The organism is Pseudomonas sp. SMN5 (assembly GCF_052041925.1).
In the GTDB taxonomy this organism is placed as follows: Bacteria; Pseudomonadota; Gammaproteobacteria; order Pseudomonadales; family Pseudomonadaceae; genus Aquipseudomonas.
This window is the reverse complement of sequence record NZ_JBKGGX010000003.1, coordinates 57,672-115,342: the sequence shown is the minus strand read 5'-3', so window position 1 is coordinate 115,342 and position 57,671 is coordinate 57,672. Positions and strand designations below refer to the sequence as shown.

Sequence of the window (57,671 nt, the reverse complement as noted above, 5' to 3'; positions counted from 1 at the left end):
AAGCTGCGTCACTTCTTCGAAGTCGACCGTAAGTTCGTGGTGTTGGCAGCCCTGGAAGCCTTGGCTGACCGTGGCGATATCGAACCCAAGGTGGTGGCCGAGGCCATCGTCAAGTTCGGCATCGATCCGGAAAAACGCAACCCACTGGACTGCTGAGGAGAATTTTCGTGAGCGAACTCATTCGCGTACCTGACATCGGCAGCGGTGAAGGTGAAGTAATTGAACTGTTTGTGAAGGTCGGCGACCGTATCGAAGCCGACCAGAGCATCCTGACGCTTGAATCGGACAAGGCCAGCATGGAAGTGCCAGCGCCGAAGGCCGGTGTCATCAAGAGCCTGAAAGTGAAGCTGGGCGATCGCCTGAAAGAAGGCGACGAGCTGCTGGAGCTGGAAGTCGAGGGCGCCGCTGCGGCGCCTGAGGCAGCCGCACCTGCCGCGGCCCCGGCGGCCGCTGAAAAGCCCGCTGCCGCACCGGCTGCCGAGGCGGCTCCCGCACCGGCCGCTGCGCCTGCCGCCGCCACTGTCCAGGACATCCATGTCCCGGACATCGGTTCGTCGGGCAAGGCCAGGATCATCGAAGTACTGGTCAAGGCCGGCGACACCGTCGAAGCCGACCAGTCGCTGATCACCCTGGAATCCGACAAAGCCAGCATGGAAATCCCATCGCCGGCCGCCGGCGTGGTGGAAAGCGTCGAGATCAAGCTGGAAGACGAAGTCGGCACGGGTGACCTGATCCTCAAGCTGAAAGTCGCCGGCGCTGCTGCACCCGCCGCGCCAGCTCCAGCCGCTGCACCGGCTCCCGCCAAGGCCGAAGCAGCTCCAGCCCCCGCTGCTGCACCGGCCGCTAAAGCGGAGGCTGCGCCAGCACCGGTCGCCGCGCCTGCCCCCAGCGGTGCCAAGGTTCACGCCGGTCCTGCGGTGCGCCAGTTGGCCCGTGAATTCGGTGTCGAGCTGTCGGGTGTCAGCCCAAGCGGCCCGCACGGTCGCGTGCTGAAGGAAGACGTACAGGCCTACGTCAAGGCCATGATGCAGAAGGCCAAGGACGCACCGGCCGAGGGCGCCACCGGCGGCGCGGGTATCCCGCCGATCCCGGCGGTGGACTTCAGCCGCTTCGGCGAAACCGAAGAAGTCGCCATGACCCGCCTGATGCAGATCGGCGCGTCGAGCCTGCACCGCAGCTGGCTGAACATCCCGCACGTGACTCAGTTCGACCAAGCTGACATCACCGAACTGGAAGCTTTCCGCGTGGCGCAGAAAGCCGTGGCGGAAAAGGCCGGTGTGAAGCTGACTGTGCTGCCACTGCTGCTCAAGGCCTGCGCGCACCTGCTCAAGGAACTGCCGGACTTCAACAGCTCCCTGGCGCCAAGCGGCAAGGCTGTGATCCGCAAGAAATACGTGCACATCGGCTTCGCTGTCGACACCCCGGAAGGCCTGCTGGTACCGGTCATCCGCAACGTCGACCAGAAGAGCCTGCTGCAACTGGCCGGCGAAGCCGCTGCCCTGGCCGAAAAAGCCCGGAACAAGAAGCTCACCGCCGACGACATGCAAGGCGCCTGCTTCACCATTTCCAGCCTCGGCCACATTGGCGGCACCGGCTTCACGCCGATCGTCAACGCGCCGGAGGTGGCGATCCTGGGCGTTTCCAAGGCCACTATCCAGCCAGTCTGGGACGGTAAGGCCTTCCAGCCGAAGCTGATGCTGCCGCTGTCGCTGTCCTACGACCACCGTGTGATCAACGGTGCCGCCGCTGCGCGCTTCACCAAGCGCCTGAGCGACCTGTTGGGCGACATCCGTACCATCCTGCTGTAAGCCCAAAGGCCCTTCCCCAGGGAAGGGCCTTTCGCACCGCTGTTTTCCGAGCGCCACGCTCGTACCTCAACCCCGCCCGTATGGCGGGGCTTTTTTTGCCTGAAGTTCAAGCATCAACGGCGCGACTCTGTGGGTGAAAAGCGTTAACCGGCAGGCAATGGCGTAGGCCGAGGATTTTCCTACGCCATTTCTTATAAAAGACTACGCCCCCTGTTAGTCATTACCCACAGCCTGTGCCCCCTCCCCTATCAATATTTATGACGCCACGCGCTTTAGCATCAAACCCGCGAGACTCCTGATCAGTTTCGCCGACACTTTATTAATGCTGCAATTCGAATGGACTCGAATATGTTCAAACCCACCGTCGGCCCTATTGTTGGCCACACAACTACCGACCACGCTCGAATATTCCTGCGCGGTGATCGCGATAACAAGTTGGTATTCGCCGGTATTCGCCATCGGCGCAAAGGAGAAACTAACTGGTCGAAAGGACAATTCGTGCAATTGGAGCCACACCGCGACATGTCCGATGTGATTGTGCTCAAAGGCCTTCAAGCCAATACCTATTATGAATACCAGGCAGGCTGGTTCAGCCCCCTGAGCCCGACCCACACCGTCGCCACCATCCAGGAACTGCCGTTGCAATGGCCCCGGACCCTTTACTGCCTGCGTACGCAAGACGCTGAGAACCACGCGCCTCGCGCTTATATCGTAGGATCATGTCGGTACCTGCGAATCACCGCCGGCGTGCCATCGCTGCCGGGCCTCGGTGACCGCATCTTCGCCGGCATCAACCGAATCGCAGCCCTGGCCGACCCGCCGATCAGCGCGGTATTGATGACCGGCGACCAAGTGTATCTCGACGATTTGAATAAACTCGCCCCGGATCGGAGCTACAAGAGCATTCTCTTTAAATACCGAACTGTCTTCTCTCAACCCCATATCGCCCGACTCATGTCTGGCGTACCCACTTACATGATGCTCGACGACCACGAGATCGAAGATAACTGGCCGGCCAACAGAACGGTCAACGATGATGTTCTCTATGCCAACGCGATGAGCGCATATGAACTTTATCAAGCCAGCCACGGCCCGGCTCATGAACTTCGCCATGACGGAACTATTAATAAAACACTGAACAGATATTGGTATACATTTGCCCACGGCGATATTGAATGGTTTGTCACCGACAGTCGCACTCAACGCAACCTGTCGCCAGACAACCGACGCATCCTGGATGAAACCCAGGAGCAGGCGCTGCTCCACTGGCTCGTCCACAGCCGCGCACGGGTCAAGTTCGTCGTGACCAGCGTCATGTTCTATCCCGACAGCAAACGTAACGACGGGGACGCCTGGCAGGCCTTTGCGGAACAACGCATGCGCCTGCTGGAAACCTTGCGCCACGAGAGGATCAAGAACGTGATCTTCGTCTCGGGCGATGTACACGGCTCCATGACCAGCCGCCTGCGCCATAGCCAGGATCCCGAGTTCGAGGTCAACACCATTGTTTCCTCGCCTTTGTGTAACAGCAGGCTGCTGCCTTTCGCCAAGGCATCGGACTTTATTTTCGACGCTCCCATGGCCGGGGATGACAGCGGCGAGTACCACTATGAACTGACCAGCAATGTGGTCAGCCAAGACAACTTTGCCCGCCTGCACGTCACGGCGCAGAACGTACAAGTGAGCTTTCACGACCGTAACGGCAGCCTGCTGCAGACCGTGGAAATCGGGCTTCGCTGACCAGCGGTAGCCTTTGCGACACCCTCTTATCGGTCGGCGACTGGAGAAATCCCTTCGTCGGCCGATAAAAGGTTTATAGCACTTGGCCTTCATCTCTCTTGTCAGCCAGTGCCGCAATGATGCAACCTTGCGGCAATCCGTAATAACGAGGGCGTCAGCCCGGCGCGATCAGCATTTTCGAAGCGAGTTTCCCCATGAAAAGCCAACCCGATGCCGCCAGCCGAATGGCGGCCGAGGTAGTGACGCAGTTACCGGTGCCCTCGCGGCTCGGCATGCTGCGTTTCGAACGGCTGAATGAAGCAAGCTGGGCGCTGTTGTTCCTCGATCCCAACTGCGAACGATACTTCGGACTGCCGGCGGTAGACCTGTGTTCGCTGGTCAGCTCGCCCTACGCCAGCCTGATGGAGCCCGAGGCGCGATATCAACTGCACGACGCGATCCAGCAACAGCTGGCCCAGGCCTCGCATTACCAGATCCGCTACATGCTCCACACCGCCCAAGGCCCGATGAACGTGCTGGAGACCGGGGAAGCCTATAAGCAACACAATCGTCATCTGCTGCGCGGCTACCTGCTGGTGGTCGACAGCTTGCTGCAAGGCGAGCCGTCCATGCCGGCGCTGGACCTGGAAACCCAGAACTCACGCTTGCAGATTGCCCTGGAACTGAACCAGCGGGCCCAGCAGGAACAGCTCCAGCACCTGGACCGGGTGCGCGCCCAGCAGGATCTGATCCTGCTGCTTACCCGCCAACGCTACAGCGCCAATAACTCGCTGCTCGAAGCGGCCGAATTGATCACCCGCAGCGCCTGCGATATCTACCAGATCGACTGCGCCAGTATCTGGAACCTGGAAGACGGCAAGTTGGTGCCGATCTCGGCCTACAACCGCACCACCCAGGAATACTTCCTGCCGGCGGCGATCGACGCCAACGAATTCCCCAACTACATGGAGGCGTTGCAGACCTGTCGGGCCATTGATGCGCATAACGCCATACGCGATCCGCGTACCCGGGAAATGGCCGAAAGCCTGCGCGCCCGCGACGTCAATGCCATGCTCGACGCCAGCGTGCGCATCGATGGCCAAGTGGTGGGCGTACTGTGCCTGGAACAAGTGGGCGCTACCCGCGCCTGGCAGTCGGATGAGATCGCTTTTGCCGGTGAGCTGGCGGACCAGTTCGCCCAGGTCATCAATAACCACAACCGACGGACTGCCACCAGCGCCCTGCACCTGTTCCAGCGCGCCGTGGAACAGAGCGCCAACGCGTTCCTGCTGGTCAACTGCGACGGCGTGGTGGAGTACGTCAATCCCAGCTTCACCGCGATCACCCAGTACACCACCGAGGAAGTCCACGGCCAGCGCCTGTCTGAATTGCCGGCCCTGGAGAACCTCAGCGAGCTGCTGTTCGACGCGCCCTCGGCGCTGGGCCAGAACAACAGCTGGCAGGGTGAGTTCAAGAGCCGGCGCAAGAACCTGGAACCCTACTGGGGCCAGTTGTCGATTTCCAAGGTCTACGGCGACAACCGTGAGCTGACCCATTACATCGGCATCTACGAAGACATCACCCAGACCAAGCTGGCCCAGCAGCGCATCGAGCGCCTGGCCTACACCGACAACCTGACCAACCTGGGCAACCGCCCGGCGTTCATTCGCAACCTGGATGAGCGCTTCGCCCGCGACAGCGACTCGCCCATCAGCCTGCTGCTGGTGGACATCGACAACTTCAAGCGCATCAACGACAGCCTCGGCCACCAGACCGGCGACAAATTGCTGATCAGCCTGGCCCGGCGCCTGCGCAACAGCCTGAGCCCCAGCGGCAGCCTGGCGCGCTTCGCCAGTAACGAGTTCGCCGTACTGCTGGACGACACCGACCTGGAAGCCGGTCAGCAGATCGCCGGCCAGCTGTTGATGACCCTCGACAAACCAATGTTCGTCGACAACCAGCTGATCAGCGTGACCGGCTCCGTAGGTCTGGCTTGCGCACCGCTGCATGGCCGTGATCCACAGACCCTGATGCGCAACGCCGGCCTCGCCTTGCACAAGGCCAAGGCCAACGGCAAGCATCAGGTCCAGGTGTTCACCGAAGCGCTGAACGCCGAGGCCAGCTACAAGCTGTTCGTGGAAAACAACCTGCGCCGGGCCCTGACCCAGAACGAACTGGACGTGTTCTACCAGCCCAAGCTGTGCCTGCGCAGCGGTCGCCTGCTGGGGATGGAAGCGCTGCTGCGCTGGAATCATCCGGAAAAAGGCATGATCCGCCCGGACCAGTTCATCAGCGTGGCCGAGGAAACCGGTCTTATCATCCCCATCGGCAAATGGATCGCCCGCCAGGCCTGCCGCATGAGCAAGCAACTGACTGCCGCCGGCCTGGGCAACCTGCAAGTGGCAATCAACCTGTCGCCCAAGCAGTTTTCCGACCCGGACCTGGTCGCCTCGATTGCCAGCATTCTCAAGGAAGAACAGCTCCCGGCCTGGCTCTTGGAACTGGAACTGACCGAAGGCCTGCTGCTGGAAGCCACCGAAGACACCCACTTGCAGCTCGACCAGCTCAAGCGCCTGGGCCTGACGCTGGCCATGGATGACTTCGGCACCGGATATTCGTCCCTGAGCTACTTGAAGAAATTCCCGATCGACATCATCAAGATCGATCGCAGCTTCATCCACGAAATCCCGGACAACCAGGACGACATGGAAATCACCTCCGCGGTGATCGCCATGGCTCACAACCTGAAACTCAAGGTGGTAGCGGAAGGCATCGAGACTGCCCAGCAGTTGACCTTCCTGCGTCGCCACCGCTGTGACGTCGGCCAGGGCTACCTGTTCGACCGGCCAATCCCCGGCGCAGAGCTGATCGAGAAGCTCAAGCGTTATCCGCGTGGTCCGCTCGCGTAGCTCAAGCTTCAAGCTTCAAGCTTCAAGCTTCAAGCAAACGATGGCACACTCTCACCACTTGTAGCTTGCAGTTGCGACTTGCAGCTGCCTCCCTAAGAGGACTGATGATGGTCTTGCGCTCGGAAATCCTGGTGAACAAAAACGTGCTCCCTACTCAAGAACAAGCTCTACCTGGCCGCGAAACCCCAATGACCGTGCCGGAAAAACACTTCGTCCTCGATGCGCCGCTGCTGGGCCCGTTCGCCATGGACGTGGATTTTGCGATTTTCGGCCTGGGCTGCTTCTGGGGCGCCGAGCGCAGGTTCTGGCAGCGTGAAGGCGTGGTCAGTACCGCCGTGGGCTATGCCGGCGGCTTCACACCGAACCCGACCTATGAAGAGGTCTGCTCGGGCCTCACTGGCCACAGTGAAGTGGTGCTGGTGGTCTACGAACCTGCGAAAGTCAGCTATGAAGCGCTGCTGAAGATGTTCTGGGAATTGCACAACCCGACCCAGGGGATGCGCCAGGGCAACGACATCGGCACTCAATATCGCTCGGTCATCTATGCCACCAACCCGGATCAACTGGCGGCCGCCCAGCACAGCAAGGACATCTTCCAGGCGGAACTGACCAAGGCCGGCAAGGGCACCATCACCACCGAAATCGAAGAAGCGCCGACGTTCTACTTCGCCGAGGCCTATCACCAGCAGTACCTGGCGAAAAACCCTGAAGGGTATTGCGGGATCGGCGGTACGGGCGTGACCTGCCCGATCTGATTTACAGGTTCTAAAAGCTTCGCGAGCAGGCTCGCTCCCACAATGGATCTATGGCGTTCTCAGCATGAATGCCTGGCATCGAACCTGTGGGAGCGAGCCTGCTCGCGATGGCGTCCCTTCAGGCGCCATCACATCAACTGATCAACTTTCCGCAATCAACCAATCCATTTGCCACCCACCCTGGGTCTGTCCGAGCTTCTTCGACAGCCACGGCAGCAGCTCCCGCAACTCCTCCTCCAGCCCCCACGGCGGATTGGCAATCGCTAGGCCGGAGCCGTTCAGGCTGTTGGGCGTCGCGAGTGGATGCACCAGCAGCTCCACCCGCAACAGCTTCGGTGCTCCGGTACCGGCCAGGTCCTGGTAAAAACGGCGCAACGTCCGCTGGTCCTTCACCGGGTACCAAATCGCCGCCACGGTCTGGCGCATCCGACCGATGGCGTCCTTGAGGGACGCGGCGCAGCGTTGCATTTCGTCAAGCTGCTCGAAGGGCGGATCGATCAGCATCAGGCCGCGCTTCTCCGCCACCGGCAGCAGTGCCCGGGGCACGTGCCAGCCTTCGCCCAGGTGCACGGCGACACGCCGGTCGCCTTTCATGTTGTCCTTGAGCAGGACGCCGTCTTGCGGGTGTTTTTCGTTGAGCAACACGCGGTCCTGGGGGCGGGTCAGGCGTCGCGCCAGTTCCGGTGAGCCTGGGTAATAGCGCAACTGCCCGTCCGGGTTCATGTCCCGCAGCACCTTCATGTAATCGCCGGTCAGCGGCGGCAGGTCGTCAACGCCCCACAACCGCGCGATACCTTCCAGGTATTCACCGGTACGGTTAGCCTGGTCACCCTGCAAGTCGTACAGCCCGATACCCGCGTGGGTATCGAGGTAGGCGAAGGGCTGTTCCTTGCGCGACATCAGGGCAATGAGACGGGTCAAGGTCAGGTGTTTGAACACATCGGCGTGATTGCCGGCGTGGAAGGCGTGGCGATAGTTCATGGCGGCTCCTGCGAAGGGCGACGAGTTTACCGCGAAGCGCGTCGCACGTCAGGGACTCGCGGCCCGGCGGGCGGTGGGCAAGGCTGAGGGCTGCACTTTTGAAGGATGGAAAGGACCGTGGCGAGGGAACTTGCTCGCGCTCGAGTGCGAAGCGCTCGCATGATCATGGGGTCGCTGCGCAACCCAGCGGGAGCAAGCTCCCTCGCCACAAGAGCGGACCGGGGCATAAATCAACCCAGCTCTTGCATCAGAAAAGCGAGCAACGGCGCCCTCGGCGCTTCGCCGGCCCCTGACGTTTCGAGGAAATACGCGACCTTGCGCCGCAGGATGCGTTCGTCGACCCGCTCGTACAGATACGGATGCTCCTCGCTCAACCATTTGAGCAGATTGTCCCGCAGGCAGTCGGTCGAATGCCCTGCCATCAACTTGAGCACTGCGCCAGGCACTTTCCACCAGGGATAGGCCTGCGCCGGGCTATGGGCATTTGCGACGATTTCCAGCGCTTGACCGTTGATCAGGCAACGCCTGACGACCGGCAAAAGCTGCCCGGCCTCGACCTCCGGTGATTGCAGGATTGGGTGCAAGAAACGGCCATCCCAGAAACGGAAAAATACCGACCGACCTCCCGGCAGCAGGACCTGCGTCAGCCCGCATAAATGTTTGGCAAGGGTGTCCTGGCTGGCAGACGACACCGCCAGCCACCCCCAGTCGAGTGAGTCGCCTGTAGCGATCCAATCGAGAAACCCGCTGTCTAGGGCGACGGCGCCTACGTAGGGCATCACCGCTTCCCATTCAGCGTAAGGCGTATCGGCCCATATCGGGCTGGGAGCACAAGTCATCGAGCGCCTCCAGGCATCCAGTGCTCCGGCGCTGCTGGCGTTGCTGAAGACGGCATACAGATGCTCGCCTGCCTGCAAGGGACGCGCTTGAAGCCAGGCGCGGGGAGATTGGCCATCCTTCATACTCTCGTCCCGGCAGGTAGCACTTGGGGGGCAAGCGGCGGGGTTGCGCAGACACCGCTCCTGCAACGCTCGCACTCTTCACAGAACGGAGCCGCACCGCCCAGGCTCAGCATTTGCGCCAGGGAAAGCGGGGAGGCCAGGATGGCAGCACTACGCGCAACGTCCGACACGGCAGGTGCCGCGCTCCTGGCTGGCATCGGTGCGCCACCGACTTCGATCGGCACACTGCTGAAGATTCCCGCCGCGCCGATATTGATCCAATGCCCCCCCGCCTGGATCGTCACCCTGACGCCCGCATCCAGCACGATCTGCTGTCCGGCACTGACATGAAACTGCTGGCTGGCGTTGAGGGCCTGACTGGTCACCCGAATGTGTCGCTCGCCGGTGACCAGCAAGTGGTCGTCCTGCCTGACCTCCGCCTGTCGGCGGCCGTGGGTGATGCGCTGTTCATCGGCCTTGAGCTCGTGGCGCGCAGTACCGGTAACGACGATGCTGCGCTCATGATCGACCTGCACCCGCTGGTCGTGCAGCACATGTTGGGTCCAGTCTCGCTGGGCGCGCACATAGATCTCTTCGGCGCCCTTGCGGTCCTCGATGCGCAACTCGTTATAACCGCCACCGCCGGGGCTGCTCTGGCTGCGCCAGATGCTGCGGGTCTTGTCCGCCGGCAGATCCAGGGGCGGCGGATTGGCACCATTGGGCAGGCAGCCGACCACCAGGGGCTTGTCCACATCACCGTCGATGAATCCCACCAGCACTTCCATCCCCACCCGGGGAATCATCACCGCGCCGTAGCGGTCATAGGCCCAGCCGGAGGCCACCCGCAACCAGCAACTGGCGTGCTCGTCACGCTTGCCGTCACGGTCCCAGATCAACTGGACCTTGACCCGCCCCCACGCATCGCAGTGGATCTCGCTGTCCACAGGCCCGGTGACCACCGCCGATTGATAACCCCGGGCTTGCGGCTTCGGGTGATGCAGGGGCGGACGATAGAAAACATCCCACGGCGTCGCCAGGAATGTATTGCGGTAGCCCTGCAACTCATCCGGGCTGATGCCAGCCGCTTCCTCCAGAACCTGGGGTTGTCGACCGTGATGGGAAACTTCGGTAAGCAGCCAGAGATCATTGCATTGCTTTCGGGGATGCTCGTGCACCTGCATGAAATGCCCGCTGACCAGTGCCGGTTGATCACTGCGCCCTTCGGCCAGACGATAATCGACCACATGGCGTTCGAGTGCGCGCCGAGTCAGGTGACGGCCATGCTCACGATCGGAGAATTGCCCCGGATAGCGATAGTCTTCCAGTACCGGCCGCTGCTGATTGTCGAGGTGGGTTTGCAGCGCCTGGCCGGGTTTGGAAAAGTCATAGTCGCGCAGCGTCACGGCACTGGTCCGGGTTTGGAGCCGTACCGTCAGCGACTTGAGCGTCGGCTCGCTGGCGGCCAAGCCGCTGTCCGGCTGATAAATCGTCGGTTCAGCCAGGTGAGTAAAGACCGTCTGGTCGTCGCCGAACACCAGCAGATGTCCTTCGGGGCTGTGCCTGAAGTGATAGTGAATGCCGACCTCGGCACAGATACGCTCGATGAACGCCAGATCGCTCTCGGCGTATTGCACGCAGTACTCGCGTTCGGGGTATTGCCCACTGAGGCTGAAGCGGAAGGTGTCGCCCTGGATGCCATGCTCCTTGAGGATCCGGGTGACAATTGACGGCACGCTCAGGTGCTGGAAGATCCGCTGATTGATGCGATGCCGCAGGTACGTCAGGCGTGGCACCAGGCTGATCCGGTAATGAGCCAGACGCTTGCCGCAATCACCCTGGGCGACGCTGTAGACCTGACCGTGTACACCCCGCCCCTGGCTTCCGAACGCCAGGTAGGCCTGGCGGTGCAAAAGCTCTTCCAGTGACAGGTCGAACCGCTCGCTGACCAACTCAAGGTCAAAGCGATATGGCTGGCTGATCGCTTCATTGCCCTTGAACTCAAGCACCTCGAATTCATCAGGCCCGCTGTCGAATGTCAGGACGAATCGCGAAGGGATGGCAGGCGGGTACATCCGAGGTGCCTCTGCTGGATAAAGGCGACCGATTCTGCATGAGCCCTACGGACAATGGGTCGGCGCTCAAGAAAAACAGACGTTGCCTTAGATCTGCAGAGAAAAAAGCCGCAAGGCGTGTCGTCTTTTCCGATAGACAGCTGGCTGCAAAATAGCGCCTACCCCGACATCGTCCAATAAAAAACGGCCCGCCTCCAAGAGAGACAGGCCGTTGCTGATCCATCAAGCGAGCCGTCCAGGCCTCGCCGAATGCCTTATTGGTTCAAGCGGAAATCTTTCTCGGCCGCTTCGAAGCGCTGCACCATACCTGCGGTAGGCGAGCCCATCTTACTGACGAAGAAAATGGCCAGGCTGGCGAAAATAAAGCCCGGGATGATTTCGTACAGACCCAGCAGCTCGAAATGCTTCCAGACGATCACGGTGATCGCACCCACCAGGATGCCCGCCAGCGCGCCGTTACGGGTCATGCCTTTCCAGATAACCGAGATCAGCACCACAGGACCGAACGCGGCACCGAAACCGGCCCAGGCGTAGCTCACCAGGCCCAGGACACGGTTTTCAGGATTGGCGGCCAGGGCGATGGCTACCAGCGCCACCAGCAGCACCATGGCGCGGCCGACCCAGACCAGCTCCAGCTGCGAAGCGCTCTTGCGCAGGAAGGTCTTGTAAAAGTCTTCGGTCAGGGCGCTGGAGCACACCAGCAACTGGCAGCTCAGGGTGCTCATCACCGCCGCGAGAATGGCCGACAGCAATACACCGGCAATCCATGGGTTGAACAGCAGTTTTGCCAGCTCGATGAACACGCGCTCGTGGTTCTCGGTGACCGGACCAGCCACTTCAGGGTGCGCCGAGAAGTAAGCGATACCAAAGAAGCCGACAGCAACGGTGCCGCCCAGGCACAGGATCATCCAGGTCATGGAGATACGACGAGCGTTGGCGATGGACTTGACCGAATCGGCCGCCATGAAACGCGCCAGGATGTGCGGCTGGCCGAAGTAGCCCAGGCCCCAGCCCATCAGCGAGATGATGCCGATGAAGGTGGTGTTCTTGAGCATGTCGAAGGCCGAGGGGTCTTTCGCTTCGATGGCCAGGAACGTGGTGTCCACGCCGCCGGTGGCCAGCAGCACGATGATCGGTGTCAGGATCAGGGCGAAGATCATCAAGGTGGCCTGGACGGTATCGGTCCAGCTCACGGCCAGGAAACCGCCGACGAATGTGTAGGCAATGGTCGCCGCAGCACCGGCCCACAGCGCAGTCTCGTAGGACATGCCGAACGTGCTTTCGAACAAACGGGCACCGGCCACGATGCCGGACGCGCAGTAGATGGTGAAGAACACCAGAATCACCACGGCGGAGATGATCCGCAGCAGGCCGCTCTTGTCTTCGAAGCGGCTGGCGAAGTAGTCCGGCAGCGTCAGCGCGTCGCCGTTGTGCTCGGTCTGTACCCGCAGGCGACCGGCCACGAACAGCCAGTTCAGGTACGCGCCGACGATCAGGCCGATGGCGATCCAGCTTTCCGACAGACCGGACATGTAGATGGCACCTGGCAGCCCCATCAACAACCAGCCGCTCATGTCCGAGGCACCGGCGGACAGGGCCGTGACCACGCTACCCAGACTGCGACCGCCCAGGATGTAATCGGAAAGGTTATTGGTGGAACGGTAAGCCATCAGGCCGATCAGGACCATGGCTGCGATATAGATCACGAAAGTGATCAACGTGGGATTGCTAACACTCATTGAATTACGCCCTGGCTTTGTTTTTATGTAGCGGTGGCAGCTGGTAACGCCGACAACGGACGTTGTAGCGACGATTTGCAGACCCGCGAATTTATGCTGATGTTTCCCCAGGAAAGCCATCAGCCGGTGTTCCCGGCAAGAACCGGTTGCACCTTGGCCGCGAATGCTATTCAACAAATGAAATGAGGTGCAACCTGTTTCGCTCGAATCAGTTGCACCTGATCGGTTTTATCGTCGACTTTCCGATTATCGCCCTTATTTGGTGCACTCATGGACCCTCAACCTGAAATTAAAGCACCAGGTCGGTGCACTACAAACAGGTGCGTATCTGCCGCCTGACGAACTGCTCATTGTTTCAACAAAAAAAGGGTTGCACCCGGTTGCACCTCATTCTGCGCGCAGCTAATCTTGCCGCCAGCTGATGCCACGCCGTACGTGGTAAACATGAGGATAAAAATATGGCTACCACCACCCTCGGGGTCAAACTCGATGACCCGACCCGCGAACGCCTCAAGGCGGCCGCAACCTCGATTGATCGCACGCCGCACTGGCTGATCAAGCAGGCAATTTACAATTACCTGGAAAAACTCGAGGGTGGTGCAACCCTGACCGAGCTCAACGGTGCTCTTCGCGCCGACAGCGATGACGCCGGCGAAGTCCCGGTCGACCACGCGCACCAATGTTTCCTGGAATTTGCCGAAAGCATCCTGCCGCAATCGGTCCTGCGCGCTTCCATCACGGCCGCTTACCGTCGCCCAGAGCCGGAAGTGGTTCCGATGCTGATCGAACAGGCGCGCCTGCCGGCCCAAATGGCCGAGGCCACCAACAAGCTGGCCGCCTCGATTGCCGAGAAGCTGCGCAACCAGAAGAGTGCCGGCGGCCGTGCCGGGATTGTCCAGGGCCTGCTGCAGGAGTTCTCCCTGTCGTCCCAGGAAGGCGTGGCACTGATGTGCCTGGCCGAAGCGCTGCTGCGCATTCCGGACAAAGGCACCCGCGACGCACTGATCCGCGACAAGATCAGCACCGGCAACTGGCAACCGCACTTGGGCAACAGCCCGTCGCTGTTCGTCAACGCCGCGACCTGGGGCCTGCTGCTGACCGGCAAGCTGGTCGCCACCCATAATGAAGCGGGCCTGACCTCCTCTCTGAGCCGCATCATCGGCAAGAGCGGCGAACCGATGATCCGCAAGGGCGTCGACATGGCGATGCGCCTGATGGGCGAGCAGTTCGTCACCGGCGAAACCATCGCCGAAGCCTTGGCCAACGCCAGCAAATTCGAATCCAAGGGCTTCCGCTATTCCTACGACATGCTGGGTGAAGCGGCGCTCACCGAACATGACGCGCAGAAATACCTGGCCTCGTACGAACAAGCCATCCACTCGATCGGCAAAGCGTCCCACGGCCGTGGGATTTATGAAGGCCCGGGCATTTCCATCAAGCTCTCGGCCCTGCACCCACGCTACAGCCGCGCCCAGTACGAACGCGTCATGGACGAGCTGTATCCGCGCCTGCTGTCGCTGACCCTGCTGGCCAAGCAATACGACATCGGCCTGAACATCGACGCCGAAGAAGCCGACCGCCTCGAACTGTCCCTGGACCTGCTGGAGCGCCTGTGCTTCGAGCCGCAACTGACCGGCTGGAACGGCATCGGCTTCGTGATCCAGGCGTACCAGAAGCGCTGCCCGTATGTGATCGACTATGTGATCGACCTGGCTCGCCGCAGCCGTCACCGCCTGATGATCCGCCTGGTAAAAGGCGCCTACTGGGACAGCGAGATCAAGCGCGCCCAGGTCGAAGGCCTGGAAGGCTATCCGGTCTACACCCGCAAGGTGTACACCGACGTGTCCTACATCGCTTGCGCCCGCAAGCTGCTGTCGGTGCCGGAAGTCATCTACCCGCAGTTCGCCACCCACAACGCCCACACGTTGTCGGCCATTTATCACATCGCCGGTCAGAACTATTACCCGGGCCAGTACGAATTCCAGTGCCTGCATGGCATGGGCGAACCGCTGTACGAGCAGGTGGTAGGCAAGGTTTCCGACGGCAAGCTGAACCGTCCGTGCCGCGTGTACGCCCCGGTCGGCACCCACGAGACGCTGCTGGCCTACCTGGTGCGTCGCCTGTTGGAAAACGGCGCCAACACCTCGTTCGTCAACCGCATCGCCGACCAGTCCATTTCCATCCAGGAACTGGTGGCCGACCCGGTCGCGAGCATCGAGCAAATGGCGACTCTGGAAGGTGGTTTCGGCCTGCCGCATCCGCGCATTCCATTGCCACGCGACCTGTACGGCAGCGAGCGCGCCAACTCCAGCGGCATCGACATGGCCAACGAACATCGCCTGGCCTCGTTGTCCTGCGCGCTGTTGGCAACGGCCCATAACGACTGGAAGGCCGCGCCGATGCTCGGTTGCGCCGCCAGCGAGGAAACCCCGGCACCGGTCTTGAACCCGTCCGACCACCGTGACGTGGTCGGGCATGTACAGGAAGCCACCGTCGCCGACGTCGACAACGCTATCCAATGCGCCCTCAATGCCGCACCGATCTGGCAGGCCACGCCACCGGCCGAGCGCGCCGCAATCCTGGAGCGCGCCGCCGACCTGATGGAAGGCGAGATCCAGCCGCTGATGGGCCTGTTGGCTCGTGAAGCAGGCAAGACCTTCGCCAACGCCATCGCTGAAGTCCGCGAAGCGGTGGATTTCCTGCGTTACTACGCGGTACAGGCACGCAACGATTTCACCAACGACGCCCACCGTCCACTGGGCCCGGTTGTGTGCATCAGCCCGTGGAACTTCCCACTGGCGATCTTCAGCGGCCAGGTCGCCGCAGCCCTGGCGGCCGGCAACCCGGTCCTGGCCAAGCCTGCCGAGCAGACCCCACTGGTGGCCGCCCAGGCTGTGCGCCTGCTGCTTGAAGCCGGCATTCCGGAAGGCGTGTTGCAACTGCTGCCGGGCCGTGGCGAAACCGTCGGTGCCCGTCTGGTGGGTGACGAGCGGGTCAAAGGCGTGATGTTTACCGGTTCCACCGAAGTAGCGCGCCTGTTGCAACGCAACATCGCCGGTCGCCTGGATAATCAGGGCCGCCCGATCCCGTTGATCGCCGAGACCGGCGGCCAGAACGCGATGATCGTCGATTCATCGGCCCTGACCGAACAGGTCGTCATCGACGTGGTGTCGTCGGCCTTCGACAGCGCCGGCCAGCGTTGCTCGGCCCTGAGGGTCCTGTGCTTGCAGGAAGATTCCGCCGACCGCGTGATCGAAATGCTCAAGGGCGCCATGGCCGAGTCGCGCCTGGGTAACCCGGAGCGCCTGTCGGTCGACATCGGCCCGGTGATCGACGCCGAAGCCAAGGCCGGCATCGAGAAACACATCCAGGCCATGCGCGACAAAGGTCGCACCGTGTACCAGATGGCAATTGCCGACAGTGACGAGTGCAAGCGCGGCACCTTCGTGATGCCGACCCTGATCGAGCTGGAAAGCTTCGATGAGCTGCAACGCGAGATCTTCGGTCCGGTACTGCACGTGGTGCGCTACAAGCGCAAGGAGCTGGATCAGTTGATCAATCAGATCAATGCCTCCGGCTACGGCCTGACCCTGGGCGTGCACACCCGCATCGACGAAACCATTGCCAAGGTGGTCGATAACGTCCACGCCGGCAACGTCTACGTGAACCGCAACATCGTCGGTGCCGTGGTCGGCGTGCAGCCGTTCGGCGGCGAAGGTTTGTCGGGCACCGGGCCCAAGGCCGGTGGCCCGCTGTACCTGTACCGCCTGCTGTCGACCCGTCCGACCGATGCGATCCAACAGTCCTTCGTGCGCGCCGATGCCGTCAACGCGCCGGACCTGCGCCTGCGCGAAGCCATGAGCAAACCGCTGACCGCCCTGCAAGCCTGGGCCGACAGCCAGAAACTCGCCGAGCTGAGCACCTTGTGCGTGCAGTTCGCGGCCCAGTCGCAAAGCGGTATCACCCGCCAGCTGACCGGCCCGACGGGCGAGCGCAACAGCTACGCCATCCTGCCGCGCGAGCACGTGTTGTGCCTGGCCGACGTGGAAGGCGACCTGCTGACGCAACTGGCGGCCGTACTGGCTGTAGGCGGCTCGGCCGTGTGGCCGGAAACCGACACGAGCAAGGCCTTGTTCGCCCGCTTGCCGAAGGACATCCAGGCGCGCATCCAGCGCGTTTCCGACTGGACCAAGGACGACGTGGTATTTGACGCGGTCCTGCACCACGGTGATTCGGATCAATTGCGCAGTGTTTGCCAGCAAGTGGCCAAGCGTGCCGGCGCCATCGTCGGGGTCCACGGTTTGTCACAAGGCGAAACCGGTATTGCGCTGGAGCGCCTGGTGATCGAGCGCGCGCTGAGCGTCAACACCGCGGCGGCGGGCGGTAACGCCAGCCTGATGACGATCGGTTAACAGCAGCGGCAAGTTTTGAGCTGCAAGCTGCAAGTAAAAGCTAGGCACTTACTTGCAGCTTGAAGCTTGAAGCTTGCAGCTTAGAACTTGTGCCGCTTTATCACCCCCATCAATCTTCCTGTTCACCCTCTATCTACCCAGCCTAGACTCGGCCCATTCCCAAACAAGGTAGGCCGCCATGTCCGAGACGCTGCTCAGTTCCCGCAATCTGGCTTTCGAGCTGTATGAAGTCCTTGATGCCGAGGGCCTGACCCTGCGTGAGCGGTTTGCCGAGCACAATCGCGAAACCTTCGACGCGGCCCTTGGAACGGCCCGCAACATTGCCGAGAAGTACTTCGCGCCGCATAACCGCAAGAATGACGAAAACGAACCCCGTTACGAAAACGGCCAGGCCGTGCTGATTCCCGAGGTGAAGCCAGCGGTGGACGCATTCCTGGAGGCTGGCTTTCTCAATGCCGCCCGCAGTTTCGACGCCGGTGGCATGCAGCTGCCGACCTTGCTGTCCCAGGCCTGCTTCGCGCATTTCCAGTCGGCCAACGCCGCCTCCACCTCTTATCCGTTCCTGACCATGGGCGCGGCAAACCTGATCGAGAGCTTCGGCAGCGAGGAACAGAAACGGCGCTTCCTGCAACCGATGATCGACGGGCGTTTCTTCGGCACCATGGCCCTGACCGAACCCCACGCAGGCTCGTCGCTGTCGGACATCCGCACCCGCGCCGAGCCGGCGCCGGACGGCACCTACCGCCTCAAGGGCAACAAGATTTTCATCTCCGGCGGCGATCACCCGCTGTCGGAAAACATCGTGCACATGGTCCTGGCGAAACTGCCGGACGCGCCAGCGGGGGTGAAGGGCATTTCGCTGTTCATCGTGCCCAAGTTCCTGGTCAACGACGACGGCAGCCTCGGCCCGCGCAACGACGTGCTGCTGGCCGGGCTGTTCCATAAGATGGGCTGGCGCGGCACCACGTCCACGGCGCTGAACTTTGGCGACAACGGCGAGTGCGTCGGCTATCTGGTGGGCAAGCCGCACCACGGCCTGAGCTACATGTTCCAAATGATGAACGAGGCGCGGATCGGCGTCGGCATGGGCGCGGTGATGCTGGGCTACGCCGGGTACCTGTATTCCCTTGAGTACGCCCGTGAACGTCCGCAAGGCCGGGTGCCCGACAGCAAAGACCCGACTACCGCACCAGTCGCGATCATCCAGCATGCCGACGTGCGGCGCATGCTGCTGACCCAGAAAGCTTATGTCGAAGGCTCGTTTGACCTGGGCCTGTATGCGGCGCGGTTGTTCGACGATACCACCACACTTGAAGACGAAGCCGAACGGCGGCGCGCCCATGAACTGCTGGATCTGCTGACGCCCATCGTCAAATCCTGGCCGTCGGAGTTTTGCCTGAAAGCCAACGAACTGGCCATCCAGATTCTCGGCGGCCACGGCTACACCCGCGAGTACCCGGTGGAGCAGTACTACCGCGACAACCGCCTGAACCCGATCCACGAAGGCACCCACGGCATCCAGTCGCTGGACCTGCTGGGCCGTAAACTGGCGCAGAACGGCGGCGCCGGGCTCAAGCAATTGATTCGCCTGGTGGCCGACACCACCGAGCGCGCCCAGGCCCACGATTCACTGACGCCCTTGCGCCAGCCGCTGGAAGCCCTGGTGGCGAGCTTGCAGACAGTCACCCTGGGCCTTCTGACCGATCTGGCCCAGGGCAAGGTCAATAGCAGCCTCGCCAACTCCGCGCTGTATCTGAAGGTGTTTGGTCACATGGTGATCGGCTGGCGCTGGCTGGAACAGGCGATTCGCGCCGAAGAAGGCCTGGCCAGGGGCGATGCCGCAGACAGCGATTTCTACAAGGGCAAGCTGCAAGCGGCGCGGTATTTCCTGACCTGGGAAATTCCCGGCTGCCACCATGAACTGGCATTGCTCGAGGCGCGGGACGATACGTGCCTGGGGATGCGGGACGAGTGGTTCTGAGCCGGGTGTTGTAGCGCGGCTTATATCGCTATCGCGAGCAGGCTCGCTCCCACAAAGGGTTCCAAGTGGACGCGACATCTGCGTTCACCGCCGATCCATTGTGGGAGCGAGCTTGCTCGCGAAAGCGATGGATCAGGCAAATCAATTGCAACTGACATGCCGCCTTCGCGAGCAAGCTCGCTCCCACAATCAAATCACTAACAACCCTTGGTCTTCAGGCCTGCTGAATCGTCTTGGCAATGACATCCACCGTAGCGCTGACCTGCTCTTGATAACGCTCGAGCTCCGCTTGATGGTTTTTCTGCATCTCGATCTGCTGCGAGCACAGGTTCATGGCCGCCAGCACCAACAGCCGATCACCGATCAGCGTCGGATATTTACGCTTGGTCTCGGCCAGGGCCGTCTTGAGCATCGAAGCGGCGTCCAGCAAGGCCTGTTCCTGGCCGGCCGGCGCCTTGATTGAATAGTCCTCTCCCAGGATCGAGATGACCGTTACCCCGTCGGCGGCGTGCTTCATGCGTTGACAGTGCCTGCACTGGCACGCTCGATCAGCGCCTGGATACGCGCAGCTGTGGTGCCGTGCAGTTCTTCCTGTTCCATCAGGCTCAGTTGCAGGCTTTCGTTTTCATCCTTGGCCCTGGCAAGTTCCGCGCTCAGGGTTTCATTCAGGCCGGTGAGGTGGCGGTTCTGTTGCACCAGGTCATTGACCAGTTGCTCCAGCTGGCTGAGGGATGCTTCCAACATATTGATTTCCAGGGATTTTCAGGGGGCGCGTACGATAAAGAAAAGTCACCGGCGATGCTATGGGGCATAGGCGACGGTGCTTCGCTGGCGAGCTGTAAAGACTGTGGTTCACGGATCTGGTTCCTACCCTTCGTCGTAACGACGCGACAAAACCCCGCATGCCCCTCAAGACTTCAGCCACCTGACCGATAAGTCAGGCATACCCGTAACAGTCTCGCACGGACGCCTCTTTCCGGTACTTTCCATGTCCTTACGTAATATGAACATCGCGCCGCGGGCGTTCCTGGGGTTTGCCCTGATCGGCGCCCTGATGCTGGCCCTTGGTGTATTTGCCCTGAGCCAGATGAGCAAGATCCGCACGTCCGGCGAAAACATCGTCGAAAACAGTGTGCCCAGCATCAAGGCCCTCGACGAGTTCACCCAAATCACCCTGCGCCTGCGCGTGCTGTCCTACCGGCTGCTGGTCAACCGGGAACCGGACATCCAGCAGAAGACCTACGATCTGTTGGAACAACGCAGCCAGCAGATCCGCGCCGCCCAGACCGCTTATGAAAATCTCATCAGCGCTGCGGATGAACGGGCCGCCTATGACCAACTCGTACAGCTGTTGGGCCAGTATCGCCAGCTTGAAGATCGGATGAAAACCCTGTCGCGCAACAACCAGGTCGATGACCTGCGCGTGCTGCTCAACACTGAACTGCTGAGTAATTCCGATGCCGTCAACGCGGCCATCGCCCGCCTGGTGGAGATTAACAACCTGCAAGCCGAAACCTTGAACCAAGGCGCGACGCAGCAATATTCCACGGCCTTCAACTGGGTGGTCACGCTGCTGGTCATCGCCACCGGCCTGACCCTGCTGTTCGCCTGGCTATTGACCAACAGCATCACCAGACCGATTGCCAATGCCCTGGATGCCGCCGAAGAGATCGCCAAGGGCAACCTGACCCGGCCGATCATCGTCGATGGCAGCGATGAAGCCGGACGCCTGCTGCGGGCCATGTCGACCATGCAGGAAAAACTGCGCGACACCCTGCAACGCATCTCCGGCTCGGCCACGCAACTGGCCTCCGCCGCCGAGGAACTCAACAGTGTCACCGACGAAAGCGCCCGCGGCCTGACCCAGCAGAACAACGAAATCGAACAGGCCGCCACCGCCGTCAACGAAATGACCAGCGCCGTGGAAGAAGTGGCGCGCAACGCGGTCAGTACCTCGGAAGCCTCGAAGCACGCTACGACGTCGGCCGGCGATGGTCGGGACCTGGTGCAAGAGACGGTCAGCGCCATCGAACGCATGAGCGCCGACGTGCAAGGCACTGCCACCTTGATCGGCAACCTGGCCGATGAGTCCCGTGACATCGGCAAGGTGCTGGACGTGATTCGTGGCCTGGCCGACCAGACCAACCTGTTGGCGCTGAACGCAGCCATCGAAGCCGCCCGTGCCGGTGAAGCCGGTCGTGGTTTTGCCGTGGTGGCGGACGAGGTGCGTGCCCTGGCGCATCGCACCCAGCAGTCGACCAGCGAGATCGAGCGCATGATCGGCAGCATCCAGAGCGGCACCGAACAGGCCGTGGATTCGATGCGCAACAGCACCGAGCGCGCCGAGTCGACCCTGAACATCGCTCGCGGCGCCGGCATGTCCCTGGACACGATCAACACCGCCATCGTCGAAATCAACGAGCGCAACCTGGTCATTGCCAGCGCCGCCGAAGAACAGGCCCAGGTGGCCCGCGAAGTGGACCGCAACCTGGTGAACATCCGCGACCTGTCGGTGCAATCGGCCACCGGCGCCAACCAGACCAGCGCCGCCAGTGCCGAACTGTCGCGCCTGGCGGTGGATCTGAACAGCATGGTCGGGCGGTTCAGCCTCTGATCTGCGTAATGGTTGATCGTCCCGCTGACCGTGAGCGATCAACCCTCCAGCTTTCGTGGCGAGGGAGCTTGCTCCCTCTGGCCCGATCCGACGCCTCGGGCGAAGCGGCCCCAGGACCTAAAAGCGACGACTGCTTCGCAGCCGAGCGGGAGCAAGCTCCCTCGCCACGGTATTGCTGCCGCCCTTGTAGCCCTATCTCCAACCTTTTTTGACAGCATCACATTTCAACAGGTTAGAATCGCTGGCACGCAGACTGCATGGTCAGTCCGTGCCCGCCCTTGTTTTTTTTCGGAGTACTGCCTTTGACTGCAACCACCATCAACAGCCTGTTCTTGATCGGCGCGTTGCTGGTAGGTGCGAGCATCCTGGTGAGTTCTCTTTCGTCCCGCCTGGGAATCCCGATCCTGGTGATTATCCTGGCCGTGGGCATGGTGGCCGGTGTCGACGGCGCCGGCATCCTTTTCGATAACTACGCCACCGCCTACCTGGTCGGCAACCTCGCCCTGGCTGTCATCCTGCTGGACGGCGGTTTGCGCACCCGGGTTTCCAGTTTCCGGGTGGCGTTGTGGCCAGCGCTGTCGCTGGCCACCGTCGGGGTGTTGATCACCACCGGGCTGACCGGCCTGGCGGCGGCGTGGCTGTTCAACCTGAACCTGATCCAGGGGCTGCTAATCGGCGCCATCGTCGGCTCGACCGACGCCGCGGCGGTGTTTTCGCTGCTCGGCGGCAAAGGCCTGAACGAGCGGGTCAGCGCTACCCTCGAGATTGAGTCCGGCAGTAACGACCCGATGGCCGTGTTCCTGACCGTTACCCTGATCGGCATGCTCGCCAGTGGCGAAACCGGCCTGCACTGGAGCCTGCTCGGGCATCTGGTGCGCGAGTTCGGTATCGGCTCGGTGCTCGGCCTGGGCGGCGGCTGGCTGATGTTGCAACTGGTCAACCGGATCAACCTGGCCAACGGCCTCTATCCGATCCTGGTCATCAGCGGTGGCCTGGCGGTATTCGCCCTGACCAACGCCCTGCACGGCAGTGGCTTCCTGGCGGTGTACCTGTGCGGCCTGGTGCTGGGCAACCGTCCGGTGCGCAGCCGCCACGGCATTTTGCACATGCTCGATGGCATGGCCTGGCTGGCCCAGATCGGCATGTTCCTGGTGCTGGGACTGCTGGTCACGCCTCATGACCTGCTGCCGATCGCCCTGCCCGCCCTGGGCCTGGCGTTGTGGATGATCCTATTTGCGCGCCCGCTGTCGGTCATGGTGGGCCTGCTGCCGTTCAAGGCGTTCCACGGTCGCGAGAAAGCCTTCATTTCCTGGGTCGGCCTGCGCGGCGCGGTGCCGATCATCCTCGCGGTGTTCCCGCTGATGGCTGGCCTGCCCCACGCCCAGCTCTATTTCAACCTGGCGTTCTTTATCGTGCTGGTGTCGCTGCTGGTGCAGGGCACGAGCCTGCCATGGGTCGCCAAATTGCTGCATGTCACCGTACCGCCCGAGCCGCTGCCGATCTCCCGTGCCGCGCTGGAAGTGCACGTCACCAGCGAGTGGGAACTGTTCATCTACCGCCTGGGCGCGGAAAAATGGTGCATCGGCTCACCGTTGCGGGACTTGAAAATGCCTGATGGCACGCGCATCGCGGCGCTGTTCCGTGGGCAGCAACTGCTCCATCCGTCGGGTAGCACCGTGCTGGAAGTCGATGATCTGCTGTGTGTTATCGGCCATGAACACGACTTGCCGGCCCTTGGAAAGCTCTTCAGCCAGGCGCCGCAACGGGGCCTGGATCTACGCTTCTTCGGCGACTTCGTACTCGAAGGAGACGCCCAGCTGGCCGCGGTTGCCGCCCTGTACGGGTTGAAACTGGAGGGCATCGATCCGGACATGTCCCTGGGCCGTTTCATCGCCCAGAAAGTTGGCGGTGCGCCAGTAGTCGGCGACCAGGTGGACTGGAACAACACCCTGTGGACCGTCGCGGCCATGGACGGGAACAAGATCGGCAAAGTGGGCGTCAGATTCCCCGAAGGAAGTCGCCCGGGTCCCGGCTTGTTCCTCTAAACTGCTCCCACTCTTATTTGCTCGACCGGTCTCTATGCCTACCCTGCGCTCCTTTTTTGCCATCGCCCTGCTGGGCCTGAGTCTCTCCGTCTGCCCACTGCAAGCCGCTGAACTGCCCACCAGCGCTTCGGTGCAAGCCAGCCTGGACAAGATCGGCGACCGCAAGCTGCCGGAAGCCGACGAAAAAGCCTTGCAGGCCGTGTTGCAGAACACCCTGACTCAGCTCAACAACAAGGCGGACTACGAACAGAAGCTGGCAGCTCTCAAGCAGCAGTTGGCCAACGCGCCGAAGCAGAACATCGAGAACCAACGCGAACTGACCCGGCTCAAGGGCACCAATGTGGTGCCGGTGGCGCAACGCTACGCCAACCTGCCGATTCCCCAGCTCGAGCAGATGCTGACGGAACGTTCCACCCAGCAGGGCGACCTGCAAAAGGCCCTGGCCGAGGCCAACAGCCTGATCATCACCGCCCAGACCCGCCCCGAGCGGGCCCAGGCGGAAATCTCCAGCAGCCAGACCCGCATCCAGCAGATCAACGCCATCCTCAAGGCCGGCCGGGACGCCGGCAAAGCTCTCACCGGCGAGCAGCGCGACCAGCTCAATGCCGAGCTGGCGGCGCTCAACGCGCTGATTCCGTTGCGCCGCCAGGAACTGGCCGGCAACAGCCAGCTACAGGACCTGGGCAACGGCCAGCACGACTTGCTGATGGAAAAAATCGCCCGCATGGAGCAAGAAATCCAGGACCTGCAAAACCTGATCAACCAGAAACGCCTGGCCCAGTCCCAGGAAACGGTGACCCAGCAATCCATCGAGGCCCAGAAGGCTGGCGGCAGTAGTCTGCTGGCGACCGAAAGCGCGACCAACCTCAAGCTCTCCGACTACCTGCTCAAGAGCACCGACCGCCTCAACGAAGTCACCCAGCAGAATTTGCAGACCAAGCAACTGCTGGACAGCGTCACCCAGACCGACGCGGCCCTGGACGAGCAGATCAGCGTACTCAAGGGCAGCCTGCTGCTCTCGAAGATTCTCTACAAGCAGCGCCAGACTCTGCCGCGCCTGAAGCTGGACCAGAACCTGGCGGACCAGATCGCCGACATTCGCCTGTACCAGTTCGAGGTCAGCCAGCAGCGCGAGTTGCTGAACAACCCGAGCGCCTACGTAGACAACCTGCTGGCCTCCCAGCCATCGGAGCAAGTCACACCGCAACTGCGCAAGACCTTGCTGGACCTGGCGCTGACCCGCGTCGACCTGCTGGAACGCCTGAACCGTGAATTGAGCGCGGTACTCAACGAATCCATTACCTTGCAGCTCAACCAGAAGCAATTGCTCAGCACCGCCCAGAACCTGCGGGCCACCCTCGAAGAACAAATGTTCTGGATCCCCAGCAACAAGCCGCTGGATTTCGAATGGCTGCGGGCCGTGCCGACACGCCTGGAAAAACAGGTGGACTCGCTGCCCTGGGCCTCGAGCCTCAGTGAATTGGCCGATGGCCTGACCCAGCGCCCGCTGCTGTTCCTGCCCCTGGCGCTGCTGATCGGTGCGTTGCTGTGGCGACGCAAGCATCTCTATGCCCGGTTGAACAAGGTTCACCAGGACGTCGGTCACTTCAAGCGTGACAGCCAGTGGCACACGCCGCAGGCGATTCTGATCAACATCCTGCTGGCCATGCCGGTGGCCCTGGCGCTTACCCTCTGCGGCTATGCCCTGCAAATCGACGCCCGCGGCCAGAACGCCAACCTCGGCGCGGCGCTGCTGCAGATCGGCCAGGCCTGGCTGGTGTTCTACACCGCTTACCGCGTGCTGGCGCCCGGAGGCGTGGCCGAGTTGCATTTCCGCTGGGAAAAACCTCAGGTCGAATTCCTCCAGGGCTGGATCCGCCGGCTCGGGCTGGTGGTGCTGGCGCTGGTGGCGGTGGTCGCGGTGGCCGAGTTGCAGCCTTCGACCCTGGCCGACGATGTGCTCGGCATGCCGGTGGTGCTGACCTGCTACGCCCTGATGGCGTGGTTGCTCAGCCGCCTGCTGCTGAGCAGCCCGACCCACCAGAACACCTCCCTGTTTCGCAAGGCCGTCGGGGTGCTGTTCACCGCGCTGCCGATCGCGCTGTTCGTGGCAGTGTGCTTCGGCTACTACTACACCGCGCTGAAGCTCAGCGACCGGCTGATCAATACCCTGTACCTGCTGATGTTCTGGCTGGTGATCGAAGCCACGTTCGTGCGCGGCCTGTCGGTCGCGGCGCGGCGCCTGGCCTATCAGCGCGCCCTGGCCAAGCGCCAGGCCGCCAAGGAAGCCGGCGATGGCGAGGCGGTGGTCGAGGAGCCGACTCTGGATATCGAGAAGGTCAATGAACAGTCCCTGCGCCTGATCCGCCTGGCGCTGCTGGGTGGATTCATCGCCGCGCTGTACTGGGTCTGGTCGGACCTGATCAGCGTATTCTCGTACCTGGACAACATCACCCTCTACGAATACACCAGCGGCACCGGCGCCAACATGAGCATGGTGCCCATCAGCATCGGCGACATGCTCGGCGCGCTGATCATCATCGGCATCACCTTCGCCCTGGCGCGCAACCTGCCGGGCCTGCTGGAAGTGTTCGTGCTGTCGAAGCTGAACCTGGCCCAGGGCAGCGCCTACGCCACCACCACACTGCTGTCCTATGTGATCGCCGGCGTCGGCTTCGTCACCACCCTGTCCACCCTCGGCGTGAGCTGGGACAAACTGCAATGGTTGGTGGCTGCACTGTCGGTGGGCCTGGGCTTCGGCATGCAGGAGATCTTCGCCAACTTCATCTCCGGGATCATGATCCTGTTCGAACGCCCGGTGCGCATCGGCGACACCATCACCATCGGCAACCTGTCGGGCACGGTCAGCAAGATCCGCATCCGTGCGACCACCATCACCGACTTCGACCGCAAGGACATCATCGTCCCGAACAAGACCTTCATTACCGGGCAATTGATCAACTGGTCGTTGACCGACACCGTGACCCGGGTAACCCTGAAACTGGGCGTGGACTACGGTTCGGACCTGGACCTGGTGCGCGAACTGCTGCTCAAGGCCGCGCGGGAAAACCCACGGGTGCTCAAGGAGCCGGAACCGATCGTGTACTTCCTGAACTTCGGGGAGAGCACCCTCGACCACGAATTGCGCATGCACGTGCGCGACCTGGGCGACCGTAACCCGGTGCTGGACGAGATCAACCGCTTCATCAACCGTGAATTCAAGAAGCAGCACATCAATATTTCGTTCCGGCAGATGGAAATCTACCTGAAGAACCTTCACGGCCAGGAATACAAGCTGGTGCCCGCCGAGCCCGATCACAAGACCATAGCGCCGTCGACCGTCGCCAATATCAAACCGGTACCAGAGCCACCGCAACAGAATCTCGACTGATCGCGGGGTGCCCCTGGGCATCGCGCAGGAGACGGCCATGAAAACCCTGGAAACGCTGACCTTCGACAACCGCTTCGCCCGCCTGGGCGACGGTTTCTCGGCCCACGTACTGCCCGAGCCCATCGACAACCCTCGCCTGGTCGTTGTCAGCCCCGCCGCCATGGGCTTGCTGGACCTGGACCCGGCCGAAGCCGAGTCGCCGCTGTTCGCCGAGCTGTTCGGCGGTCATAAGCTGTGGGCCGAGGCCGAACCCCGGGCCATGGTCTATTCCGGGCATCAGTTCGGCCATTACAACCCGCAACTGGGTGATGGGCGCGGGCTGCTGCTGGCAGAGGTGTACAACGAGGCCGGTGAACACTGGGACCTGCACCTCAAGGGTGCCGGCCAGACGCCATTCTCACGGATGGGCGACGGCCGGGCGGTGCTGCGCTCCTCGATCCGCGAATTCCTGGCGTCCGAAGCCCTGCACGCCTTGGGCATTGCTACCACCCGTGCGCTGTGCGTGATCGGCTCGGACACCCCGGTGTGGCGGGAAAAGCAGGAGCGCGCGGCCATGGTCCTGCGCCTTTCGCCCAGCCATGTGCGCTTCGGCCACTTCGAATACTTCTACTACACCAAGAAACCCGAGCTGCATGCGGCCATCGCGGAGCATGTGCTGAATCTGCACTTCGCCGAATGCCGCGAGCAGCCGGAGCCGTACCTGGCGATGTTCCGGGAAATCGTCGAGCGCAATGCCGAGTTGATTGCGAAATGGCAGGCCTATGGCTTCTGCCACGGCGTGATGAACACCGACAACATGTCGATCCTGGGCATCACCTTCGACTTCGGGCCATTCGCCTTCCTCGACGACTTCGACGCCAACTTCATCTGCAATCATTCAGATGACCAGGGCCGCTACTCCTTCAGCAATCAGGTGCCCATCGGGCAGTGGAACCTCAGCGCCCTGGCCCAGGCCCTGACGCCCTTCATTAGCGTCGAGGCCCTGCGTGAAACCCTCGGCTTGTACCTGCCGCTGTATCAGGCTCACTACCTGGACCTGATGCGCCGCCGCCTCGGCCTGACCCGCGCTGAAGAGGACGATCAGAAACTGGTGGAACGCCTGTTGCAACTGATGCAGAACAGCGGCGTCGACTACAGCCTGTTCTTCCGCCGCCTGGGCGACCAGGCCCCCGCACCGGCCATCGCCACCCTGCGCGACGACTTCGTCGACCTCAATGGCTTCGATGCCTGGGGCGAACTCTACATAGCCCGCGTGAACCGCGAAGGCACCGTCGACCAAGACCAGCGCCGAACCCGCATGCACGCCGTCAACCCGCTGTACGTGCTGCGCAACTACCTGGCCCAGAAAGCCATCGACGCCGCCGAGTCCGGCGACTACGAAGAAGTCCGCCGCTTGCACGCCGTGCTGAGCAACCCGTTCGAGGAACAACCGGGAATGGATGCCTATGCGCAACGTCCACCGGAGTGGGGCAAGCATCTGGAAATCAGTTGCTCCTCGTAATGCTGAGGCGCCCTGTGGCGAGGGAGCTTGCTCCCGCTCGAGTGCGTAGCGCTCGCCTTGGGACTTGAAAGGCCAGGGGCTGCTGCGCAGCCCAGCGGGAGCAAGCTCCCTCGCCACAAAAAGCAGGTCGGCGTGATCCAGATGAATCAGCGCCGATTAACGGCTGCTGCGCAGCCTACAGGGATGAATTCCCTCGCCACAGGCTTTGCTTCGCCCCGGATGATCTTTAGCTGACTGGCTTTATAAAAAATGCCACTCATCCCACCTTATCGTTCCCCTGCTCAGGCGTTTCGATTCCTGACTCTGTTTCGGCATCCGCTTGCTCATTCGCCGGTTTTGCCGGTGGTGTTTCCTTCGGATAGCCGGGTAAACCGCGGGTGTCTTCCGGGGTCAGCTCATCCCGGTCATGGCGCTCATCAGTGGCGTATGACGGGGCGGCGTTCGGGTCTTCGTCGCGGCCGGCGGTGCCGAGTACGAAGCCGTCGTCGTTGGGGCTGTTCAGCGTGGTGGAGAGGGTTGGGTCTTGAGGATTGCTCATGGGGCCTCCGAATACGAACAGGTGCGTTGTATTTTTGAGGGCCTGGCGCGCCTTGCGTGCGGCGGACCTGATGAATGGCACCGTGAGAAGACCTGGAGAAAATCTCTGTGGGAGCGAGCCTGCTCGCGATGGCGGTGGATCAGCTTGCCTCGATGTTGAATGTGCCGCCGCAATCGCGAGCAGGCTCGCTCCCACATTGGGGCCTGCGGTGGCCCCTACTTTCATGCCCGGCGCAAATCCCGTGGGAGCGGGCTTGCTGATTCACGCTAAGCCATATCGCTATGGCTGAATTCCTCTGCCAGAAAGTCGATCAACGTGCGCACCGACGGCAGCAACCCGCGCCGTGAGGCAAAGATCGCGTGGACGATCCCGCACTTGGGCGTCCAGCCCGGCACCAGCTCCACCAGCCGGCCCGCCGCTATGTCTTCGCGTACCACCACGGTGGGCAGGTGGGCGACGCCGATACCCGCCAGTACCGCATGCCGCAGGGCCAGCAGGTCGTCGGTGACCATGCGCGGTTCATGGCGGATCAGCGCACGGCTGCCATCCGGGCCGAACAGTTCCCACTGGTATTCGCGTTGCGCCGAGCCCCAATGCACGCTGGGCAGGCCGTTGAGGTCCGCCGGGGAGGCGGGAGACGACAGACGCTCCAGATAAGCCGGGCTGCCTACCAGGCATTGGGTGCTGTTGCTCAGCACTTTCATGACCATGTCGGTGTTTTCCAGCGGCGGGAAGCGCACCCGCAAGGCGATATCGAACCCTTCATGAATCAGGTCGACCCGGCGGTTGGTGCTCTCGATGAACAGCTCCACCCGCGGGTATTTGATCATGTAGCGGGTCAGCATCGGCCCGACCCAGCTATTGAGCAATGCCGTCGGGCAACTGATGCGCACCAGCCCCTGGGGTTCGGAACGGTTGCGCTCGATCACTTCGGCCGCGCTCTCGGCCTCGACCCGCATCGCCAGGCAGCGCTGGTAATAAGCCTGGCCGATCTCCGTGAGCGTGCAAAGGCGGCTGGTGCGATGGATCAAGCGCACCCCGAGCCGCTCCTCCAACTGGGCGATACGCCGACTGAGCTTGGACTTGGGCATGTCCAGCGCACGACCGGCAGCAGCGAAGCCGCCGTGTTCCACCACTTGGGTGAAGTAGTAAAGCGTATTGAGGTCTTCGATGATCGTTCTCCAAATAGAACGCAAAGGCGGATTTTTGCAGTCTAGCGCATCAAAGGTATCACTTTTAATCTATGTCCATCGCTTAGGAACACAGGCCGAAGCCAAAAGCTTCAGTCGGATCGACACCCGATTTAACGCTGTACCGAGTTCAAAACCTTAACCCCGCCGAATCGTTCGGCACCCAAACTTTATGAGGATTACGCCATGACCACTTCCTACAACCGCCTGGACAAAGACAACGCCGCCGTTCTGCTGGTAGACCACCAGGCCGGCCTGCTGTCGCTGGTACGCGACATCGATCCGGACCGTTTCAAGAACAACGTTCTGGCCCTGGCTGACCTGGCAAAATACTTCCAACTGCCGACCATCCTCACCACCAGCTTCGAAACCGGCCCCAACGGCCCGCTGATGCCCGAGCTCAAGACCCTGTTCCCGGACGCGCCATACATCGCCCGCCCTGGCCAGATCAACGCCTGGGACAACGAGGATTTCGTCAAGGCCATCAAGGCCACCGGCAAGAAGCAACTGATCATCGCCGGCGTTGTGACTGAAGTCTGCGTGGCCTTCCCGGCACTATCGGCCCTGGCCGAAGGTTTCGAGGTGTTCGTGGTCACCGATGCCTCCGGTACGTTCAACGAGCTGACCCGTGACTCGGCCTGGGACCGCATGTCCACCGCCGGCGCCCAACTGATGACCTGGTTCGGCCTGGCCTGTGAGCTGCACCGCGACTGGCGCAACGACGTGGAAGGCCTGGCGACCCTGTTCTCCAACCACATCCCGGACTACCGCAACCTGATGACCAGCTACAACACCCTGACCAACGGTAAATAACCCGCATCACATCACCTCTGTGGGAGCGAGCTTGCTCGCGATGGTGGTAAGCCAGTCAACACATCATTGACTGTGCTGCCGCCATCGCGAGCAAGCTCGCTCCCACAAGGTTTTTTGTGGTGGCTGTCGGGCCGTGTTCAAATCGTTGCATCGATGTTTTTCTGGAGCCACGCCAATGCTGATCCCCTGCCCCCACTGCAATGGGCTCAACCGCATACCCACCGAACGCCTCGGCGACCAGCCCAAGTGCGGGCGCTGCAAGGCGCAAGTGCTGTCGAGCAAACCGTTCGAACTCAAGCAAGGTGACTATGCCAGCCAGATCAAGGGCGACCTGCCGCTATTGGTAGATGTCTGGGCCGATTGGTGCGGGCCCTGCAAGTCCTTCGCGCCGGTGTTCGAACAGGCCGCCACGCAACTGCTGGGCAAATGCCGGCTGGCCAAGCTCGACAGCGAGGCCAACCAGCAATTATCGGCGCAACTGGGGATCCGCTCGATTCCCAGCCTGATCCTGTTCAAGGAAGGCCGGGAAGTGGCGCGCCAGAGCGGGGCTCTGCCTTTGCCGCAGCTGATGGGGTGGTTACGTAGCCAGGGGGTTTGAGGTCACACAGACCATTGTGGATCACTGCTGCCCCTGTGGGAGCGAGCTTGCTCGCGATAGCGCACTGACAGACAACGCCCTGTTGCATGTGTCCTCGTCATCGCGAGCAAGATCGCTCCCACAGGATCAAGCGCCTTCCAGCAATCCATGCAGCTCGACGAACTGCTGGGTCAGCTTGTGCCGTGGGTCCAGGTGAATCAGCGGTAGGCTGGCCTGGTGGGATTCGCGCATGCGCACCGAGCTGCTCAGGTATACCGGCAATACCGGCAGGCCTTCTGCGATCAGCTCGTCCAGCATCTGTTGGGGCAGGCTGGCGCGGGCCTGGAATTGGTTGACGACGATGCCTTCGACTTCCAGACCGTCGTTATGGTCGTCCTTGAGCTCGTCGATTTCCGCCATCAGCCCGTAGAGCGCCTGGCGGGAGAAGCTGTCACAGTCGAAGGGAATCAGCACGCGATCAGCGGCGATCAGCGCTGAAACCGCATAGAAGTTCAGGGCCGGCGGGGTGTCCAGATAGATCCGGTCGTAGTCCTCGTCCAACTCTTCCAGCAGTTTGCGCAGCTTGTTGATCTTGTGTTTCGCCTCGAGCTTGGGCTGCAGGTCCGTCAGTTCCGCCGTGGCAGTGATGACATGCAGGTTGTCGAACGGTGTCTCGTAGATATCCACCTTGCTCTTCTTCGAGAAGGGCCCGGACGACAGGGTCTGCTTGAAGAAGTCGGCGATTCCCATGGGAATCTCGTCCCCGGTCAGGCCGGTCAGGTATTGAGTGGAGTTGGCTTGAGCGTCCAGGTCCACCAACAGTGTGCGATACCCTTCGCTGGCGCTGACTGCTGCCAGGTTGCAGGCAATGCTGGATTTGCCCACGCCACCTTTCTGATTGAACACCACACGCCGCATGGCAAAGCCTCCGTGTCTCAAAGATTCCCGAGTGTAGTAGGCCGCGACACCGCTTAGCTACCTTCTGCGTAGACGGACTACAGCATCGGTGGCTTTTTCCACGACTGAGGCGTCAATGGCTGCTGCATAGGCCGCAAGCAACCGACAGACAGGCGCGTCACAATCGCGATAATGGTTCCAGCCTGAGACTCAGTGCACTGATTCGTACATTTTTGCTGTGCAAAATGTAACCAGTATTTGCTACAAGCCAACCGCACCGGGATAATGCGCGCCACTTGGGTCGCAAGACCATGCAGGGTTGGACGCGGGTCAAACCACTGACCGTGACAATAAAAGCCCGCAGGGGTGGGATTAATTTGTGATCAATTTCAACATCGCCCAATGGCGCGCATGGGCCCCTGGGCTCGAAAGCGTGGCCGATTGGCAGGCATGGAGCCGACAACCGGTCGTATTGCCCGCCAGCGATGCCGCCCCTGACGTCTCGTTCCTGCCGGCCATGCAACGCCGCCGCCTCAGCCGTCTCGCACGGATGGCTTTCAGCGTGGGCTGGCCGTTGGCCGAGGGCCGGCCGGAGCTGCCGTTGGTCTTTATTTCCCGCCACGGCGAAACCCCACGCACATTCGAGATTCTCAAAGACCTGGCCGCTGACCAGCCCCTTTCACCAACCCAGTTCAGCCTGTCGGTGCACAACGCCGTAATCGGCCTGTGGTCGATCATGCGCGGCGAAACCAGCGAAATGACGGCCCTGGCCGCCACCGGTGACGGTCTGGAACACGGCGTACTGGAGGCCGCGGCACTGCTCAACGAAGGTTCGCCCGCCGTACTGCTGGTGATGACCGAAGAACAACCGCCGCAGGTGTACGCGCCATGGGTCAATGATGTGCCATTTCCCTATGCCATGGCCCTACTGCTGACCCCGGGCGACGACTGGCAACTGGACCTGTCCGCCGGTCAATTACCCGGTAGCGACTGGCCCCATGCCCTGAATCTGTTGCGTACCCTGCTGACCCATCAAACCACTTGCCAACATGCCTGGAAGAATCGCGTATGGACCTGGCAACGCAACCGGTAATCGGTAAACATCGCGACGCCTTCTACTGGCGCCTGCTCGCGACCGCCGCCAGCTTCGCCCTGTTCGGGCTGGGTGGGCTGTGCCTGCGCCTGCTGGTGTTTCCGGTCCTGGCCTGGCTGCCCGGTGATGCCCAGGCCCACCGGCAACGAGCCCGGCGCACGGTCGGCCGGTTGTTCTGGTGCTTTATCCGTTTCATGGCCCGGACCGGAGTGCTCACCTATCAGATCGACGGCGCCGAACGGCTCGGTCGCCCTGGACAGATGATCATCGCCAATCACCCGTCACTGATAGACGTGGTGTTCCTGATCGGCCTGGTGCCCAACGCCAATTGCGTGGTCAAGCAGAGCCTGTGGGACAACCCGTTCACCCGCGGCCCGTTGCGCGCAACGCAATACATCAGCAATGACGGCAGCATGGACATGCTCGACGCCGCCAGAGATGCCCTGCAGGACGGCCAGACCCTGATCGTCTTTCCCGAAGGCACCCGCACCCAGCCGGGCCAGGCGCCGGCCTTTCATCGGGGCGCCGCGGCCATTGCCCTGCGCGGTGCGAAGATCCTCACGCCGGTCACCATCGAGGTCTGCCCGACCACCCTGACCAAGGCCGAGCCCTGGTACCGCATCCCAGCACGCCGCGTGCACTTCAGTTTTCGCGTCGGGGCCGATATAGACCCGCAGGCGTTCGCCGCGCTCGGCCCGCCGCCCCAGGCTTCGCGCAGGCTCAACGATTTTCTGCATCACCATTTCATCAAGGAGCTCGCCGAAGATGAGCGATCTGCACCGTGACATCAAACAGCTGATCATCGACGCCCTCGGTCTGGAAGACATCGGCATCGACGACATCGGCGACCACCAGACCCTGTTCGGCGAAGGCCTGGGCCTGGACTCGGTCGATGCCCTGGAGCTTGGCCTGGCGATCCAGAAACAGTACGGCATCAAGATCGACGCCGACGCAAAGGACACCCGTAACCATTTCAGCAATGTGGCAAGCCTTGCGGCCTTCGTCACTGCAAAACGCCCCTGAGACCGGACCATGCAAACTCGTGACGACATTTTCAACACCCTGCGCGATGCTCTGGTCGAGCTCTTCGAGCTGGACCCCGAACGCGTGACGCTGGAATCGAACCTGTACCAGGATCTGGAGATCGACAGCATCGACGCAGTCGACCTGATCGACCACATCAAGCGCCAGACCGGCAAGAAAATTGCCGCCGAAGAGTTCAAGTCCGTGCGCACCGTCAATGACGTGGTCGAGGCGGTTTATCGACTGGTCCAACCGGCCGCATGACCCGGCTGATTGGCCTTGGCCTGCTGCTGGCGGGCCTGTTGTACCCCTTTGCGGTGTATTTCGGCATGGAGCACTTCGCTCCGTGGCAGTTCGGGCTGCTGCTGGGCAGCCTGTGGCTGGCCCGGGCCTTGCTGGGCAATGGCGGTCCCGGCAGTCGCTGGATGGCAACATCGGCGATCGTGTTCTGTGCGTTGCTCGCGCTGTTCGACAGCCCGCTCCTGCTGCGCTGGTACCCGGTGCTGATCAGCGCCTTCATGCTCGGGCTGTTCGTGCTGAGCCTGAGATACGGGCCGCCCATGATCGAGCGCCTGGCTCGCCTGCGCGAACCGCAGCTGCCGCAGAAGGCGGTGGTCTATACGCGTCAGGTCACAGTGGCCTGGAGTGTGTTTTTCCTGTGTAACGGTTTGCTCGCGGCCGCCCTGACCCTATGGGCGCCGCTGAGCTGGTGGATGTTGTACACCGGCCTGATTTCCTACGGATTGATGGGGCTGCTGTTTGCCATTGAATGGCTCATACGACAACGGGTAAGAGGCCGTCCATGAATTGGATAACACTTGAGCAGATGTTGCTCGAGGCTTTGCCGGAACGTGCTGTCACTGCCGATCCGGCGCTCAATCACGCGCAGTTGCGGGACGCGGCGTTGCGCCTGGCCGCCGGCCTGCAAACCCGGGGCGTGCGGTATGTGGCCGTGCATCTGGAAGATGCCGCCGACTTGGCGGTAGCCCTGCTCGGTGCCTGGCGTGCCGGGGTGCGAGTCCTGCTGCCGGCCGACCTGCAAGCCCAGACCCGCCAACGCTGGACCGCCGAGGTGGACCTGTGGCTGACCGATCAGCCCGGCGACACTCATCCCGGCCAATTGCAAGAAGCCCCGCTGCCCCCCGCTGAACTGGACGTCGATGACTGCTGGCTGAACCTGTGCACCTCCGGCTCCAGTGGCGAACCCAAGCGCATCGAAAAAAACCTGCGACAGTTGAGCAACGAAGTCCAGGCTCTGGAGCAATTGTGGGGCGCCGAGCTGGGTCCGGCCTGCATGATCGGCAGCGTCGCTGCCCAGCACATCTATGGCTTGCTGTTCCGGGTGCTGTGGCCGCTGTGCGCCGGGCGGCCGTTCGTGCGTCGGCAACTGGCATTCCCGGAAGATCTGCAACGCGCCAGCCGCGAACACCCGGCGTTTGCCTGGGTCGCCAGCCCGGCGCTGCTCAAGCGCATGGGCGACAACCTCGACTGGCCGGCCTTGAGCCGAGTGCGCCGGGTGTTCTCCTCCGGCGGCGCCTTGCCGACCGAGGCCGCCGAGAGCCTGCAGCAGCGCCTCGGGCAGTGGCCGACGGAAATCTTCGGCAGCTCGGAAACCGGCGGCATCGCCTGGCGCCAGGGCGGCGGCTTGTGGCAGCCGTTTGCCGACGTCGAGCTGAGCCAGGACAGCGACGGCGCCCTGCTGATCGCCTCGCCCTATCTGCCGGCCGGACATGTGGAACACACCGCCGACGCAGCGCGGATCGCCGAAGACGGACGCTTCGAACTGCTCGGGCGGCTGGACCGTATCGTCAAGCTCGAAGAAAAACGTATTTCCCTGCCGATGCTCGAACAGGCGCTGACCTCTCACGAATGGGTCAGCGAAGCGCGGCTCGGGGTCGTGCAGGAGAATCGCGCCTCCCTCGGCGCACTGCTGGTACTCAGCGAAGCCGGCCTGCGAACCCTGCGCAACCAGGGCCGACGCGCCGTGACCGAGGGTCTGCGCCGCCACCTGAGCGGGCACTGCGAAACCCTGGCCCTGCCACGACGCTGGCGTTGGTTGCGGCAGCTGCCGCTCAATGCCCAGGGTAAGTTGCCCCAGGCCGAAGTCGAAGCGCTGCTGATGGCGTCGCGTCCCAAGGCGCCCGAAATCCTGGAACAAGTCGAAACCGCCGGTGAATGGAACCTGCAACTGGTCGTGCCACCGGATCTTGCGTACTTCAGCGGCCATTTTCCCACCGCGCCGGTACTGCCTGGGGTGGTCCAGGTCGATTGGGCTATGAGCCTGGGCCGACAATTGCTGGACGTGCCGCCCCGGTTCATCGGCATGGAGGTGCTGAAATTCCAGCAACTGGTACGCCCCGGCGATGAAATCCAGCTGAGCCTGCGTTTCGACCGCGAACGCGGCAAGTTGTACTTCGCCTACCGCAACGACACGGCGGCCTGTTCCAGCGGGCGGATTGTGTTGGGGGTGGGTGATGAGTAATCCAAAGGTTCACCCAGCCTCCCTCGCCACAGCAAGCTCCCTCGCCACAATGGATCGGCGCAAGGCAAACAGCATGCATAACCCCTGCGCCGTGATCCCGGTCTACAACCACGAAACCGCCATCTCGGCGGTGGTCCAGGCATTGCTCGCCCGCGACCTGCCTTGTGTGCTGGTGGACGATGCCAGCAGCCCGGCCTGCGCAGCAGTGCTGGAGCGACTGGCCGAAGGCGAGCGGGTGCATCTGGTCCGGCTGGCGGTCAACCAAGGCAAGGGCGGTGCAGTGATGACCGGTCTGCGCGAAGCGGCGCGCCTGGGTTTCAGCCACGCCTTGCAGGTGGATGCCGACGGCCAGCACGACCTGGGTGACGTGAGTACGTTCATCGAGCAGTCCCGCGCCCATCCCGACGCGCTGATCTGCGGCTATCCACGGTACGACGCCAGCGTGCCGAAAGGCCGTCTGTACGCACGCTACCTGACCCACGTCATGGTCTGGATCAACAGCCTGTCCCTGCAAATCCGCGACTCCATGTGCGGCTTCCGGGTCTACCCGCTGCCACCGACCCTGGCGCTGATCGACTCGGCCAATATCGGCAAGCGCATGGATTTCGACTCCGACATCTTGGTGCGCCTGGCCTGGCGCAACCAGCCGATGCGCTGGCTGCACACCCGGGTTCACTACCCTGCCGACGGGGTCTCGCACTTCCGGCTGTTCCACGACAATGTGCTGATTTCCAGCATGCACACCCGGCTGTTCTTCGGCATGCTGGTGCGCTTGCCGCTGATTCTCTGGCGACGGTGGCGAACATGAACGTCGACAAGCAACACTGGGCCGACCGCCAGGAGCGCGGCAGCTTCTGGCTGATGAAACTCACCGCGTTCGCCGCCAGGGTGCTGGGCCGTCGCCTGCTGACACCGGTGCTGTACGGCATCGTCCTGTACTTTTTCATTTTCGGGCGCAGCGCACGCCAGGCCGCCTGGCAATACCAGCAGCGCCTGGCCGACTGGAGCGCCCGTCCCGAGCTGCGCCCGACCCGCTGGCGGGTGTTCGGGCAGTTCATGGCCTTTGCCGATTCGCTGCTCGACAAGCTCGACGTGTGGAACGGCAAGCTGAGCATCGAGCAGATCGAAATCGTCGACACTGCCTTGCTGCGCAATCACTTGCGTGACGCCCGCGGGCAGATGCTGGTGGGCGCCCACCTGGGTAACCTGGAGATGTGCCGGGCCTTGGCCGAGCTGGGTGAAAAAGTCACCATGAACGTGCTGGTGCATACCAAGCACGCCGAGCAGTTCAATCGCCTGTTGGGCGAAGCCGGAGCCACGCACTTGCGGCTGATACAGGTCAGCGAACTGGACCCGGCGGTCATGCTGCAACTGAGCGAGCGCCTGGAGCGCGGCGAGTGGCTGGCGATTGCCGGCGACCGCGTGCCGCTGCATGGGGGGCGCAGCGTGACCGTAGACTTCTTGGGCCATCCGGCCGCGTTCCCCCAAGGCCCCTGGCTGCTGGCCGGCCTGCTGAAATGCCCGGTCAACCTGTTGATGTGTCTCAAGCATGAGGGGCGCTATCGCGTCACCCTCGAACCCTTCGCCGAGGCCGTGGTGTGGAAGCGCAACGACCGCGAGCAAACCATCGCCCACTGGGCCGGCCGCTACGCCGAACGCCTGGCGCAGTTCTGCCTCCAGGGCCCGCAACAGTGGTTCAACTTTTACCCTTTCTGGAAGACCGATGACGATGCCCACTCTTGAGCCGGTAACCTTCGGCGAACGCCCTCTGCGCATCGAAGATGTGCTGGCCCTGGCGAACCGCCAGGCGCCGACCCGCTTGCAGGATGACCCGGCGTTCCGCCAGCGCATCGCCAAGGGTGCGCAGTTCCTCGACTCTTTGCTGGACAAGGAAGGCGTGATCTACGGCGTGACCACCGGCTACGGTGACTCCTGCGTGGTGGCGGTGCCGCTGCACCACGTCGAGGCCTTGCCGCGTCACCTGTACACCTTCCACGGCTGCGGCCTGGGCAAGCTGCTGGACGCCCAGGCCACCCGTGCGGTGCTGGCGGCGCGCTTGCAGTCGCTGTGTCACGGCGTTTCAGGGGTGCGCGTGGAACTGCTGGAACGCCTGCAAGCCTTCCTCGAACACGACATCCTGCCGCTGATTCCCGAAGAAGGCTCGGTGGGCGCCAGCGGTGACCTGACGCCGCTGTCCTACGTTGCCGCGACCTTGTCCGGCGAGCGTGAAGTCATGTTCCGTGGCGAACGCCGCGCAGCCGCCGACGTGCACCGCGAACTGGGCTGGACGCCCTTGGTGCTACGGCCCAAGGAAGCCCTGGCGCTGATGAACGGCACCGCGGTGATGACCGGCCTGGCCTGCCTGGCCTACGCCCGGGCCGATTACCTGCTGCACCTGGCGACCCGCATCACTGCGCTGAACGTGGTCGCCCTGCAAGGCAACCCGGAGCATTTCGACGAACGCCTGTTCGCCGCCAAGCCACACCCGGGGCAGATGCAAGTCGCCGCGTGGCTGCGCGAGGACCTGGCGATCGATGCACCGACCGCGCCGCTGCATCGCCTGCAAGACCGCTATTCCTTGCGCTGCGCTCCCCATGTGCTCGGCGTGCTGGCGGACAGCCTGGCCTGGCTGCGTTCGTTCATCGAAACCGAACTCAACAGCGCCAACGACAACCCGATCATCGACGCCGAGGCCGAGCGGGTCCTGCATGGCGGGCACTTCTACGGCGGGCACATCGCCTTCGCCATGGACAGCCTGAAAAACCTGGTGGCTAACGTCGCCGACCTGCTGGACCGACAACTCGCGCTGCTGGTGGACGAACGCTACAACCACGGCCTGCCGAGCAACCTGTCCGGCGCCAGCGCCGAGCGGGCGATGCTCAACCATGGCTTCAAGGCCGTGCAGATCGGCGCCAGCGCCTGGACCGCCGAAGCCTTGAAAAACACGATGCCGGCCAGCGTGTTCTCGCGCTCCACCGAGTGCCACAACCAAGACAAGGTGAGCATGGGCACCATCGCCGCCCGGGATGCGATTCGCGTATTGGAATTGACCGAACAGGTCGCCGCCGCGACGCTGCTGGCGGCCAACCAGGGCGTGTGGCTGCGCAGCCGCGCCGAAGATGCACGAGCGCTGCCACCGGCCCTGGCTGTCATGCACACGCAACTGGCCGAGGATTTCGCCCCGGTCATCGAGGACCGCGCCCTGGAAGGCGAATTGCGCCTGTGCCTGCAACGCATCGCCGAGCAACACTGGAGGCTGCATGCGTAGCCAGGGCGTGCTGCACGTCGACACGCAGGTGGTGGTGCCATTCTTCGATGTGGATTCGATGAACGTGGTCTGGCACGGCCACTACGTCAAATACCTGGAAGTGGCCCGCTGCGCGCTGCTCGACCTGATCGGCCACAACTACAACGACATGCTCGAATCCGGCCATGCGTGGCCGGTGATCGACCTGCAATTGCGCTACGTACGCAGCGCGGTGTTCGGCCAGACGCTGACCGTGCGCGCCAGCCTGGTGGAGTGGGAAAACCGATTGAAGATCAATTACCTGATCAGCGATGCAGCCACCGGCGAACGCCTGACCCGCGCCAGTTCGGTGCAGGTGGCGGTGGACATCGCCAGCCGCGAAATGCTGCTGGCCTCGCCTCGGGTCTTTGTCGAAGCCGTTGAAAGGAAACTGCCATGAAGCGCTTGTCGGTCTGGCTCTTGCTGTGCTGCCTGGCGCCCTTGGCCCAGGCCTTCGATTTGCAGCAGTTGAGCGATCAACTGGCGCGTCCGGAGGTGATCCACGGCCAGTTCATCCAGGAAAAACACTTGCGCGCCCTGCCCCAGCCGCTGATCAGCAAGGGTCGCTTCGTGCTGGCCAAGCAACACGGCCTGCTCTGGCTACTGCAAACCCCGTTGCAACAGGATTACCGCATCAGCGCCCAGGGCATTGCCCGGCGGGACGGCGACACCTGGCAGATGCTGCCGAACAAAAGCGCCGGCGCCGAACAGAACCGTCTGTTCCTGGCGGTATTGCAGGGCGACAGCAGCGGCCTGCAACGGGATTTCGAGCTGAGCCTTTCAGGCGAGCCACAGCAATGGAAACTCACCCTGACTCCGCGGTCGGTGCTGCTCAAGCAGGTCTTCAACCAGATCAACATCGACGGCGGCGAACTGGTGCAACGCATCGAGCTGCTGGAAACCCAGGGCGACAGCACCGTGCTGCGCATGCAGGACGCCACCAGCGCGCAGCCCTTGAGTGAAGCGGAGCAACATGACTTTACCGAGTGAACGCAGCTTGCCACGGCTGTTCCTGATCCTGCTGCTGGCAGTACTGGCGCTCGCCGGCTGGCAATGGCGTCAGGGCGCGCCGCTGTCGGCCAATCTCATGGAACTGGTGCCGGGCACCTCCCCGGACGCCTTGGAGCTCGTCGCCGAACAACGCATGCAAGAACCGCTCAATCGCGAGGTACTTGTGCTGGTCGGGCACGTCGACCGACAACAGGCCCTCGCCCTGGCGCAAAGCCTCGCCGGGCAATGGCAGGCCAGCGGACTGTTCGACAAGGTCCAGTGGACCTTGCAGGCCGATTTGCCGGCGCTGCGCACGCAACTGCTCAACGGACGGCTGGCGATGCTCTCGGCGACGGACCGTCAGCAACTGATAGAACAACCCCAGGCGTTCATCCAGCAACGGGTCCAGGCGCTGTTCGATCCGTTCAGCGGCTTCAGCCTGGTGCCCAGCCAGGACGATTGGCTGGGCCTGACCGGACGCATCCAGAACAGCCAGCCACAACGCGGCGCGATACAGCTCGACGTGGGCAGCGGGGCGCTGGTCGCCGAGGCCGACGGCAAGCATTGGGTGATGCTGCGGGCCCGCACCCAGGGCAACGCGTTTGACATGAATCTGCCGCTGCAAGTGGCCGCGTTGCTGCAATACAGTCGCGAGCAGGCGAGCCAGGCCCAAGGTCAACTGCTGGCCGCCAGCGGCCTGCTGTACGCCGCCAGCGGCCAGCAACAGGCCTCGCGGGAAATCACCTGGGTCGGCGGCGGCGCGACGGTCGGCATCCTGCTGCTGTTGCTCCTGGCGTTCCGGCGCCTGCGGGTGTGGCTGGCCTTCGTCCCGGTGCTGGTGGGCATGCTGTTCGGTGCGGTGGCGTGCGTGGCGCTGTTCGGTCGCATGCACGTCATGACCCTGGTGCTGGGTTCCAGCCTGATCGGCGTGGCGGTGGATTACCCGCTGCACTATCTGTCCAAGAGCTGGAGCCTCAAACCCTGGCGCAGCTGGCCGGCCCTGCGCCTGACCCTGCCGGGCCTGAGCCTGAGCCTGGTGACCACCTGCATCGGCTACCTCGCCCTGGCCTGGACGCCCTTCCCGGCGCTGACCCAGATCGCGATATTTTCCGCCGCCGGACTCATCGGCGCCTATCTGACGGCTGTCTGCCTGCTGCCGGCGCTGCTCAAGGGCGCGGACCTGCGCCCGGCCCAATGGCCGCTGCGCTTGTGCGAGGGCCTGCTCAAGCTGCGCGAAACCTTGTTGGCGCGGGTGCGCACGCCAGTCCTGCTGGGGCTGTTGCTAGCCTTCTGCGCGGGCGGTCTGTGGCATCTGACCACCAAGAACGACATCCGCCAGTGGATCGGCACGCCCCAACACCTGACCGACGAAGCCCGCGACATTGCGCGCATCACCGGTTTCCAGCCCACCAGTCAGTTCTTCCTGATCCGCGCCGACGACCAGGCCCAACTGCTGGAGCGCCAGACCGCGCTCAACGAGCGCCTGGATCAGTTAGTCGGCCTGGACAAACTCCAGGGTTACCTGTCGCTGAACCAACTGGTCAGCCCGCCGGCCGAGCAGCAGAAAGTCCGGGAAGCCCTGGCCCGGTTGCCGGCGTTCTGGCAACCGCTGCTGGACCTGGGCGTGCCGGTCGCCGCGCTGCAAGCGGAGTTGGCGCAACTGCAAGCCCTGCCGATCGAAGACATCGACGCGGCACTGAGCGGCCCCCTGGCCGAACCGTATCGCACGCTCTGGCTCGGCCCGACCGGACAAGGCGTGGCCGCCACCGTCAGTCTGCAAGGCCTGAATGACGCGGCGCTGCTGCGGGTGCAGGCGGTGGATCTGCCAGGCGTGCAACTGGTGGATCGCCTGGGAGACCTGAACCAGGTGTTCGCCGCCACGCAGGTCAGCGCCGCCGAGCTGAAACTGGCCTCTTGCGTGCTGATCGTACTGGTGCTGATCTGGCCATTCGGGGTCGGCGCAGCCTTGCGCATCGTCGCCCTACCGCTGCTCGCGGCGCTGTGCAGCCTGGCGAGCCTCGGCTGGCTGGGGCAGCCGCTGACCCTGTTCAGCCTGTTCGGCCTGCTGCTGGTGACCGCCATCGGCGTCGACTATGCGATCCTCATGCGCGAACAGATCGGCGGCGCCGCGGTGAGCTTGCTGGGGACCTTCCTGGCGGCGGTCACCACCTGGCTGTCGTTCGGTCTGCTGGCCCTTTCCAGCACGCCGGCGGTGAGTAACTTCGGCCTGTCGGTGAGCCTGGGACTGGCCTTCAGCTTCATGCTGGCGCCGTGGGCCGGGCGTCACGCCCACGAGGCCACCGCGCCGGAGCCCAGGCCATGCTGATCCCGGTTTTCTGGCTGATGGCCCTGGTCTTGTTCGCTGTCGCTACGTTAGTGGGCCGACGCTTCGGACTGATCCCGATTGTCAGCCAGTTGCTGCTGGCGACCTTCGGCCTGCCGCTGCTGATGTATTTCTGGATCGAGCCGGGCTGGCAGCTCAGCGGCGCGCAGCTGGTATCGCCGGTATGGCTGAAGAACCTCTACAGCCTGGCGTTCGCGTTGTTGCTGGGGCACATCCTCAGCGACGTGATCGACCTGCGCCTGGACCGCCAGAGCGTAAAGATCGCGCTGCCCAGCTTCGTCGTTCCGTTCGCCTGCGGCTTGGGAACAGCCTTCTGGCTGTTGCCGCCGCAACCGTGGATCAGCTCCCTGGCGGTGGGCCTGCTGTTCGCAATCACCGCGATCCCGGTGCTGTACCTGTATCTGCGCCATATCGACTACCCGCCCGCCGCCACCCGGCGCCTGGTGCAGACGGCGATCCTGATCGACCTGGCCTGCTGGAGCCTGTTCGGCCTGGCCCAGGGCAGCCTGCACCTGAGCAGCCTGTTGCTGCCGTTGGCCGGCGCCTGCGTGCCGCTGCTGTTGCGGTTGCTCGGCCTGCGTCAGCCGTTGTTGCACAGCGGGATCTTCTTTGCCTTGCTGGTGGTGGCCGAACACTACCGGCTCAATGCACTGATCGTCGGCATCGGCTACCTGCTGTGCATGGCCGCGCTCAAGGTGCCGCTGGTCTTGCCCGTCAATACGGCCTGGATGCAGGGGCTACAGACGTACCTGGCGATCCCGCTGATCCTCACGTTCGGCATCGTCCAGATCAACGTCCACAGCGCCATGAGCAGCCTCGGCTGGGTGCAATGGCTGGCGTTGCTGGGCTTGCCGATTGCCAGCAAACTGCTGGGCAACTGGCTGGGGCTGGGTTGGGCCGGGGCGTCGTTCGCCGGTGCCAGCCGCTGGCGTGAAAGTGTCTTGCTGAACATCCGTGGCTTGAGTGAAATCGTGTTCCTCAATTTGCTCTTGCAACAACAGCTCATCAGCCCGGCGCTGTACTTCACGCTGATGCTGATGGGGCTGATCGCTACATTGCTGCCGGCCCTGGCCGGTTTTCACCGTATGACCTCGATTGCCGTCCCGGCCAGGAGCTCCAATGCCAGAAGTTGAAATGGAAAGTCGCCAGGTCGTCGTGATCGGCGCGGGCCCTTCCGGCGCCATCGCAGCCGCGCTGCTCAAGCGCAAGGGCCACGATGTGCTGGTCATCGAGCGCCAGCATTTCCCACGGTTCTCCATCGGCGAGAGCCTGCTGTCCCATTGCCTGGATTTCGTCGAAGAAGCCGGGATGCTCGACGCGGTGAATGCCGCCGGGTTCCAGCGCAAGAACGGCGCGGCCTTCGCCTGGGGCGAGCGCTACAGCGCCTTCGATTTCGGCGACACTTTCAGCCATGGCAAACCGACCACCTTCCAGGTGCAACGCGCCGATTTCGACAAGCTGCTGGCCGACCAGGCGGCGCTGCAAGGCGTGGAAATCCGTTACGGCCAGGCCATTGCCAGCGCCGACTTCAGCCTCACCCGGCCGCAACTGGGCGTGCAACGTGAAGACGGCAGCCAGTACCGGGTCGAAGCCGACTTCGTGCTCGACGCGAGCGGCTATGGCCGGGTCCTGCCGCGCCTGCTGGACCTGGAGGCGCCGTCGAACTTCCCGGTGCGCCAGGCGGTGTTCACCCATATTGAAGATCGCATCGACGCCCCGACCTTCGATCGCGAAAAAATCCTCATCACCACCCATCCGAGCAAGCGCGACGTCTGGTTCTGGACCATCCCGTTCAGCGGCGGGCGCTGCTCGGTGGGCGTGGTCGCGGCAGCGGAACATTTCGCCGGTCGCACCGACGACCTCGATGCCTGCCTGCGCGGCTTCATCGACGAGACCCCGAGCCTGGCCGGCGTGTTGCAGAACGCCGTGTGGGACACCCCGGCGCGGACCATCGGCGGTTACTCGGCCAATGTCAAAACCCTGCACGGCCCGGGCTTCGCCCTGCTGGGCAACGCCGCGGAATTTCTCGACCCGGTGTTCTCGTCTGGCGTGACCATCGCCATGCGCTCGGCGAGCATGGCCGCCGATGTGCTGCATCGTCAGTTGCAAGGTGAAGCCGTGGATTGGCAGAGCGAATTCGCCGAGCCACTCAAGCGCGGCGTCGATACCTTCCGCTGCTACGTCGAAGGCTGGTACGCCGGCACCTTCCAGGACGTGATTTTCTACACCGAAGGCTCGGCCGACATCCGCCGCATGATCAGCTCGATCCTGGCCGGCTATGCCTGGGATGAGCGCAATCCGTTCGTCAGCGAACCCAAGCGCCGCCTGCGCATGCTTTCGGAAATCTGCGCGAGTGACGCTTCATGAGCTACCTGAGCGACAACTACGTCGAGGAGACGCGCTTCGGCTTCTGGTTCCTGCGTAGCCACACCTGGCAGCATCATGTGTTGCGGGTCGCGATCAACGACCTGCGCGGGCTGTTCAGCCAACCGCTGCCGGCCAATCCAGTGTTGCTGGATGCCGGTTGCGGCCAGGGCAAATCGTTCCAGTACCTGCGACAGGTGTTCGCACCACAGCGTTTGATTGGCGTCGATGCCGATCCCCATAGCCTGGACTTGAGCGCCGAGGAAGCGGCGCGCCAGGGCATGGCCGTGGAACTGATCGGCAGCGACTGCGCGCAATTGCCGGTGCCCGATGCCAGCGTCGACCTGGTGTTCTGCCACCAGACGTTCCATCACCTGGTGGAGCAGGAAAAGGCCCTCGCCGAGTTCTATCGAGTACTCAAGCCCGGCGGCTATCTGATGTTCGCCGAGTCCACCGAGGCCTACATCGACACTTGGGTGATCCGCTGGCTGTTCCGCCATCCGATGCACGTGCAGAAAAGCGCCGCGCAGTACCTGGCGATGATTCGCGAACAAGGCTTCCAGTTCGAGGCCGGCAACGTGTCCTACCCATACCTGTGGTGGAGCCGTGCCAGGGATTTCGGTCTGTTGGAGCGTTTTGGCCTGCGTCGGCCCAAGCCGTTCGGCGAGCGCGAGGAGACCCTGGTCAACGTGGTGGCCCGCAAACCCATGGAAGGGGCCGCTGGATGATGCGCGCCCTGCTTATTGTCGGCCTGTTGCTGCTCAGCGCCTGCGCCAGCCACGCACCGTTGCCTGAGCGCACGCCAACGCTTGCCTTGCCCCTGCAACTGCACATCGAACGGCAGTTGGCCGGCCAGCGTCAGGACTGGTTACTGGTGATCCAGTACGAAGACACCGGGATCCGCTGGTCGATGATGGACCCGCTGGGCATTCCCGTGGCCCGCCAGCGCCTGGTCGAGGGCCAATGGCAAGCCGACGGGTTGCTGCCGCCGAATGCCGAGGCGCGGGAGTTGTTCGCCGCGCTGTTGTTCGCCCTCACGCCCGAAGCCGAACTGGCGGGCAACTACCCCACCGCGCGCCAGCGGGCGTCGCAACGGAGCCTCGATGCCCGTTGGCAGGTGACCTACCAGCGACCGCTGGTCTTCCAACTGAGCCTGCCCCAAGGCCCGCACTACCGCATCACGCCGTTGACCGAGAGCGCCCCATGACCGCCTACCTGAACGCCCTTGGATTGATCTGCGCCCTGGGCCGCGACAAACGCAGCGTGGCACGCAACCTGTTTGCCGGCGATGGCTCGGGCCTGCGCCTCGAAGAAGGTTGGGTTGCCGACCGGGCCTTGCCGGTGGCCTCGGTGAGCGGTGAACTGGCGCCCATCCCCCAAGCCCTGGCGATGCAGCGCAGCCGCAATAACCAGCTGCTACTGGAAGCGGGTTTGCAGATCCGCGCCGAAATCGACCATGCCATCCAGGCCTACGGTCGCACCCGCATCGGCATCGTGCTGGGCACCAGCACGTCGGGTATCGACGAAGCCAGCCATGGCATCGCCCATTACCTGCGCGAACAGCACTTTCCCGAGGGCTACGACTACCAGCAACAGGAGCTCAGCGCGCCGGCCAATTTTCTGTCCGACTGGCTCGGCTTGAGCGGGCCGTCCTATGTGATCTCGACCGCCTGCACCTCCAGCGCCCGCGCCCTGATGAGCGCCCGCCGCCTGCTGGACCTGGGCCTGTGCGATGCCGTGCTGTGCGGTGGAGTGGACAGCCTGTGCAAACTGACCCTCAACGGCTTCTGCGCACTGGAAGCGGTGTCGAATGAACGGTGCAACCCGTTTTCGGTGAACCGCAGCGGCATCAACATCGGCGAGGCAGCTGTGCTGTTCCTGATGAGCAAGACCCCCGGCGCTGGCGCCCCGATTGCCTTGCTGGGGGACGGCGCCAGCTCCGATGCGCATCATATTTCCGCCCCCGAGCCCACTGGACGCGGCGCCCGCCAGGCGATGGAAAAGGCCTTGCGTTGCGCCGGCCTCGAGCCGGGCCAGATCGACTACCTGAACCTGCACGGCACCGCCACGCAACACAACGACGCCATGGAAAGCCTGGCGGTGGCCGAGTTATTCCCGGCCGGCGTGCCCTGCTCCTCGACCAAACCCTTGACCGGCCACACCCTCGGCGCCGCCGGAGCGCTGGAAGCGGCGTTCTGCTGGCTGGCCCTGAGCACCGAGAACGCCGCCCAGGCGTTGCCGCCGCACATCTGGGACGGCCAGGCCGATCCAACGCTGCCGGCATTGGATTGGACCAGCGCCGCGACCCGCTTGAAACCGAACCTGCCACGTCGCCTGATGAGCAACTCCTTCGCCTTCGGCGGCAATAACGTCAGCCTGATTATCGGAGACGCCCCATGATTGACTGGCCGCTCGCCGAGTTGCTGCCCCACGCAGGCGACATGATCCTGATCGACCGGATCCTGTCGTTCGATGACGAACAGATCCATACCCACGCCACCGTCCGGCCCGGTGGCCTGTTCAACCGCGACGACGGCGCCCTGCCGGCCTGGGTCGGCATCGAGCTGATGGCCCAAAGTGTCGCGGCATTCGCCGGTTGCCATGCACGCCGGCGCGGCGACGCCGTGGAGTTGGGCTTCCTGCTCGGCACCCGTAAGTTCGAATGCAATGTCGAATGTTTTCCAGTCGGCACCGAGCTGACCATCCACGGCGTGCGCTCACTGGAAGACGACAACGGCATGGGTGTGTTCGAATGCCATATCCAGGCCCCCGGCATCCACGCCACGGCGCGGCTGAACGTGTTCCGTCCGCCCCAGGCCGCCCACTATCTTTCTGAACCGTCCGCAACAGGAAACACGCCATGACTGAATCCATCCTGGTCACCGGCTCCAGCCGTGGCATCGGCCGCGCCATCGCCCTGCGCCTGGCCCAGGCCGGGCATGACATCGTGCTGCACTGTCGCAGTGGCCGTGCCGAGGCCGAAACCGTCCAGGCCGAGATCCAGGCCCTGGGGCGCAATGCACGGGTGCTGCAATTCGACGTTTCCGACCGCGCGGCCTGCAAGGCGATCCTTGAGGCGGATGTCGAGACCTACGGCGCCTATTACGGCGTCGTGCTCAACGCCGGCCTGACCCGCGACGGCGCCTTCCCTGCCTTGAGCGAAGATGACTGGGACACGGTGATGCGCACCAACCTCGACGGTTTCTACAACGTGCTGCACCCGGTGATGATGCCGATGATCCGTCGCCGCGCCGCCGGACGGATCGTCTGCATCACCTCGGTCTCGGGGCTGATCGGCAATCGCGGCCAGGTCAACTACAGTGCTTCGAAGGCCGGCCTGATCGGCGCGGCCAAGGCGTTGGCAATCGAGCTGGGCAAGCGCAAGATCACCGTCAACTGCGTCGCGCCAGGGCTGATCGACACCGCCATGCTCGATGAAAACGTACCTGTGGAAGAACTGATGAAGATGATCCCCGCCCAGCGCATGGGCACCCCGGAAGAGGTCGCCGGCGCGGTGAACTTCCTGATGTCCGCCGAAGCCGGCTACATCACCCGGCAGGTACTGGCCGTCAACGGAGGCCTGTGCTGATGAAGCGCGTCGTCGTCACCGGCATGGCCGGCATCACTTCCATCGGCAGCGACTGGGACACCATCGCTGGCAACTTCGCCGCCAACCGCAGCGGTATCCGGCGCATGGATGAGTGGGATCGCTTCTCTGAGCTGAACACCCGCCTGGCCGGGCCTGTGGATGATTTCCAGGTCCCGGCCCACTGGACACGCAAGCAACTGCGCAGCATGGGCCGGGTTTCGCGGATGGCGGTGGCCGCGGCGGAACAGGCCCTGGCCGATGCCGGCCTGCTGGGCGACGAGTCGATCAAGGACGGGCGCATGGGTGTGTCCTGCGGCTCATCCACCGGCAGCACCGACGAGATCAAGGCCTTTGGCAACATGCTGCTCAACAGCGTGGCCGAGGGGCTCAACGCCAACTCCTATGTGCGGATGATGCCTCACACCACGGCGGCCAATATCAGTATTTTCTTCGGCCTCACCGGGCGGATGATTCCTACGTCCAGCGCCTGCACCAGCGGCAGCCACGGCATCGGCTATGCCTACGAGGCGATCAAGTTCGGCCGCCTGCCACTGATGCTCGCCGGTGGCGCGGAGGAACTGTGCCCGACCGAAGCGATGGTCTTCGACGCGCTCTACGCCACCAGCCTGAAAAACGATGCGCCGCAAACCAGTCCGCGTCCCTATGACAAAAGCCGCGATGGCCTGGTGATCGGCGAAGGCGCCGGCATGCTGGTCCTTGAAGAGCTGGAACACGCTCTGGCCCGCGGCGCACGGATTCATGCCGAGATCGTCGGCTTCGGCAGCAACGCCGACGGCCAGCACGCCACCCGTCCGGAGCTGACCACCATGCGCCGGGCCATGGAACTGGCCCTGGAAGACGCGGGCCTGGCGCCTTCCGCCATCGGCTACGTCAACGGCCACGGCACCGCCACCGAACAGGGCGACATTGCCGAAACCCTCGCCACCAGCAGCCTGTTTGGCGAGCACATGCCCATCAGCTCGCAGAAGAGCTTCCTCGGTCACACCCTGGGGGCTTGCGGGGCGCTGGAATCCTGGTTCAGCATCGAAATGATGAACCGTGACCGCTACGTGCACACTTTCAATCTCGATGAAGTCGATCCCGAGTGCGGCAAGCTCGACTACTTGCGCCACGAGTTCCGCTCGATGAGCAACGAATACGTGATGAACAACAACTTCGCCTTCGGTGGGGTCAACACTTCGTTGATCTTCCGTCGCTGGCGCTGAAGCCAATCCAACCCCGCTACCCCGTCAAGGAGACCCAAATGTCGTTGAAGAAAATCGCCGTGACCGCCGCCCTGTTGCTCGGCACCCTGCCGAGCCTCAGCCAGGCCCGTGATACCGCGCTGTTCCTGCCTTTCGACAAAGTGGTCGCCGAAGCCATCCGCACCGGCAAGATCGACGGCAGCGTGAAGTTCTACTTGGCCGGCAACAAACCGGCCGGCAACGTCACCGTGATCAGCCCCGGCGCGGTGACCAACAAGAAGACCAACGCCTTCAACAAGTCCGACGAAGTGGCCTGTGAATGGGTCCTGCAATCGGCCCTGATCAGCCTGCACCAGGCCGCCAAGAATGCCGGCGCCAATGCCGTCACCAACATCGTCAGCTTCTACAAGAGCAATGAGCGCAAGGACCCCACCACCTACGAATGCCACGCCGGGGCAATCATGGCCGGGGTTGCGTTGAAAGGGGATCTGGCGAAGGTGCAGTAAAACCCTTCCTGCCTGCTGAAAATCCAAATGTGGGAGCGGGCTTGCTCGCGAAAGGGCCGTCACATCCGACAATGATTCAAGCTGCCCCCCCATTCGCGAGCAAGCCCGCCCCCACATTGGTTTCGAGGTGTACTCAGGATCCACATACACCACCTCCCCCTGTGGGAGCGAGCCTGCTCCGGGCGGCGATCCGACGATAGCGGCACCACAGCAGTCAAGTCCTCCCCGATCACCCTCCCACCGCTACATGCGGTATCTATGTACCGCCCTGCCGCCGACCCGTTTCCATAACTTGTCTCTTCCCAAGGATTTCTCAGGAAGAGCCCATGTCAGCACCCCACTCACAGCCAGCCGATAGCACTACTGACCCAAGCGCCCCGCTGATCGACCAGTTGAAGGCTTCACAGCACCAGATGATTGGTCTGACCGAGGCCACGCCAGGCTTCTCGGACGTGGTGGCGCAACACCTGCGTGATGAACTCGGCAAAGCATTCCCCAGCCTGCCCGCCAGCGTCACCGCCCGGCAAGTATGGGTGTGCAGGTTGCAATCAACCGACGAGGACGCACCCGAGCACGCCGCGATGCAAACCCTGTCGCTCGACAGCCTGTTCTGGCAGGTCATCGCCGGCAGGTTGAACGCCCGGGAGTACTTCAGCGAGCTGGACAACATCGACGTCGTCCTCGACCAGAGCAATGCCGCGTCGACGTCTCCGATCCTGAACCAGCGCAAGGTGAAGGAAGCCATCGAACGGCTGGTCAGCATCACACCGACAGAGGTCGACCAGTGGCTGGCGCAGGCGCTGGATAGCTTCTGGGACGAACCGATCGAAGCCCGTCAGGGCAGCAGCATCAGCCATTGGCTGGCCGAGGAATTCGGCTCGCAACTCAAGGCCCAGGCGGACCTCCACAGGCTCGACGGCAGGCTGACCCAGACGATGTACAAGGCGCTGACGGAGGGCCTGCTACGGGCGCCGGACGCGAACGCTCGCGCTCGGCTGGAAGAGCACCGGCGACCGGGGGTCTACGGCCTGAGCCTGGCCCCGCAACGATGGGCTTTCGAGGTGCCGTTACCGGGCGTCCTGGCACTGACCCAGCATGACAATGCCGTCGATCCGGGCGGCGCACTGTTGTACCGACCGGGCGAGCCGTTGCAGGTGTATGAAAGCCTCAGCGAACTCAAGGCCAGCCTGAAAGGCGACGCCAGTCCCGAGGATGAAGTCGAAGCCGCACCGATCACCGAAAGTTTCCTCATCCGTCTGGTCACGGACTTACGGACCCTTCAGAAAAACGCCGTGAGCCGAGTCTTGCTTGACGGACCAGCGGAAACGGAGGACATCACCGCCTGGGTGAGCCGGCTGGATGCGGCGGCGAACCTGAGAGATCGGCTGGACCTGGCGGGCGTTATGGATGAACGCGAGTTGCGACTGAACCTGAGACAGCTCGACACCTGGCTGCACCAGAACCCGGACGTGGTTGGACCCGATCGCGTGGCGTGGTGGCGGGCGACCCAGGCATTCCAGCAAATCGCCATCGATACGCCTCCGATACCCGACCCGGTAGAGCTGGCGACCCCCGATGCCCTCCGGGCCCGGACTCGTACGCTGTTGGCCGGGTTCATCCGTGAGCGCTATGCGCCAGTCGACCCCGAAGACGTGTCTCTGAATATCAGGAGACAGTTGATTGATCCGCACTCGCCTACCGGTGGCTCACCGTTTGGCTCGGGCATTTCCCAAGGCAGCGTCATAGGCATCACCGACGACCGTCGCTCCCTGACAGACTGGGCGATGTCCAACCTCACGCAGCAAGAGCGCAATGCCGCACAGCCCATCGTCGAAGGACCGCTGAGCTTTGCGCAGATTATCGACGTCATCGAAAGAGCCGATATCGGCACCCGGCTGCCGACCGAGCTGCAAGAGGCCGCCCGGCCGGCACAGGCGCAATGGACGGCCGTGAAAGCCCGGCAGATGCGAGCCCAGGTGTGGGCGGCTCACATCGGCGGCGATTTGCGGCACGACCGCGATAACACCGGGTTGAAACTGGTGCTGGCGGCGCTGGACAGCCCTGCGGCGGCGGGGCGCGAAAAGGTTGGCGGCCACGAGGTGGTGGTCCGCCAGTTGCGCTGGGGCGATAGCGTGTTGAAAGAAATATTGGCGTTCGGGGTCAGGTCGGTGGCGAGCCGTCCCTCGCTGACGCTATACACGCCTGGGGCGCCGGACGGCAAGGTATTCCGGGACGTCGACGCGAGCAGTGCTCGAACGTTGGAAAACACCCTGGCACAAGCGTTGACCGCGACGACGCCAATGACTCGATGGCTGATTTCGCAGCTACCGCTGCTCGAGCAAGCCAGGCAGCTCGCCAGCCTGGTGCCGGGTGCGCAAAACCTGACGCTGGAGCAGAAACTCAAGCAAGTCACGCAGTCGGTCTTCACCTGGACAAAAGACCGGGCGCAGGAGGATTTCGCCAGGAACATCGCTTCGCCCATCGTGGAAACGAACCTGTTCAACGCGCTGTATGAAACCCAGGTTTCCCACGCGGTCAAGACAGCGCAAATGTTGACGGTTAGCAATGCCGAGCGCGACAGCACAACCGCCCGGGAAGGGCGTCGCAACGGTGTCATGCTGTTGACCGGGGCCATGTCGATGTTCCCGGCAGGCCGGCTGGGCGGCATATTGGGACGTGCGATCCTGCCCACCATGGCGGGCGGTGCGGCAGTCTCGGCGATAGAGGATGAGGGCGGCAACTTGCGCCAGTGGGCTGCTGACTTTATCGGCGGGTTGGCAGAGGTCATCGCCGAGGCCGGGCAGGACTTGATCATGGCTCGCGCCGGACGCCGCCGAAACCAGGCTCGCCCGGCACTTTCGTCATTGCCACGCATCCCGGACCCGGATCTGGCGCCCTTCGTGCTCCGGGGGTTCGATGGTCATGGCTTGATACCCGAGGGCCGCCATCGGTACAGGGACGCAAGTGGCCAGGGCTATCTGACCCTGGGCAAGGACTACTACAAGACGGCTGTCCAGGCCGGTGAACAGATCATTTATGCACCGGACAATCGCTCGAACCAGCGAACGGTCGTCTGGGAAAATGATGGCTGGCGAGTCGAAGAGCGCCACCGGCTGCGCGGGGGCGGCGCGCTCCAGAGCCTGCTCGGTGGGGCTCCAGAAACCCCACGACAACAAACCTGCAATGCCTTGCTGGAAGGCGTGCTGGTCCTGAATCGCAGCCCATCTCCCGAAGCGTTGAACACTGCCAGGGACATTTTTTACTCCATGCCTGAAGCGCTTGCCGAACGCATACTTCGCGAAAGCATGAGCGATATCGGTGCAGTCGACATCAATGCCTATCGCGCCAAGATAAGGGCCCTGAATCAGGGGCAAGGCAATCTGTCCGGGCATAAAGTCTTCCACGTAAAACTGCTGGACAAGATGAATACCTGGAGCATTGTCGTTATCAGCAGTAAAGACATCGAAGCAAACGTAGCCAACATAGCCCTGAGCGACACTCAGAAAATAAAGATATACGACACGATACTTTCCCATCAGAACATGTTCTTCACCGAAGACAGGATCAAGGTAAACACTACGGTCATCACCGATAACATTACCGGCGCGGTATTCATGGCGTTCACTTCGAAAGGCAGCCGAAAAAAGGCCGCCATCGACAAGATTGCCAATGACACCCGGTCAATGCTGGACGTCGTAGAAGCCAGAATGACCGCCAGAGCCCAGGAGCTTTATCCCGGAGACGGGCCGGACGACCTGGCCGCTCGACAGAAATACATCGACTCGGAGGGCTACTACAATGAGCTGATTGCCGAGCTCAGGCAGGAGAAACAGCGCAGGCACAAACCCGGATTACTGACGGAGATCAGGAATAATCGAGTGCCTTATATCATTGCCAATAAAGGGACCAGACAGCGCAACGTGATGTTGCTGACCGGAGAAGAGATTACTCGGTTCAGCAGCACCCTTGCCAATTACGAACCGTTCGATATCGACATCGTTACGCAGGCCCAAACCCATAAAGTAACAGGGGCCCAGCCACAGACCGCCTTGCCGGTTCTACCGCCCGCCGTAGCGACACCGGACAAGTTCACCGTCGACACCAGCCCACTGGCTGAAGCGCAGATGTCCTATGCAAACTTCCCTGAGGCAGCCAAAACGAAAGTACGGGAAATCATGGAAGACATCCGCGCCGGCAGGGCCACCACCAAGAGAATCAATCGCTATTACTGGTACGACATGGCCCAACTGGCCGCTGGCAGTGGCCGAAGCGCATGGCGCGCCGCGTTCGAACGCAAGGGTGATACCTGGATACTGCAGGGGTTCTATGATTACCACGTCAACCGATCGGCGACTGTCTGGGAGGGTTAGACACACGAAAACTACGAAGGGCGCCTTCTGGCGCCCTGCGCATTCATCCGACACGATGTCCTTGCATTCAGGGGTTTGTGGTCAGCAATTCCACAAACGCCTTCGCCATCGGCGAACGCTGGTCCTTGCGCAACACCAGCCACACCGCCGACACCGCCGCCGGGTCGAGCAGGGGGCGGTAGACCACGCCGTCGATGCGCATGCGCTGGTAGGACGCCGGCAGCACCGAGACGCCCAGCCCTGCCGCGACCAGGCCAATGATGGTCATCGCCTCGCCGGCCTCTTGGGCGAAGTGCGGGCTGAAGCCGGCGTCACGGGCGAGGCTCAGGAGTTGGGCATAAAGGCCGCTACCGTAGCTGCGGGGGAAAAATACGAACGGTTCTTCGGCCAGGGCCGAGAGGAACAGGCCCGCGTCGTTGCCCTGGGCCAGGGGATGTTTGGCGCTGAGCACGGCCACCAGGGGTTCGCGGCTCAGTTCGATTTCCTGCAACGCGTCGGGCAGTGGCAACGGGCGCATGATGCCCACCTCGATCGTGTCGTCCAGCAGCGCGTCGGCCACTTGGGTGCTGCTCATCTCCCGCAAGTTCAAGTGCACGGCCGGGAAGCGCTGGCGAAAGGCAAAGATCGCCTGGGGGATGGTGGAGTTGAAAGGCGCCGAAGAGGTGAAGCCGATTTTCAGCTCACCCAGTTCACCCAGTTGGGCACGCCGGGCCACATCGGCGGCCTTGTCGACCTGGGCCAGGACCCGTCGCGCCTCGTCCAGGAACAGTCGTCCAGCCTCGCTCAGTTCGACCCGACGATTGGTGCGCTCGAATAACCGCGCGCCGATTTCCTGCTCCAGCGCCTGGATCTGCTGGCTCAACGGCGGTTGGGAGATGCCCAGCGCCAAGGCGGCGCGGCCGAAGTGCAGTTCCTCGGCGACGGCAATGAAGTAACGCAGGTGACGCAATTCCATGAGGCAATCCAATAGGTCGTCTAACGTCTTAAATAGGTCGAACAATATATTGGAAAGAAATATTAGCCGGCTATATGCTTTTTTCACTGCCTGCTGATCGTGCTCTTGCGAGGTCCACCGTGAAAACTGCTGTCGCTCCACTGGCTCATGAAATCCCGTCTCGAGTGCAGGATGAAGTTGGCGCCGAACTGCAGGACACCTACATCGAGAAAGGTACGCCGATGTTCATGCGCACGGTGCTGGCGCTGTTCTGCGGTGGCTTCGCGACCTTCGCCCTGCTCTATTGCGTACAGCCGATGATGCCGTTGCTATCCCGGGAGTTCTCGATCAACGCCGCGCAGAGCAGCCTGATCCTGTCGGTGGCAACCGGCCTGCTTGCGGTCGGCCTGCTGGTCACCGGGCCGGTTTCCGACCGCATCGGTCGCAAGCCGGTAATGGTCGCGGCGCTGTTCGCCGCCGCGCTGTGCACACTGGCCAGTGCGATGATGCCGACCTGGCACGGGGTATTGCTGCTACGGGCGTTGGTGGGGTTGTCATTGAGCGGGCTGGCAGCTGTGGCGATGACCTACCTGAGCGAAGAG

The 57,671-nt window shown here is 62.8% G+C and carries 46 protein-coding genes and 1 pseudogene (2 of these 47 cut by a window edge); 37 read left to right on the top strand and 10 right to left on the bottom strand.

Annotated features, from left to right (window positions below; genetic code table 11):
- From aceE to msrA, 5 genes are all read left to right on the top strand, one after another.
- Window positions 1–156: the end of a pyruvate dehydrogenase (acetyl-transferring), homodimeric type gene (gene aceE, locus ACLEJR_RS03910; protein WP_440797015.1), read on the top strand. The gene continues 2,490 nt to the left of window position 1, outside the view; 156 of the gene's 2,646 nt are visible here — the last part of the coding sequence; its start codon lies off the left edge, out of view; it ends in the stop codon at window positions 154–156.
- Window positions 157–167: 11 nt separating this feature from the next.
- Entirely contained in the window at window positions 168–1,808 is a 1,641-nt protein-coding gene (gene aceF / locus ACLEJR_RS03905) for a dihydrolipoyllysine-residue acetyltransferase (protein ID WP_440812254.1), read from the top strand.
- A 348-nt stretch (window positions 1,809–2,156) separates the two neighbouring features.
- Complete coding sequence (locus ACLEJR_RS03900) at window positions 2,157–3,548, top strand: alkaline phosphatase D family protein (protein WP_440812252.1); 1,392 nt, start codon at window positions 2,157–2,159, stop codon at window positions 3,546–3,548.
- Window positions 3,549–3,742: 194 nt separating this feature from the next.
- The gene (locus ACLEJR_RS03895) at window positions 3,743–6,436 is read left to right on the top strand and encodes a putative bifunctional diguanylate cyclase/phosphodiesterase (protein ID WP_440797010.1); all 2,694 of its coding nucleotides are present in this window, start codon (window positions 3,743–3,745) and stop codon (window positions 6,434–6,436) included.
- A gap of 107 nt (window positions 6,437–6,543) precedes the next feature.
- Window positions 6,544–7,191 (top strand): peptide-methionine (S)-S-oxide reductase MsrA, encoded by a 648-nt coding sequence (msrA, locus tag ACLEJR_RS03890; protein ID WP_440812504.1) that lies wholly within the window; start codon window positions 6,544–6,546, stop codon window positions 7,189–7,191.
- A 141-nt stretch (window positions 7,192–7,332) separates the two neighbouring features.
- Here msrA and ACLEJR_RS03885 read toward each other — a convergent pair whose 3' ends face one another.
- From ACLEJR_RS03885 to putP, 4 genes are all read right to left on the bottom strand, one after another.
- Window positions 7,333–8,172: a 23S rRNA (adenine(2030)-N(6))-methyltransferase RlmJ gene (locus ACLEJR_RS03885; RefSeq protein ID WP_440812250.1), complete on the bottom strand. Its 840-nt coding sequence runs from the start codon at window positions 8,170–8,172 to the stop codon at window positions 7,333–7,335.
- A gap of 230 nt (window positions 8,173–8,402) precedes the next feature.
- The gene (locus tag ACLEJR_RS03880; RefSeq protein WP_440812247.1) at window positions 8,403–9,134 is read right to left on the bottom strand and encodes a DUF4123 domain-containing protein; all 732 of its coding nucleotides are present in this window, start codon (window positions 9,132–9,134) and stop codon (window positions 8,403–8,405) included.
- On the bottom strand, window positions 9,131–11,185 hold the full coding sequence (locus ACLEJR_RS03875; protein ID WP_440812245.1) for a type VI secretion system Vgr family protein: 2,055 nt from the start codon (window positions 11,183–11,185) through the stop codon (window positions 9,131–9,133). Before ACLEJR_RS03875 ends, ACLEJR_RS03880 begins: the two co-directional genes overlap by 4 nt.
- Before the next feature lie 254 nt (window positions 11,186–11,439).
- Window positions 11,440–12,924, bottom strand: a complete 1,485-nt coding sequence (gene putP / locus ACLEJR_RS03870; RefSeq protein WP_440812243.1) for a sodium/proline symporter PutP — start codon at window positions 12,922–12,924, stop codon at window positions 11,440–11,442.
- A 458-nt stretch (window positions 12,925–13,382) separates the two neighbouring features.
- On the opposite strand from putP, the gene putA reads away from it, so the two are divergent.
- Both putA and ACLEJR_RS03860 read left to right on the top strand, forming a co-directional pair.
- On the top strand, window positions 13,383–17,336 hold the full coding sequence (gene putA / locus ACLEJR_RS03865) for a trifunctional transcriptional regulator/proline dehydrogenase/L-glutamate gamma-semialdehyde dehydrogenase (RefSeq protein WP_440812241.1): 3,954 nt from the start codon (window positions 13,383–13,385) through the stop codon (window positions 17,334–17,336).
- 178 nt (window positions 17,337–17,514) lie between these two features.
- Complete coding sequence (locus ACLEJR_RS03860; RefSeq protein WP_440812239.1) at window positions 17,515–19,317, top strand: acyl-CoA dehydrogenase; 1,803 nt, start codon at window positions 17,515–17,517, stop codon at window positions 19,315–19,317.
- A 214-nt stretch (window positions 19,318–19,531) separates the two neighbouring features.
- Here the strand turns inward: ACLEJR_RS03860 and ACLEJR_RS03855 are convergent, their stop codons facing one another.
- Window positions 19,532–19,834: a cell division protein ZapA gene (locus tag ACLEJR_RS03855; protein WP_440796996.1), complete on the bottom strand. Its 303-nt coding sequence runs from the start codon at window positions 19,832–19,834 to the stop codon at window positions 19,532–19,534.
- Complete coding sequence (locus ACLEJR_RS03850; RefSeq protein ID WP_440812236.1) at window positions 19,831–20,061, bottom strand: hypothetical protein; 231 nt, start codon at window positions 20,059–20,061, stop codon at window positions 19,831–19,833. Before ACLEJR_RS03850 ends, ACLEJR_RS03855 begins: the two co-directional genes overlap by 4 nt.
- A gap of 244 nt (window positions 20,062–20,305) precedes the next feature.
- On the opposite strand from ACLEJR_RS03850, the pseudogene ACLEJR_RS03845 reads away from it, so the two are divergent.
- The 5 genes and pseudogenes from ACLEJR_RS03845 to selO all read left to right on the top strand — a co-directional run.
- Window positions 20,306–21,076, top strand: a pseudogene (locus ACLEJR_RS03845) (MCP four helix bundle domain-containing protein); the annotation flags it as partial.
- Window positions 21,059–21,931, top strand: coding sequence for a methyl-accepting chemotaxis protein (locus ACLEJR_RS03840; RefSeq protein ID WP_440812502.1), 873 nt, complete (start codon window positions 21,059–21,061; stop codon window positions 21,929–21,931). The pseudogene ACLEJR_RS03845 and the gene ACLEJR_RS03840, both read left to right, overlap by 18 nt.
- Before the next feature lie 302 nt (window positions 21,932–22,233).
- A complete protein-coding gene (locus tag ACLEJR_RS03835; RefSeq protein WP_440796990.1) occupies window positions 22,234–23,976 on the top strand; it encodes a potassium/proton antiporter in 1,743 nt (580 codons plus the stop codon).
- Window positions 23,977–24,010: 34 nt separating this feature from the next.
- Window positions 24,011–27,367, top strand: a complete 3,357-nt coding sequence (mscK, locus tag ACLEJR_RS03830; protein WP_440812234.1) for a mechanosensitive channel MscK — start codon at window positions 24,011–24,013, stop codon at window positions 27,365–27,367.
- Window positions 27,368–27,404: 37 nt separating this feature from the next.
- Window positions 27,405–28,868, top strand: a complete 1,464-nt coding sequence (gene selO / locus ACLEJR_RS03825; protein WP_440812231.1) for a protein adenylyltransferase SelO — start codon at window positions 27,405–27,407, stop codon at window positions 28,866–28,868.
- A gap of 256 nt (window positions 28,869–29,124) precedes the next feature.
- Here the strand turns inward: selO and ACLEJR_RS03820 are convergent, their stop codons facing one another.
- Window positions 29,125–29,406 carry a hypothetical protein gene (locus ACLEJR_RS03820; protein WP_440812229.1) on the bottom strand — a complete coding sequence of 94 codons (282 nt, stop codon included), beginning with the start codon at window positions 29,404–29,406 and terminating at the stop codon, window positions 29,125–29,127.
- A 266-nt stretch (window positions 29,407–29,672) separates the two neighbouring features.
- Entirely contained in the window at window positions 29,673–30,578 is a 906-nt protein-coding gene (locus ACLEJR_RS03815) for a LysR family transcriptional regulator (protein ID WP_440797079.1), read from the bottom strand.
- Between the two features lie 204 nt (window positions 30,579–30,782).
- Between ACLEJR_RS03815 and ycaC the strand changes: the two genes are divergently transcribed.
- Window positions 30,783–31,409 (top strand): isochorismate family cysteine hydrolase YcaC, encoded by a 627-nt coding sequence (gene ycaC / locus ACLEJR_RS03810; RefSeq protein WP_440796982.1) that lies wholly within the window; start codon window positions 30,783–30,785, stop codon window positions 31,407–31,409.
- Window positions 31,410–31,584: 175 nt separating this feature from the next.
- Window positions 31,585–32,007 (top strand): thioredoxin TrxC, encoded by a 423-nt coding sequence (gene trxC / locus ACLEJR_RS03805; RefSeq protein ID WP_440812227.1) that lies wholly within the window; start codon window positions 31,585–31,587, stop codon window positions 32,005–32,007.
- 126 nt (window positions 32,008–32,133) lie between these two features.
- On the opposite strand, the gene ACLEJR_RS03800 is transcribed toward trxC, so the two are convergent.
- The gene (locus tag ACLEJR_RS03800) at window positions 32,134–32,904 is read right to left on the bottom strand and encodes a ParA family protein (protein WP_440796978.1); all 771 of its coding nucleotides are present in this window, start codon (window positions 32,902–32,904) and stop codon (window positions 32,134–32,136) included.
- A 358-nt stretch (window positions 32,905–33,262) separates the two neighbouring features.
- On the opposite strand from ACLEJR_RS03800, the gene ACLEJR_RS03795 reads away from it, so the two are divergent.
- The 22 genes from ACLEJR_RS03795 to ACLEJR_RS03690 all read left to right on the top strand — a co-directional run bounded on the left by ACLEJR_RS03795 (window position 33,263) and on the right by ACLEJR_RS03690 (window position 56,135).
- Complete coding sequence (locus ACLEJR_RS03795; RefSeq protein WP_440796976.1) at window positions 33,263–33,976, top strand: beta-ketoacyl synthase chain length factor; 714 nt, start codon at window positions 33,263–33,265, stop codon at window positions 33,974–33,976.
- Window positions 33,952–34,761 carry a lysophospholipid acyltransferase family protein gene (locus ACLEJR_RS03790; RefSeq protein ID WP_440812224.1) on the top strand — a complete coding sequence of 270 codons (810 nt, stop codon included), beginning with the start codon at window positions 33,952–33,954 and terminating at the stop codon, window positions 34,759–34,761. Before ACLEJR_RS03795 ends, ACLEJR_RS03790 begins: the two co-directional genes overlap by 25 nt.
- The gene (locus ACLEJR_RS03785) at window positions 34,742–34,999 is read left to right on the top strand and encodes a phosphopantetheine-binding protein (protein WP_042727925.1); all 258 of its coding nucleotides are present in this window, start codon (window positions 34,742–34,744) and stop codon (window positions 34,997–34,999) included. The genes ACLEJR_RS03790 and ACLEJR_RS03785 overlap by 20 nt, the downstream gene beginning before the upstream one ends.
- 9 nt (window positions 35,000–35,008) lie before the next feature.
- Window positions 35,009–35,263 carry an acyl carrier protein gene (locus tag ACLEJR_RS03780; RefSeq protein WP_030140951.1) on the top strand — a complete coding sequence of 85 codons (255 nt, stop codon included), beginning with the start codon at window positions 35,009–35,011 and terminating at the stop codon, window positions 35,261–35,263.
- On the top strand, window positions 35,260–35,805 hold the full coding sequence (locus ACLEJR_RS03775) for a hypothetical protein (RefSeq protein WP_440796972.1): 546 nt from the start codon (window positions 35,260–35,262) through the stop codon (window positions 35,803–35,805). The genes ACLEJR_RS03780 and ACLEJR_RS03775 overlap by 4 nt, the downstream gene beginning before the upstream one ends.
- Complete coding sequence (locus ACLEJR_RS03770; protein WP_440812222.1) at window positions 35,802–37,481, top strand: AMP-binding protein; 1,680 nt, start codon at window positions 35,802–35,804, stop codon at window positions 37,479–37,481. The genes ACLEJR_RS03775 and ACLEJR_RS03770 overlap by 4 nt, the downstream gene beginning before the upstream one ends.
- Before the next feature lie 73 nt (window positions 37,482–37,554).
- A complete protein-coding gene (locus ACLEJR_RS03765; RefSeq protein ID WP_440812220.1) occupies window positions 37,555–38,289 on the top strand; it encodes a glycosyltransferase family 2 protein in 735 nt (244 codons plus the stop codon).
- Window positions 38,286–39,224, top strand: coding sequence for an LpxL/LpxP family acyltransferase (locus tag ACLEJR_RS03760; RefSeq protein ID WP_440796966.1), 939 nt, complete (start codon window positions 38,286–38,288; stop codon window positions 39,222–39,224). Before ACLEJR_RS03765 ends, ACLEJR_RS03760 begins: the two co-directional genes overlap by 4 nt.
- On the top strand, window positions 39,205–40,749 hold the full coding sequence (locus ACLEJR_RS03755; RefSeq protein WP_440812218.1) for an HAL/PAL/TAL family ammonia-lyase: 1,545 nt from the start codon (window positions 39,205–39,207) through the stop codon (window positions 40,747–40,749). The genes ACLEJR_RS03760 and ACLEJR_RS03755 overlap by 20 nt, the downstream gene beginning before the upstream one ends.
- Complete coding sequence (locus ACLEJR_RS03750; protein WP_440796962.1) at window positions 40,742–41,167, top strand: acyl-CoA thioesterase; 426 nt, start codon at window positions 40,742–40,744, stop codon at window positions 41,165–41,167. Before ACLEJR_RS03755 ends, ACLEJR_RS03750 begins: the two co-directional genes overlap by 8 nt.
- Window positions 41,164–41,757: an outer membrane lipoprotein carrier protein LolA gene (locus ACLEJR_RS03745; RefSeq protein ID WP_440796960.1), complete on the top strand. Its 594-nt coding sequence runs from the start codon at window positions 41,164–41,166 to the stop codon at window positions 41,755–41,757. The genes ACLEJR_RS03750 and ACLEJR_RS03745 overlap by 4 nt, the downstream gene beginning before the upstream one ends.
- The gene (locus ACLEJR_RS03740) at window positions 41,741–44,083 is read left to right on the top strand and encodes an MMPL family transporter (RefSeq protein WP_440812215.1); all 2,343 of its coding nucleotides are present in this window, start codon (window positions 41,741–41,743) and stop codon (window positions 44,081–44,083) included. Before ACLEJR_RS03745 ends, ACLEJR_RS03740 begins: the two co-directional genes overlap by 17 nt.
- Entirely contained in the window at window positions 44,077–45,234 is a 1,158-nt protein-coding gene (locus ACLEJR_RS03735) for a sodium:proton antiporter (RefSeq protein ID WP_440812214.1), read from the top strand. Before ACLEJR_RS03740 ends, ACLEJR_RS03735 begins: the two co-directional genes overlap by 7 nt.
- Window positions 45,221–46,468 (top strand): NAD(P)/FAD-dependent oxidoreductase, encoded by a 1,248-nt coding sequence (locus tag ACLEJR_RS03730; protein ID WP_440812212.1) that lies wholly within the window; start codon window positions 45,221–45,223, stop codon window positions 46,466–46,468. The genes ACLEJR_RS03735 and ACLEJR_RS03730 overlap by 14 nt, the downstream gene beginning before the upstream one ends.
- Window positions 46,465–47,193 carry a class I SAM-dependent methyltransferase gene (locus ACLEJR_RS03725; RefSeq protein WP_440812210.1) on the top strand — a complete coding sequence of 243 codons (729 nt, stop codon included), beginning with the start codon at window positions 46,465–46,467 and terminating at the stop codon, window positions 47,191–47,193. Before ACLEJR_RS03730 ends, ACLEJR_RS03725 begins: the two co-directional genes overlap by 4 nt.
- The gene (locus tag ACLEJR_RS03720) at window positions 47,190–47,672 is read left to right on the top strand and encodes a hypothetical protein (protein WP_440812207.1); all 483 of its coding nucleotides are present in this window, start codon (window positions 47,190–47,192) and stop codon (window positions 47,670–47,672) included. Before ACLEJR_RS03725 ends, ACLEJR_RS03720 begins: the two co-directional genes overlap by 4 nt.
- On the top strand, window positions 47,669–48,865 hold the full coding sequence (locus ACLEJR_RS03715; RefSeq protein WP_440812204.1) for a beta-ketoacyl-[acyl-carrier-protein] synthase family protein: 1,197 nt from the start codon (window positions 47,669–47,671) through the stop codon (window positions 48,863–48,865). The genes ACLEJR_RS03720 and ACLEJR_RS03715 overlap by 4 nt, the downstream gene beginning before the upstream one ends.
- On the top strand, window positions 48,862–49,329 hold the full coding sequence (locus ACLEJR_RS03710) for an ApeP family dehydratase (protein ID WP_440796946.1): 468 nt from the start codon (window positions 48,862–48,864) through the stop codon (window positions 49,327–49,329). The genes ACLEJR_RS03715 and ACLEJR_RS03710 overlap by 4 nt, the downstream gene beginning before the upstream one ends.
- Complete coding sequence (gene fabG, locus ACLEJR_RS03705; protein WP_440796944.1) at window positions 49,326–50,054, top strand: 3-oxoacyl-ACP reductase FabG; 729 nt, start codon at window positions 49,326–49,328, stop codon at window positions 50,052–50,054. The genes ACLEJR_RS03710 and fabG overlap by 4 nt, the downstream gene beginning before the upstream one ends.
- On the top strand, window positions 50,054–51,280 hold the full coding sequence (locus tag ACLEJR_RS03700; RefSeq protein ID WP_440812202.1) for a beta-ketoacyl-ACP synthase: 1,227 nt from the start codon (window positions 50,054–50,056) through the stop codon (window positions 51,278–51,280). Before fabG ends, ACLEJR_RS03700 begins: the two co-directional genes overlap by 1 nt.
- Window positions 51,281–51,318: 38 nt before the next feature.
- Window positions 51,319–51,765, top strand: a complete 447-nt coding sequence (locus tag ACLEJR_RS03695; RefSeq protein ID WP_245143469.1) for an excinuclease — start codon at window positions 51,319–51,321, stop codon at window positions 51,763–51,765.
- 326 nt (window positions 51,766–52,091) lie between these two features.
- Window positions 52,092–56,135, top strand: coding sequence for a dermonecrotic toxin domain-containing protein (locus tag ACLEJR_RS03690; protein ID WP_440812198.1), 4,044 nt, complete (start codon window positions 52,092–52,094; stop codon window positions 56,133–56,135).
- Between the two features lie 67 nt (window positions 56,136–56,202).
- On the opposite strand, the gene ACLEJR_RS03685 is transcribed toward ACLEJR_RS03690, so the two are convergent.
- On the bottom strand, window positions 56,203–57,090 hold the full coding sequence (locus tag ACLEJR_RS03685; RefSeq protein WP_440812196.1) for a LysR substrate-binding domain-containing protein: 888 nt from the start codon (window positions 57,088–57,090) through the stop codon (window positions 56,203–56,205).
- Window positions 57,091–57,230: 140 nt separating this feature from the next.
- Between ACLEJR_RS03685 and ACLEJR_RS03680 the strand changes: the two genes are divergently transcribed.
- On the top strand, window positions 57,231–57,671 hold the start of the coding sequence (locus ACLEJR_RS03680) for an MFS transporter (RefSeq protein ID WP_440812500.1). Its footprint extends 816 nt past the window's final position; only the first 441 of its 1,257 coding nucleotides appear in the window; its start codon is at window positions 57,231–57,233; its stop codon lies beyond the right edge, outside the window.

What these genes read in the sequence shown, in the direction of transcription:
- ACLEJR_RS03715 (WP_440812204.1), top strand. Translation starts at nt 47,669, where the DNA reads ATGACCGCCTACCTGAACGCCCTTGGATTGATCTGCGCCCTGGGCCGC.
- ACLEJR_RS03720 (WP_440812207.1), top strand. Translation starts at nt 47,190, where the DNA reads ATGATGCGCGCCCTGCTTATTGTCGGCCTGTTGCTGCTCAGCGCCTGC.
- ACLEJR_RS03695 (WP_245143469.1), top strand. Translation starts at nt 51,319, where the DNA reads ATGTCGTTGAAGAAAATCGCCGTGACCGCCGCCCTGTTGCTCGGCACC.
- ycaC (WP_440796982.1), top strand. Translation starts at nt 30,783, where the DNA reads ATGACCACTTCCTACAACCGCCTGGACAAAGACAACGCCGCCGTTCTG.
- ACLEJR_RS03820 (WP_440812229.1), bottom strand. Translation starts at nt 29,406, where the DNA reads ATGAGCAATCCTCAAGACCCAACCCTCTCCACCACGCTGAACAGCCCC.
- ACLEJR_RS03850 (WP_440812236.1), bottom strand. Translation starts at nt 20,061, where the DNA reads ATGTTGGAAGCATCCCTCAGCCAGCTGGAGCAACTGGTCAATGACCTG.
- ACLEJR_RS03745 (WP_440796960.1), top strand. Translation starts at nt 41,164, where the DNA reads ATGAAGCGCTTGTCGGTCTGGCTCTTGCTGTGCTGCCTGGCGCCCTTG.
- ACLEJR_RS03765 (WP_440812220.1), top strand. Translation starts at nt 37,555, where the DNA reads ATGCATAACCCCTGCGCCGTGATCCCGGTCTACAACCACGAAACCGCC.
- ACLEJR_RS03775 (WP_440796972.1), top strand. Translation starts at nt 35,260, where the DNA reads ATGACCCGGCTGATTGGCCTTGGCCTGCTGCTGGCGGGCCTGTTGTAC.
- ACLEJR_RS03790 (WP_440812224.1), top strand. Translation starts at nt 33,952, where the DNA reads ATGGACCTGGCAACGCAACCGGTAATCGGTAAACATCGCGACGCCTTC.
- ACLEJR_RS03800 (WP_440796978.1), bottom strand. Translation starts at nt 32,904, where the DNA reads ATGCGGCGTGTGGTGTTCAATCAGAAAGGTGGCGTGGGCAAATCCAGC.
- mscK (WP_440812234.1), top strand. Translation starts at nt 24,011, where the DNA reads ATGCCTACCCTGCGCTCCTTTTTTGCCATCGCCCTGCTGGGCCTGAGT.
- ACLEJR_RS03840 (WP_440812502.1), top strand. Translation starts at nt 21,059, where the DNA reads ATGTCGACCATGCAGGAAAAACTGCGCGACACCCTGCAACGCATCTCC.
- ACLEJR_RS03755 (WP_440812218.1), top strand. Translation starts at nt 39,205, where the DNA reads ATGACGATGCCCACTCTTGAGCCGGTAACCTTCGGCGAACGCCCTCTG.
- ACLEJR_RS03900 (WP_440812252.1), top strand. Translation starts at nt 2,157, where the DNA reads ATGTTCAAACCCACCGTCGGCCCTATTGTTGGCCACACAACTACCGAC.
- ACLEJR_RS03885 (WP_440812250.1), bottom strand. Translation starts at nt 8,172, where the DNA reads ATGAACTATCGCCACGCCTTCCACGCCGGCAATCACGCCGATGTGTTC.
- ACLEJR_RS03740 (WP_440812215.1), top strand. Translation starts at nt 41,741, where the DNA reads ATGACTTTACCGAGTGAACGCAGCTTGCCACGGCTGTTCCTGATCCTG.
- ACLEJR_RS03690 (WP_440812198.1), top strand. Translation starts at nt 52,092, where the DNA reads ATGTCAGCACCCCACTCACAGCCAGCCGATAGCACTACTGACCCAAGC.
- ACLEJR_RS03880 (WP_440812247.1), bottom strand. Translation starts at nt 9,134, where the DNA reads ATGAAGGATGGCCAATCTCCCCGCGCCTGGCTTCAAGCGCGTCCCTTG.
- ACLEJR_RS03730 (WP_440812212.1), top strand. Translation starts at nt 45,221, where the DNA reads ATGCCAGAAGTTGAAATGGAAAGTCGCCAGGTCGTCGTGATCGGCGCG.
- ACLEJR_RS03760 (WP_440796966.1), top strand. Translation starts at nt 38,286, where the DNA reads ATGAACGTCGACAAGCAACACTGGGCCGACCGCCAGGAGCGCGGCAGC.
- ACLEJR_RS03780 (WP_030140951.1), top strand. Translation starts at nt 35,009, where the DNA reads ATGCAAACTCGTGACGACATTTTCAACACCCTGCGCGATGCTCTGGTC.
- ACLEJR_RS03750 (WP_440796962.1), top strand. Translation starts at nt 40,742, where the DNA reads ATGCGTAGCCAGGGCGTGCTGCACGTCGACACGCAGGTGGTGGTGCCA.
- ACLEJR_RS03700 (WP_440812202.1), top strand. Translation starts at nt 50,054, where the DNA reads ATGAAGCGCGTCGTCGTCACCGGCATGGCCGGCATCACTTCCATCGGC.
- fabG (WP_440796944.1), top strand. Translation starts at nt 49,326, where the DNA reads ATGACTGAATCCATCCTGGTCACCGGCTCCAGCCGTGGCATCGGCCGC.
- ACLEJR_RS03860 (WP_440812239.1), top strand. Translation starts at nt 17,515, where the DNA reads ATGTCCGAGACGCTGCTCAGTTCCCGCAATCTGGCTTTCGAGCTGTAT.
- trxC (WP_440812227.1), top strand. Translation starts at nt 31,585, where the DNA reads ATGCTGATCCCCTGCCCCCACTGCAATGGGCTCAACCGCATACCCACC.
- ACLEJR_RS03710 (WP_440796946.1), top strand. Translation starts at nt 48,862, where the DNA reads ATGATTGACTGGCCGCTCGCCGAGTTGCTGCCCCACGCAGGCGACATG.
- ACLEJR_RS03725 (WP_440812210.1), top strand. Translation starts at nt 46,465, where the DNA reads ATGAGCTACCTGAGCGACAACTACGTCGAGGAGACGCGCTTCGGCTTC.
- selO (WP_440812231.1), top strand. Translation starts at nt 27,405, where the DNA reads ATGAAAACCCTGGAAACGCTGACCTTCGACAACCGCTTCGCCCGCCTG.
- ACLEJR_RS03685 (WP_440812196.1), bottom strand. Translation starts at nt 57,090, where the DNA reads ATGGAATTGCGTCACCTGCGTTACTTCATTGCCGTCGCCGAGGAACTG.
- ACLEJR_RS03785 (WP_042727925.1), top strand. Translation starts at nt 34,742, where the DNA reads ATGAGCGATCTGCACCGTGACATCAAACAGCTGATCATCGACGCCCTC.
- ACLEJR_RS03855 (WP_440796996.1), bottom strand. Translation starts at nt 19,834, where the DNA reads ATGAAGCACGCCGCCGACGGGGTAACGGTCATCTCGATCCTGGGAGAG.
- ACLEJR_RS03895 (WP_440797010.1), top strand. Translation starts at nt 3,743, where the DNA reads ATGAAAAGCCAACCCGATGCCGCCAGCCGAATGGCGGCCGAGGTAGTG.
- ACLEJR_RS03770 (WP_440812222.1), top strand. Translation starts at nt 35,802, where the DNA reads ATGAATTGGATAACACTTGAGCAGATGTTGCTCGAGGCTTTGCCGGAA.
- ACLEJR_RS03875 (WP_440812245.1), bottom strand. Translation starts at nt 11,185, where the DNA reads ATGTACCCGCCTGCCATCCCTTCGCGATTCGTCCTGACATTCGACAGC.
- putP (WP_440812243.1), bottom strand. Translation starts at nt 12,924, where the DNA reads ATGAGTGTTAGCAATCCCACGTTGATCACTTTCGTGATCTATATCGCA.
- ACLEJR_RS03735 (WP_440812214.1), top strand. Translation starts at nt 44,077, where the DNA reads ATGCTGATCCCGGTTTTCTGGCTGATGGCCCTGGTCTTGTTCGCTGTC.
- msrA (WP_440812504.1), top strand. Translation starts at nt 6,544, where the DNA reads ATGGTCTTGCGCTCGGAAATCCTGGTGAACAAAAACGTGCTCCCTACT.
- putA (WP_440812241.1), top strand. Translation starts at nt 13,383, where the DNA reads ATGGCTACCACCACCCTCGGGGTCAAACTCGATGACCCGACCCGCGAA.